Raw genomic sequence first — 57,671 nt, 5'->3', positions numbered from 1 at the left:
GATTTAGAGATATTGAAAGCAGCAAAAACGTTGTTTTCTCAGTACGGTTTAAAGAAAACCACCATGGACGAAGTTGCCAAGGTGGTAGGGAAGGGCAAAAGTACGCTTTATTATTACTATCCAGGTAAAACGGAATTGTTCCAATCGGTAGTAAAGCATGAGATGATGAACGCTACGAAGCTGATAAGAGTGGCTGTAAATAGAGAAAGTACCGCCTTCGCAAAATTCTCTGCCTATATATTGTCCCGTTTAGCATTAAGGGCAGAAAGCGTTAATCTTTCAAAGGTAGTATTGGATGATATTTTTGATCACTATAAAGAGATTTATCCCTTAAAAGAAGAGTTTGAGGAAATCCACCTTAATTTTATAAAAGAAATTATTAACGGTGGCGTCCAATGTGATGAGTTTAAGAAAATGTCTGAAAATGATATCTGTTTTTTAAGCTCGTGGATTAATGCTGCACTATCTGGACTGGAAAGACCAGGGCAAAAGTCTATATCTGTAAACAACACTACTGATTGTAATCAGATAATCAGTTACATTCTATATGGGATTGTTAAAAGTTAGTTTCGACTTTTAGACTGTTTTCTTCGAAATATTAAAAACCATTTAAAGAGAGCTGCTAGTTTTATTTTAGCTAAAATTGTATTCCACATTGAATTGGTTTCTTTGCGCTCATGTTTTTACAACGATAATAACAATTCTTAAGTTAATCATCAATACTGCTAACATTTCTCACTGGCGATATGCGGTTTTGCTTTCGGCTTTTTTATGCGCAAAATTTGCTTAAAGTTTTATCTTTGCCCCTATGCTTTTGCTTACCTTTTTTGTAGCCGTAGTGGTAAATTTTGTTGGATATATCCCACTGGGAAATATCAACTTAACGGCAATGCAGATTTCTATAAACAAGGGATTAAAGCAAGTGGTGATTTTTGCAATCTCGTTTGCGCTGGTTGAAGGTGTTTTTACCTATATATTGATGCGCTTCGCGGAATGGTTTGCCACAAAAAAAGAATTTTTGATTTGGTTAGAGTGGATCATGGTCGGGATTTTTTTGCTAATGGGAACGCTGAGTTACCTACAGTCAAAGAAAACACTTAAACCTATGACCAACGATAAGAAAAGAGACAGTATTAAAACTGGCATTTTACTTGGTGTTTTTAATCCGATGATTATTCCTTTTTGGACTATTGGAGGCACTTTTTTAATTGCCCATCAATGGATTAGTACAGAAGGAATTGCTTTAGTAGTTTTTGCTATTGGCGCATCAATAGGTTCGTTTGGTTGTTTGTATTTTTTCGGACGATTTGCACAGTATATTCAAAATAAGTTTTCATTTAGCCACCGTGTAATTAATAAGAGTATTGCTTACATGTTTTTTGCGTTGGCAATACTGCAGACAGTTAGATTAACGTTTTTTTAGATTTCAAAAGCTACTAGCGCAAGTATTAGTGCGTTTACTCATGTGGGTAAACCTGACTTGTGCAGGCTTCGTTTCTTCTAACGGACACCTAAGTTTTAAATCTTCTTCTTATCTAAAGTACAAATCTCCCAACAGCCTTTTCCACTAACTCAAAACTTGCGCTATAACTATTAAAAAGGATATCCAATAGCCAAGTTAAAGACTAAATTCTCTTTCCTCCACGCTTTATCCCCAAATTTGATATCGTTAAAAACCCATCGATCTCCTTTTGGTAAATAAGGTTTTCTGATTGGGAAGCCTAAATCTAAACGCAATATTAAAAAAGATAAATCTAAGCGTAAGCCGGCGCCAGCATCAACTGCTAATTCACTTATAAACTGCTTACTAAACGTAGCTCCCGGCTTTTCTGGGTCGTTATTTAACAACCAGATATTTCCTGCATCAACAAATAAAGCCCCTTTAAATATAGAGGTGAAATCATATCTGTATTCTGAGTTTAATTCTAATTTGATATCTCCAGATTGATCTGGTAAAAAGGAGTTTGGATCAATCACCTGTTCGTAACTACCAGGTCCAATAGATCTTGCTCTAAAACCACGTAAACTATTTGTACCACCAATAAAGAATTGTTTAATAAAAGGTAACTGAGAAGAGTTTGCGTAAGCATAACCAAAACCCGTGATAACCCGACTAGCAATTGTAGATTTAGCGCCCAGTTTTAAATAATGTCTAAAATCGTTTTCTATTTTTAAATATTGGCTAAATGGTACGCCAAATATTCTCGATGTGTCTCCATTTAATACATCACCTTTATTAATTAGGCCAGCTATGTTTCCCGCTAGATCAACCTGTCCCTTATAATAAAAAGTGTTTTTCTTCTGTGCTTCGCCAGTAGTGGTGTACGTATAACTATAAGATGGACCAAAAATCAACTGATCATCAATTACTCGTTGTAAACTTAGATCGTTCTTTGCCTTAAGTAGGTATTCCTCAGAAACGTTTGAAGAGTTTGTGTAGGTAATCTCTGTAACCTTTAATGAGTGTTCTTTACGGATATTTTCTTTCCACAGGTAACCAAAAGAACCTCTAAAAGTATTTAGCGAATATAGGTTTGTTCTGTTTTGATATTCAAAACCTAAGGTTGCAACAGTTTTTGGCGTAAATGCGGAAACCGATTTTAGTTTTACAAACGGTACCATAAACTTTGGCCAAATTAAACTGGCATCTCCGCCAAAGCGCATCACATTATTGCCTCCGTTTTGTCCAGATACTTGTGTTTCCAATCCTGCAAACGCGGTAATCGTTAATTGCTCTGCACCTCTAAAAGTATTTCTGTTTGTCCAGTTTAAATTTACTTCTGATCCAGTGTAATTTGCGGAGTTGGTTTTACCCAACAGTTCAAGCCGGATAGATTTTTTTGGTAATGGGGTTAGGTAATAATAAGCATCTAAAACACTGTTTAAAGAATCAGAAGTTCTAAATTCATTTTTTACAAATTTGAAAGTCCCTACGTTAACCAATCTGTTTAATGATAAATTATGATCTGTCCTGTTATAAATATCACCTTGGTTAAATTGTAACGCCCGGTCAAAAACCTGTGGTTTATATTTCTTTTTGGGGTCAACAACAATTAAGTCTTTGTATTTATAAAGTGAATCTGTATTGCGCTGAATACTATCATCACCTAAACTATAATCCGGAAAAACATAAATTTTACCGATGTTGTAAACATTTTTGGCAGGTTGTGGCGTTTCATTTTTCACTTTCATAATCAAATCCACTTGGTGTTTGCCGACCGTACTATCTACCTGGATCAATAAATAATCTGGACCAAAGTAAAAGAAACCCTGTTCTTTCAGTTTAGCATCAATTCTTGTTCTTTCTGCTTTGATTTTATCTAAATCATAAGGCTCGCCGGCTTTAAAAAAGGTGGTTTCCTTAGTTTCCGCAACGGCTAAACCCAATTTACTAGAATCTGTAGGGAACTTTACTTCTCTAATTTTATATTGGAAATTAGGCTTTACCGTATAAATTGCCGTAGCTCTTTTGCGTTTAGCGGTAGAATCCGCGTAAGCTTTGCCTTTAAAAAAACCTCTATTGTCCAGTCTGTTTTCAATCAGTTGAACGTTATAATCTAAATTTACTTTTGAGAAATACACTGGCGCTTGACCAAATTTTTTGTTAAAAAAATGTTTAATTCCTTTTTGCTTGTCGGTTTTGGTAATGTTGTAAATCCATAGTTTGGGGCGTAAACCCAAAATGGAAGAATTCGGAAGCGGTCTTAAAATGCTTTCCAGCTCATCTTTTAAAATAGATTTTTCATTTTTCGGAACACTATCACCCTCAATTTTAATTTTAGCACCAACGTAAAGCAATTCGCCTTTAGGCAAATACTTGGTATTGCTACAAGATGCAACAAACAAAGTGATGATGAATAGATATATAAAAGACTTCAATTTCATGTTATTTGCTCTCGGTATTTTCCTTCTTTTTGTTCTCTTTTTTACTTTTTGATTTCTCAAAAAGCTCTTTAAACCTATTGTAATCCATAGTAATGATAAAACCTAAGCCGGTTTCTACCACCTGTCCTTGCAGCGCAACCTGATATTGGTTTTTACGGTAAGCTCTTAACAAATACCTTCCATCTTTGGATAGGGAATAATCAACAGCCACATCGCCGGCAATATTATTTGATTGTTGGTTGCTCTGCTGTGGACCTTCTAGCCCAAAACTACTTCCAATGGTTACTTTTAACCTGTCGTTAAGTAAACGTTTTGATAAGCCCACATTTAAGTCGGTTCGGTTTGCTCTTTGTCCTGTGGTATAATCGTCTGTAGCTTCTAAATCAAAGTTTAACTCTACACCTTCAATTAAATTTCCTGCAAAATCGTTCAGCTGTTGCGATATGATTTTACTTACACTCTGCCTAACCAAAGTTTCGGCACCGCCAGATCCGGCTTCACTCGCAAATGGATTTTCGCCGATGAATCTGTTTAAAAGCAACAATGCAAAAACTTGTTTATTAAGCTCGTTTGGCTGTTGTCTTAACTGTTCTAATTTGGTTTTTGAATTGTTGATGATATCCGTGGAAACGTTATAATTTCCATCAGGCAAAATTACGTCGAAACTTATTTCGGGCTTCATTAATTCACCTTTCATTTTTAACAGAACATTGAACGGCAATTTCTGCTTGTAGGTATTTCTCACCGCTTGTGATGCCGAACCAAGCTGATCGCCAACTAAATCTATCGGAGCTGTTTCCGCAACGTAAATAGCTGTTACATCTAAAGTTGCAGAAAGTGGATCGCCTGTCCATAATACGCTACTTCCCTTATCAATTTTAAATTGACGTTTGATAAAGTTGAAAGACATCTCATAGTAACCTTCCTGCAGTTCGTATTTCCCGGTTAACGATACTTTGCCCGAAGGGTCAATACCAGCACTCAGCTCAGCTTCACCTTTCAGTTTAACAAAATCTCCGTTCCCTTTATCAATCACCATGGTGAGTTCCGCTTTGGGGTCAACTTCAATTGCCATCGTCAGATTCATCCCTGTAAAGTTGGTTTTGTTCAACGAATCTGGCAATACAAAAGCCTTATTGAATGACGGATCATCTTGATCAATAAACTCCACAATACCTTCCTTATCTGCAATGCCAGGGTCAGATTGCGGAAGTACCAAAGTAAGATCAGTTTCTTTGTTGATTTTTAAACTCCCATCTATAATCGGATTATCCAAATCGCCTTTGATACGCATTTTGGTGTCGAAAAATAGTTTTCCATAATAAAGATCGTTGTCTTTCTCGGTAGAATTTACCGCCATAAAATTATCGGCATCAACAGTTAAATTGAACCTATAATCGGTGAAAGTCTGGGTGTAAATTGCGCCATCAACAGAGAGTTTGTTGTTTGCAGAATCTATTAAAGAGAAATTGTTAAACAATATACCATCGCCGTTGAATACAATCTTATCCGGGCCTATTTTATAATAAGAATTTAATGGGGTTACCCTAAATGCCGCATCGTTAAATGCCACATCACCACGCACTTTAGGCGCATCAACATTTCCGGTAATTTTAAATGCGCCATTTAAAAAACCTTTAGCATCGGTAATATTGCCTAAGGTAAAGCCTTGTATGCTTTTCAGATTTAGGCGTTGCATATCCAGATCCATATCAAAACTACTGCTCTCGGTATTATAAAGACCTTTTAAGTTTACTTGGTTTCCGTTTCCGGTGATGGCTACATCCGCATTAAAAGTATTTGGTGTGTTATTATTAACCTTAACGGCGAGGTTTCCAACGGTATCTGTCATAAAGTTGAAATCGGTAACGGTCATGTCTGCATTAAATGTTGGTGTATTTGCCAAGTTTTTAGCAATTACGTTCCCATTAATTACCCCGCCTGCCAAAAGCGAATCTTTAGAGATGATATTGGTAATGGTTTCTATCCTGAAATTGGTAAAATCAATTGCCAAGGGCGAATTAGCCGATGTTTGCTGGGATTGTATTTTGATGGACTGCCCAGAATTGCTGAGTTCAAAATTATCAGCAAAAATACCGGTTTCACCAAACCGTATTACGTTATTATCCGCAATAGTCCATTTTTGATAATTCAGTTTTAAGCCATCCAAGTTCAACCTAAATTCACTGTCCTTATTCTCTAAAGCTTTTAAATTTCCAGCAATTAAGTAGCGCTCTTTATTGGCTTGGTCTAGCACTCGTAAGCGATAATCGAGCAGATTATTTTTAAGCTGACCGGTTAAGCTGGTTTGTGGTAATAGTAACGACTCGCTTTTAACCTCGTCAATAATCAAACTATATTTTAAGGCTGCGCTGTCTGTGGTTATTTTCAATCTTCCATTGCTAATCGTGTTTCCGGCATAAATTACTTTTGGAATAGTGCCGTTCACTACCAGCGTATCACCTTGGCTGTTGTATCTTCCCTTTATGGCGATTGGTTCAATCCGAGTTAAATTTGGAACCAATGCATACAGAATTGGGTCATCGGAAACGTTTAGCGCAAAAGTGAATTTTTGTGGTTTTAAAGTGTCGGGTTTTGTGGCGCTGGCACCTGTATTGTAATATTTAGCTATCGTATTGCTTAAAGCGCTGCCAACTTGGGTTAGCTTGTATTTGCCAATAATACTGGCTGATAATATTTGCGATTTTAGTTTTAGACTGGTACTATCGTTGCTCGCTTTTGCAAGCAATTTTACCGAATCTAACTGGTAGCGTTCCTTGCCATCAGAGATTAATAATTTGGTTAAAAATATCCGTCCGTTTAAATAATCTGGATCGGCAGTTTTAATATCCGCATCTAAAACACCTCTTAGTTTTAATGGCGTAGCGTTTAGATTTAATGCTTTTAAATCTACGCTATCCAAATTTAGGTTCATTTTTACTGCTGGGTATTTGCCTTTAAAACTTCCGTTTGCTACTAAGTCAAAGTCCAAATTCGGGTCATTCATTCCAGCCTTAGCTTTAAAAAGTCCGTTGGCTATGTTGGCCTTTATTGCTAAATTTTGGTAAGTGTATTTATTAAAAACCGCTTTTACCAAAGTACCGTCGACCGTTGCAGTCGCAGTTTTTGGGTCAAGCCCGATGCCTTTAATGTTGGCTTTTAAAGTGATTTTACCAACAGAATCATTTTTAATCAATTTCCCCACATCAAAGTTATTGATGTCTACAAAAGCATCATATTTTTCGCGGTTTTTTATACGTTGATCAAAGGCTGCTTTAATTTTAGCACTACCAAAACTGCTTGCTAAGGCCAAATTAGTATTGAAGTTGTTAATGCCGCCTTTAAAAAAACCTTTTGCTGCAAAAGTAGAAGGCAGTTGAATGTTTGTTGGTAAAGTGCCTTTTGGGATAAAAGCGTTGATGTCTTTTGCGGTAGATTGAAAGTTTTTGATATTTAAATCGAAGTATGCTTTCTCTACATCGGGCAAACCTTTGATATTTCCGCTAGCAGCGATTTTGGTGTTTCCAATTCCCGAAATTTCTAATTTAGGAATGCGTAAATCTTTAACCTTACCAATTACTTTGCTGTTGATATTCATCACCGCATTGGGCATGGTGTTAAAAGGAGCGGTGCCCGAAAGGGTAGGGACAAGCAATAAAATATCTTTAAAACCCAGCTTGCTTCCGTTAATGTTGGCGTCGATATATAATTCTCCTGGTGTTTTTGATAAAGCTGCTATTGAAGGATATTTAGCGATAATCTCATCTTTAATTAAAGTTTGAGGAGTTTTTAAGTAAAGATTTTTTAAGAAAGCATTTTTTGGACCGTAAAAAAAGTTTGTTTTTAACTTTTGTACGTTTATGCCACTTTTATCCTGTAAAGTGAAATTATTAATGTCGCCAGAAATGGTGTCCAAACTATAATAAAAATTAGTAGCATCAAGGTTGATGTTCTTTAAATTTAGGTGCATAAAGTCCATCCCTTTTTTTGCTTTTGGTGCATTCATATCGTCAAAAGCAAAAGCAATATTTTTAAAATTGGCTTTACGCAGATTCACTTTCCAGCTTGAGTTTTCTGCGGCAGCAGAAGTATCTTTTGAAGTCGCATTTTTAACGGCTTGTTTTTCAGCCTTGCCTAAAACTAAATTCCCTTTTGTATCCGTAAATTCTATGGATTTAATATCAACCAACTGCTGTTTTAAATCAATTGCATTAAAATCAACCAACAGTTTACCTAAATTTAGTTTGGTATCTAAATTACTTTCGGCATTGTCATAAGTGATGATGATCTTTGATAAATCAAGTTTCCCTAAATCAAGTTTGATGCTGGGCGAAGAAGATAGCGAATCCGCGACTTCAACAGTTCCTTCGGCAATTTTTTCTAATGCTCCCTGTTTCAGTTTTAGGTTTAAACCGTTTAAAGTGATTTTAGGGATTTTGAAATCCATGCTGTCCAAATCAAACTTTTTAATGTTGGTATCGAAATGGTTGATGTAAACGTCTAAATCGTTTTTGGTAATAGCATCGTTAAAACGTACGCGAATTTTATCAAGGTTTATTTTGTTGATAGAAAATTTCATAGCAGCAGTGCTGTCTTGCGGTTGCGCTGGTTTTTTCTGATCGCTCACAAAAGCGTTGATCATGTAATCAAAATTGAAAACAGAATCTTGTCCTCTTTTGATATTCGTAACAATTCCTTCAAGGTCAATAGAATTCAATTCAATCTGATTGTCCAGTAATTTGAACAGCGAAATGTCAACCGCCAATTTGTCGCCGGCAAGCAAAGTGTCTTTTTGTTGGCTTTCGAAGTAGAAACCTCTCAAAACAATTTTTTTGGGCAGGCCAATTTCTATCTTTTCTATTTTTACAGGCGTTTTAAACTTGCCTTCTAAAAAGCTAACAGCTTTGTTTTTAACGATATTCTGTATCGCAGGAACCTGAATTAGGATTACAACCAATAAAAAAATCCCGATAACGCTTCCCACTATCCAGGCCAGTATTTTTAAACTAAGTTTTAGGTATTTGTTCAATAGTATACGTTTTAGCTAGTAAATCAAAGGTTAAGCCAAATTGATTCTTATATTTTGATTTTGAAATCTATTCTTAGATCGTCAATATGAATTTGGTGTAAATCAGGATTGTAGATGTATACTTTAATCAAGTCTGATTTAGCAAAACTTTCGGGTAATGGATATCTGAATTTGATGGCCTGCCAGTGCTTGCTTTTAGAAGCTAATTCGTTAATTTCTTTGCCAAACCAGTTATATGTTGCGTTTTCGCCTTGTACTTCTATCACTAATTTGACGTTTTTTGTAGCATATTTTTGGAGATATTTGAATGAGATATAAACCGAGTCTGCATTGCGGATAAAGATTGTTGGGTAAGCAAAGGTAATGCTATAAGGTAAAGCCTGTGACGATTTTTTGCCGGAAAAATGTTCATGGATGGTAAGCATCTGCATCTGTTCCCATTTTGTTTCGCCTTCACAATTGTTAAAGAAGACCGTTTTATGCCGAATATCTGTTGTGTCTGTTCTTCGATAATCTTTTGGGTAAAATACCTGTAACTTTTCTGCAACGTTTTCTGCAATTGCTTTTCTTCCTCTTTCAGCATAATGTTCGCTTGTCCAGTGCTGCTCTATAAAATCTTTATTGGTTACCGCATTTAAATTATCGGCCACAAAAACTCCATTTTTTTGATAACGTTGCAACAAGAGTTCTTTGTTTTGGTTCATTAAATAAGTAAGCGGATAACCTAAAAGCTGATTCGCTTTTTCTGTATTCTCTGCAATGAGGTTAAATATCAAATTCCAGTTCCTTTTTTTAGCTAGTTCAACAATGTTATCAAAATCTTTAATGCGAGGATTTGTATGCGTATCTATCTGAAAGGCGTATGATTTGATATAGTGCGTTGCAAGTTCGGTGGCTTTCCAATCGACATTTCCAAGGGAATCTTTAATTCCGTTTACTGCAATCCAATGCTCCCATTCTTCAACATTATCATGGCTGAATTTTTTGGGAAATATTAGTTTTTCTTCTCGCCATTTCTTTTTAAAAATCTCCTGTCTTTCTTTATCTGTTTTTACATCGTAGCCTTTAAAGCCAAGTAAAATTCTTTTCAGCAAAGGTGGTCGGTCTTTTAGCAGAACAATGTCTCTTTGTAGCGGTGTTTCCAGTTCAGAATCTATCCAGTCGGCAGCAAAAGATCTTAAATTCATGGTTACAATCACCGTTTTTACAGCTGATTTCTTAGGGATATTCCGTAGTAATTCGTAAAAAATACCCGCATGGCTAGCTACTTTTGTAATGTATCCGATTTTTTTGTGGGGATAGTAATCACTTATAAATTCCCCAATACTTCTTTTATCAAAATCATCGGAACGGGTGGTAATATTGGACGATTCTCCAATATAAACAATCTCGCTTCTTTGTGGCGCAATAGCGTACGATTGGTTTATAGCTGGCGAATAAGTTTGAAGGTCACTTTCATAGAAGAAATAATTATAAACTGGGCTAAATCCGATAATCAGCAAACCGCAGATAAACAGTTTAAACGATAGTATTTTGATGTCTTTCTTCATTTAAAACTGAAAATAAATAAAAGGATAATTTTGTACTCCAGAAAACACCATGACGGAGAAAAGCATGACGGCATATACTGACCACCGAACTAGAACTGGTTGATCAGCACACCAGAAATCGAATCGTTTATTCAAAACAAAAACATCAAAAAGAATGAACGAGATGAGAAAAAACCAAACCTTGGTGTCAATCTGAAAACTATCTTGTTGCAAAGTATTGTTGAAAATTCTGTTGAAAATTTGTTTGATGTTTGCCAAATCTGTTCCTCTGAAAAATATCCATAAAAAACTGGCTAAAACGAAATTTTTGAGAATAGCGAGTGCATGGAGAATGGTAATCCATGCGTTTTTGGAGTTTAGAATATTTAATTTCGTCTTTAAAAACCTTTCTAATACAAATATTAAAGCGTGGAAAAATCCCCAAAGCAAAAAAGTGAGATTAGCGCCATGCCATAAGCCACTCAATAAAAAGACGATAAATATATTCGAAATCCATTTTGCGACTGAAACTTTGTTGCCGCCTAAAGGGAAATAAATATAATCGCGAAACCAAGTAGAAAGCGAGATATGCCAACGTTCCCAAAAATCGGAAAGGTTTTTGGCGAGGTACGGTTTGTTGAAATTATCCATCAGGTTGTAACCTAAAAGTTTGGCGCAACCCAATGCTATAGTGGTATAGCCGAAAAAATCGAAATAAATTTGAAAAGAGTAAAAGAAAAGTCCGGTTAAAACACTGGTTTGTTTGTAAAGAGTAGGATTTGCGTAAATCTCATCTACATAAGGGGCTAGGTTATCTGCCACTACCATTTTTGCGAAAAACCCAAATAAAATTAGCCGTGACCCTTCGGATATATTGGAGGTTTTAAAAACTTTGTATTCTCGGAGTTGTGTCAGTAAATTTTGCGGACGTTCAATAGGTCCAGCAACCAACTGCGGATAAAACATTACATAAAGTGAATAGATGCCAAAATGGCGTTCTGCTTTTTGGTTTCCTCTGTAAACCTCAACTACGTAACTCAAACTTTGGAAAGTATGGAAAGAAAGACCAATAGGCAAAACCCAGTTGAGGTTATGAACTCGATAAGGGACGCCGATTTGAGCACAAATTAAAGTAGTTGTTTCGTTGAAAAAATCAAAATACTTGAATAAAAATAAAACGAGGCAAGTAATTACTATGCTTAAAACCAAGTATTTTTTTCTGTTCTTGGGGCTGGATTTTTCCATTTTTAGTGCGCCCCAATAATCTACAACGATGGTGGTAAACAAAATTAAAATATACTGCGGAATAAACGACATGTAGAAAATGCAACTCCCAGCCAATAGCAAGATCCAGCGATACTTATGTGGCAGTACATAGAAAAGCAAAGTGATTGCTGGAAAAAAAATAAGAAAAGGAATGGAGTTGAATGACATTATTTAAATAAATGCTTATTTTTATTTCTAAATTATTAAAATTTTAGACACCATTTAGATTTTATTTTCAACGATTTTATATAGTTTAGGTGTTCCGCAAATGGTCCGTTTCCAGTTTCTTGGAATGAAGCGCAAAAGTATCTACGTTTACAGTTTCCCAATATTTATAATGAAATACTATAGTCAAATTGTTATTATCTATTTGCAAGCTGTAACCATTGGTGCTATATTTGATTCAATCATTTTTTAAAAATTATATATCATGGCATTAGAAATAACAGATGCTAACTTTGAAGAGTTAGTTTTAAAATCAGATAAACCCGTATTAGTAGATTTTTGGGCAGAATGGTGCGGACCATGTCGTATGGTTGGACCAGTGGTTGAAGAATTGGCGAAAGAATACGATGGAAAAGCCATTATAGGCAAAGTGAATGTTGACCATAATCCAGATATCTCTGTGAAATTTGGTATCAGAAATATCCCAGCTTTATTGTTCTTTAAAAATGGTGAAATTGTTGATAAGCAGATTGGTGCAGTGCCAAAATCTGTTTTAGCAGGTAAACTGGATGCACAATTAGCATAATTAAAAACAAATATTTGGAATGGTCTTTCTTTAAAAAAGAAAGACCATTCTTTTTTGCCAAATTTTAACACCTTTTAACGTTTAAATCTTAAAAAGCATTAGGATACATTTATTGAATCTTTATATTTGCGCATAAATCCAAATTAACAATGAATAAAATTATTTCAAAAATTGCTCAAGCTGGTACAGGATTAGCTTTTATGGCAGCAGTGGTAGCATGTAATAACCCAGATTCAAAAACAGCAAATACAGCTTCGAGCACAAGCACAAAGGAAAATAAAACAGTAACGCATGAGTTTGTTTATGTGAACTCAGATTCTCTTTTAAGTAAGTACGATTATTTTAAAGAGATGAACGGAAGATTAGAAAATAAATCTAAAAAAGCAGAAGCCGATTTAAAAGATAAAGGAACAGCTTTTCAGCGTGAAGTCGCTGCTTACCAACAGGGAGCAAATACCATGAGTGCTGATCAAAGACAAAAAACTGAGGAACGCTTGGCTAGAAAACAACAAGAGTTACAAGGTTTTCAACAGAATGCAGGTGCAGCTTTGCAAAATGAGCAAGCAACAGAAAGCGAAAAACTATATGACAAGGTTGCTGACTACTTAAAAGGTTATGCAAAGCAGAAAGGGTATAAAATGGTTTTAACTTATTCTAAAGCCAACCCAACGATTTTATTTGCAGACGAAAGCTTAGACGTTACTACTGAGGTAATCAAAGGTTTAAACGAAGCTTACAAGAAAGATAAGAAATAAATAAAAAATTCATAGTTTTAGAAAGCTCAACTTTAGTTGGGCTTTTTTTATGCTTTTTAAATATGGAAAGACACGAAGAGTTTATGAGACAAGCCATTGAGCTGTCGAGGCAGAATGTAATCAAAGGTTTAGGCGGCCCGTTCGGTGCCGTAATTGTGAAAGATGGTGTAGTAGTTGCAAAGAGCGGGAATTTGGTGACCATAACTAATGATCCAACCGCACACGCGGAAGTTGCAACCATCCGATTGGCTTGTGAAAAGCTGAATACCTTTACTTTGGAAGGATGCGTGATTTACACCAGTTGCGAGCCTTGCCCCATGTGTTTAGGTGCAATTTATTGGGCTAGGTTAGATAAAATGTATTACGCAAATACCAAAAAAGATGCCGCAGAAGCAGGTTTTGATGATGCGTTTATTTACGAAGAGTTAGACTTAAGTTTAGAAAATAGAAAGTTGGAATCTCAACAGATATTGCATACGGAGGCACTTGAGGCTTTTAGCATGTGGCAGTTGAACGAAAATAAAAAGAAATACTAAGAGAAGGTTCGAGACAGAACAGAGAGTCAAGAGTAAAGAACCAAGAGCAAAGACAATTGCAAGGCTCTTGATACTTGTGTCTTAATACTCGATACTTAAAGATATGAAAAAAATAAACTGGGGAATATTAGGCTGTGGCGATGTTACAGAAGTGAAAAGTGGACCTGCTTTTAATAAAGTGGCTAACTCGGCAATTGAAGCGGTGATGAGAAGAGATGCAGAAAAAGCAGCCGATTATGCAAAAAGACATGGAATTGCGAAGTGGTATAGCCATGCTGATGATTTAATTAATGATGAAAATATAAGCGCTATTTATGTAGCCACTCCGCCTGCACCACATAAAGATTATGCAATACAAGCGCTTAAAGCAGGTAAACATGTTTATATAGAAAAGCCGGTTACACTTACCAGTGCCGAGTGCGAGGATATTATTGCTGTAGAAAAAGCCTCGAGAAATAAAGTAACAGTTGCACATTATCGCAGAGCACAACCTTTCTTTATTAAACTGAAAGAACTGATTGATCAAAAAACGATAGGCGAGATCCGTTTGATTGATTTAAAACTTTTTCAAAAATCAGGTTCGGCTGCGATTGCGAAAACGGAAGAGAACTGGCGAGTAAATCCAGAGATTTCTGGCGGAGGATTGTTTTTTGACTTAGCGCCACATCAATTGGATATCTTGATCCATATTTTTGGTGAACCTGTAAAATATCATGGCTTTTCTAAAAACCAAACTAAAAAGGAGAATGTTGCAGACCTTACTGTTGGGCAAATTGTGTTTAAAAATGATGTGATATTTAATGGCGTTTGGTGTTTCAATAGTTTAGATGAGCAAGAGCTTGAACAGTGCGAAATTATTGGGACCGAAGGCAGAATCACGTTTTCTTTTTTTAACGCTAATTTAAGTTTAACTAAAAATGGTAAAACGGTGGACTTTGCTTTCCCGGCGATGGAACATGTTCAGCAACATATGATAGAGAAAACGGTTAATTACTTTTTAGGAGATGCGGAAGAAAATCCTTGCTCTTTAGAAGATGCTTTGATGAGTATGAAGGTAATGGAGGCTTTTAGTTTTTTAGTGGATTAGATTTTCGTTGGGCTTATAAATTGGCGAAAATGGGATTTGTTGTTTCAGCCTTCGTTAGGTTTTTGGTATTAAAAAAAAATAGAATTAGCGTTACGAAGCACATAGATGAGTAGTAGGGTTTTGATTTAGATAATTTGCGTAAGGGATAGCAACGGAAATCCTTTTTGTTTTTACAAAAAGATTGTAGTGTATAGCCCGACCCGCATTTCAGCGGGTTACGCCCAAAATAAATCAACTCATTATTTAAAAATCACCACTTAACCAGTAAATAGCTGTTAATGAACAAGCACTAAATGAACTATTTGTAAACCGATAACAGATACCAATGATTAAATCACCTAATCTTCGTCATCATCATTAAAAAAGCTATCGCTCAAATCGTCAATATCCCGTCTGTCCTTTTTGGTTGGTCTTCCGGTTCCACGGTCTCTGGTTAATACAGGCGATTGGAACATGGATTTGTATTTTGCGGTTTCTTCTGGGGGGGTTAAATCCGCATAAGCCAAAACGGCTTTTTTAGCATCAACACGGGTGTAAAGTAGATCTAGCACTTTAATAGTTTTCTTTTCTACCGCTTTTGAAACTTGGTATATTTCACCAACCTTAACCTCGTAACTAGGTTTTATATTGTTGCCTTCTTTTTTTACACGTCCAGCTCGGCAAGCATCTGTTGCTAAAGATCTTGTTTTGAACAATCTTATCGACCACAAATATTTGTCTATCCTTAATTTTTCAGCCATTAATTCAAAAATAACGCAAAATTTACGCTTATCGTAGAAAAAACCTTTATTTTGGCGGTTTAAATAGAAATTACAATGATAGCCGAATTAAAGAAATTGATAGAGGAAGCATGGGAAGATAGAAACCTGCTTAATTTTAAAGAATATAGAGATGCGATTGAGCTTGTTATCTTTCGCTTAGATGCAGGTGAAATACGTGTGGCCGAGAAAGTTGGTTCAACTTGGCATGTAAACGAATGGATTAAAAAGGCAGTAGTTTTATATTTCCCTATTCGTGAAATGGAAGAAATTACCGTAGGTCCTTTTGTTTTTCACGATAAAATGAAATTAAAGACCGATTATAAGAAGAAAGGTGTAAGAGTTGTTCCGCATGCAATTGCTAGATACGGTGCGTTTTTAGCTAAAGGAGTGATTATGATGCCTTCTTACGTTAATATTGGTGCCTATGTTGATGAAGGTACAATGGTTGATACTTGGGCAACGGTTGGTTCTTGTGCGCAGATTGGTAAAAACGTTCACTTAAGCGGTGGCGTTGGTATTGGTGGCGTTTTAGAACCATTGCAGGCTGCTCCGGTTATTATTGAAGATGGTTGTTTTATTGGGTCAAGAGCAATTGTTGTCGAAGGCGTACGTTTAGAAAAAGAAGTGGTTTTAGGTGCAAACGTTGTTTTAACAGCATCAACTAAAATTATCGACGTTACTGGCGATGAGCCTGTTGAACATAAAATGGTTGTTCCAGAGCGTTCGGTGGTAATTCCAGGTTCTTATACTAAAAAATTCCCTGCTGGCGAGTTCCAAGTTCCCTGCGCTTTGATCATTGGAAAAAGAAAAGAATCTACAGATAAAAAGACATCGCTAAACGAAGCTTTAAGAGAGCATAACGTAGCGGTTTAGGTACTACAATTTTTGGAGGTGTAGTGTAAAAGGTGTTTTCTTTTACGCTACACCTTTTTTATTTGTTGTAAATGGTGTTTTTATAGCTACTGTAGATTGCTTTTAATAACACAGAGGATGATGTGTGCCTAATCTCCAAAATAAAAATTTACTATTTGCTCCAAAGCTTTTACTTTTGCACACTTCCCAAAATAAATAAAAATAAAACACCAATTATTTTGTGATGTTTAATTTACTTTTACCACATGGATTTATCGGATAAAAAGATTGCAATAATTGGGTTGGGCTATGTTGGTTTACCACTTGCATTAGAGTTTGCGAAAAAATATCCTGTTTTGGGTTTTGATATCAATCAAGAACGGATAAATAACCTAAAGAAAGGGATTGATTTAACTTTAGAATCTAGTGCAGAGGAGCTAAAAGAGCATAAAAATCTGGTTTTTAGCAGCAATGAAGAACTACTTAGCTCATGCAATGTTTTTATCGTTTCTGTACCTACACCGGTAGATAAATTCAACAGTCCAGATATTACGTTACTTAAACTTGCCAGCAAAACTGTAGGTAAAGCGCTAAAAAAAGGTGATCTCGTTATTTACGAATCCACTGTTTATCCTGGTTGTACAGAAGAAGATTGTGTACCCGTTTTGGAAAGCACCAGCAAATTAAAATTCAACACCGATTTTTTCTGTGGTTACTCGCCAGAAAGAATTAACCCCGGAGATAAAATAAACACCCTAACATCAATACTTAAATTAACATCAGGATCAACGCCGGAAATCGCAAAAGTTGTTGATGCATTATACGCAAGTATTATTACCGCGGGCACTTACCTTGCCCAAAGTATGAAAGTTGCCGAAGCTGCAAAGGTTATTGAAAACTCGCAACGCGATGTAAATATTGCTTTTGTTAACGAGTTGGCCTTGATTTTTAACAGGCTTAATATTGATACACAGCAGGTTTTGGATGCGGCTGCAACCAAATGGAACTTTTTAAAGTTTAAACCAGGTTTAGTAGGCGGGCATTGTATTGGTGTAGACCCCTATTATCTGGCGCAAAAAGCAGAATCTGTAGGTTACAGACCCTCGATATTGTTGGCCGGTAGAAGAATAAATGATGCGATGAGCGATTTTATTGCCGATGAAATTTTAAAAGGTGTAATTGAAAGTGATGTTAAAGTTAAAGGGAGCAAAGTCCTGATTTTAGGAATCACCTTTAAAGAAAACTGTACCGACGTTAGAAATACTAAAATAGTAGATATCTACACAAAGCTAACAGCCTTCGGCTTAAACGTGACCATTGTAGATCCTTGGGCAGATCCTAAACAAGTGGAAGAGGAATATGCCATTAAGTTGGGAAATACAGAAGCGATTAAAAACATGAAGTTTGATGCCATTGTGCATGCCGTAGCGCATAAAGAATTTCAATCATTTGACTTTAAAAAATTCTCTCACGAAACTACTTTTGTGTACGATGTAAAGGGGACTTTGCCCGAGAACCTTGTTACAAAGCGACTTTAATTGCCGTAAACGTAATCAATACTAAGAGATAGACCATGCCATAAATTCTCGAACATTTTTAACGTGTGACTACAATTATTATATGTCTGTAATTGATAAGTTTTTAAATAGGATGAAATTTTTTGAAGCGGATAAATTTGCATGGTTGTGTTATTTATTTGTCTGTTGTCTTTTTTTTTCTAGAGCAGGCTTAGCAATTTCAGGCGTATTGATGCTGACTTATACAGTAGCTTTCTACCTAAAAAATCCTTTGAAAATAGCTTTAAAACCAATTCATATTCTGTTTTTTAGCATCTACTTTGTGTGTGTTTTTAGTGTTTTATTTGTTGGTAAAAATTTAGATTACGGTTTAAATTTATTGTTCAAAAATGCTATTTTTCTTGTGTTGCCTTTGGCTTTTTTGCTGGTGAAAGAGCTTTCACAGAAAGCGGTTAACCGTGTTTTTTTACTATTTATATTTTCAACAATATGCTGTGTAAGCATTAATACAGTTGAAGCCTTGTTGAATTTTAATCGGTTTTTACAAGATGTAGGCAATAGCAAAAACATTGTCCCGTTCATTGGGCCATCACATACAGAACTGGGTGTGCTAATTGTGGTAGCTTTTGTTTTAGGGTTTTATTTGGCGATACATAGCAAAAACCGTAAACTAAAGTGGTTGCTTTTGTGCGGACTTGCATTGCTGTTTGTAGAACTGCATATTATTGCTTACCGCTTTTCATTAGTTTCTACTTACCTAATAATTGTTCTTTATTGCTTTGCTATCTTAATCAAAAAAAGAGATTATAAGTTGTTTTTCTTAACTGTTTTGGGATTTGTAATAGCACTTTGTATTTTGAGTTTGATTCCATCGGTCAAAATAAGGTTCCAGAACACCATCACCGATATTACTACCGTTAGCGAAAATAGAAACCCAAATTTTCAATCTGTTACCCAGCGGGCTCTTGCGGTAGCATGTGCAACCGAACTTATTAAGGAATACCCTTGGTTTGGTGTTTCTCCGGCAGATGCAAACCTGAAAATGCAAAATCAATATGCTAAAAATAGTTACCTGCTGATTCCAGAAAACAGAATATTTATACACAACCAATTCCTATATTATATTTTGTGTTTTGGTATCCCAATTGGGTTTTTAATTGGTTTAAGTTTAGTGGTTTTGATATTAAGAAAAGCATTTAGTAATCCCTTATTGTTTTGGGCGATGCTACCTTTTTTGTTCCACATGATGATGGAAAACACTTTGGAGCGACAGATAGCTGCTAATGCATTTATTTTTATGTTTTTGGTAGTTAGCAGAAAAAGCGAACAGAATACACCATGAAGATTGCAGGGTTTACCCTTATAAGAAATGGAGTGAAAAATGTTTAAATATGATTAATGCTAATTACTTAAAAGGATTCACAGGAACCCATCCCGAAACTATGAGTAAAAGAATAACTATGATGAACTGGAGAATGGAGCCTGATGAGCTAAAGATAGGACGAAAAATGAGCTTGCGCTCGAAGGTATAATATCAGTGGAGCTTTTGAATGGTCTGGAGGATAGATTGAGATAAAAATTATTAAATTATAAGTGGTAAATAAACTTCTGGTTGTCTTTAATCCTACCGGATATATAACATATATTCGTTTCAGAAATCTTCAGAGGATATTGGCTAACGAGTGTTTATTATACATCGGAATGAAATTGAAATTATGGCTTTAGGGAAAATAGAAGGTATTTATATCGTTCATGCAAAAAAAGGATATGAAATACACGAGGAGAGGTTAATTAAAATTTTTAAGGATCTTGAACTTAATATTGAATTTGTAACCGATGGTGATCCGTCGTTGTTCTCAGATGAATTATTGGAAAAGTATTTTTGTTCTGATATCCGTTCTAAATTAAGTCCGGGAATCTTATCGTGTACACTTAACCATATTTTTTGTTACGAACGAATTGTAAAAAACAAAAACAGATATGCCGTGGTATTCGAGAACGATCCTTTCTTTCTTGGCGATTTTAAAGATATGGTTCAGAAAATTTTGTCTGAAGCAGAAGAATTGGACAAAGGTTTTCTGATTTCTTTAGAAAATACAACATTAGAGTTTCCGCCTTATAAAGCGTTAAAAAGAAATCAACTACTGTATCCCGCTAATAAGGGACGATGCGCTGGTGCTTACATCATAGATCTTAAAGCCGCTCAAGATATTTTGGATAATTTAAAATTAAACAAGTGTTGTCAGGTAATTGATTGGTGGCACAATACCCTAATTGATGAGAGCGTGGTTAAAATGTATTGGGCTCATCCCCCAGTAGTAGAGCAAGGCTCTCATAATGGAATGATGAGTTCGACGATATCTAGTAAGAAGAAAAATCAAATCCGAAGACTAAGGTGGTTATTCCAAAAATTCTATAAAACCAATATTTATCCTAGAATCAAATAAATCCAGTCAGCATTTATTAATAGCAATCTTGATGTTATTATATGTTTTCTATATTATCTATGAATAAATAATGTTAGGTGATAATCTAGTGCCAGTTTATAACTTGTTTTTATTGGGAACTTAAAAACTGTGCACTCTGGATTTAATTACTTGAGTTCTTTTAAAGAGGTTAAAAACAATCCAAAGCCCTATATTTGCAACCATGCTAAAAGAAGAAATTACTAAAGCTTTAGAAGTCTTAAAGCAAGGCGGTTTAATACTTTATCCAACAGATACGGTGTGGGGAATAGGTTGCGATGCAACCAATGTTGGAGCCGTGGCAAAAGTTTATGAGCTTAAGAAAAGGGAAGACAGTAAGAGCATGATTACGTTGTTAGATACTGACAACAAACTCCAAAGTTATGTTTCCGATGTTCCGGATATTGCTTACGATTTAATTGAATACACAGAAAAGCCGTTGACCATTATCTATTCTGGTGCAAAGAATTTAGCAAAAAACTTGGTGAATAGCGACGGTAGCATAGGCATTCGTGTCGCTAAACATGATTTCTGCGAGCAGTTGATTCAACGTTTTCGCAAGCCAATAGTATCTACATCTGCAAATGTCAGTGGAGAACCAACGCCGGGAAATTTCTCAGAGATTAGTCAAGAAATTATAGATGGAGTAGATTATGTGGTGGATCTAGAACAGATGATTTCTGAAAGAAAACAAGCGTCAACCATTATGAAGTTGGAACCAGACGGAAAATTTGTTTTTATCAGGAAATAGCAAAAACCGTTGCTAAACCTCCGATAATCTTTGCCTTTAAAAGCATATCCCTATATTTGTCCGAATAGGCAAAAGCATCATCAATAATTAGAATTTGAAAGAACACCTTACACATCCAGTATTTACAGTCATTTCAAAAATTGCAGCCTCTCAAAATGTTGATGCTTTTGTGATCGGTGGATTTGTGAGAGATATTTTTTTGAACCGTCCATCTAAAGATGTAGATATTGTAGTTTTAGGCAACGGGCCTGATTTTGCGACTGCCGTTGGTAAAGCTTTAAATGTACAAGTGACTGTTTTTAAGAGTTTTGGTACTGCAATGCTCAAGTACAAAGACTTAGAGGTAGAGTTTGTGGGTGCGAGAAAAGAATCTTACCGGGCAGAATCTCGTAAACCGATTGTAGAAGACGGCACTTTAGAAGATGATCAAAAACGCAGGGATTTCACCATCAATGCGATGGCATTACAGCTTTCGGTAGGTAATTTTGGAGAACTGTTAGATCCGTTCAATGGCATCCAACATCTCGAAGAAAAAATTATCATTACTCCTCTAGATCCCGAAGAAACTTTTTCTGATGATCCGTTAAGGATGATGCGGGCAATCAGGTTTGCTACCCAGCTTGATTTCGTGATCTGTAAAGGAGCGATAGAAGCAATCAGAAAAAATAAAGAACGCATCAGTATAGTTTCAAAAGAACGGATTACCGATGAACTGAATAAAATTATTTTATCGCCAGTCCCATCTATCGGTTTTAAATATCTTTTTGATACAGGTTTATTAGCACTCATTTTTCCGGAAATGAGTAACCTTTATGGGGTAGATTATATTGATGGAAAAGGGCATAAGGATAATTTTTACCATACCTTACAGGTATTGGATAACGTAGCGCAAAATAGCGACGATTTATGGTTGCGTTGGGCTGCTATTTTACATGATATTGCAAAACCCGCCACCAAAAGGTTCGAGAGAAACCACGGTTGGACATTTCACGGGCATGAGGATAGAGGAGCTCGCATGGTTCCTAAAATTTTCAATAACTTAAAACTTCCGTTAAACGAGAAGATGAAGTTTGTACAAAAGCTGGTGCTGTTGCACTTGCGTCCGATAGTGTTAGCTAAAGAAATTGTTACAGATTCGGCAGTAAGACGCTTGCTTTTTGAAGCTGGCGAGGATATCGAAGCATTAATGCAACTTTGCAATGCCGATGTTACCACAAAAAATGAATACAAAGTAAAAAAGTACCGCAACAACTTTGAGTTGGTCAAACAGAAACTTAAAGATGTAGAAGAAAAGGATCAGGTTCGCAACTGGCAACCCCCGATTTCTGGTCAGGATATTATGGATTCGTTCAATATCGGGGCAGGTAAAGAAGTCGGAATAATCAAAAATCAGATTAGAGAAGCTATTCTCGATGGCGAGATTCAAAACAACCGTGAGGAAGCACTAAAATTAATGGAGAAATTAGGTGCAGATTTAGGCTTGAAACTTGCTTAGTTTAAATCAACAATTTTTAGAAATTTATAATTAAATATTTTTTTAAAACAGGTTTTAGCTTTGAGCCTTTTGCATTCGGCTTTTAGCTTTTATAAAAATTCAACAATTATCAATCAAAATATTATTTTTGCAAAATGGCAGTATACAGATTTAGGATAAGTTTTGAAGATTACGACGAAGTAATCCGTGAAATTGATATCAAATCAAACCAAACTTTTAAGGATCTACATTTTTTCTTTTTAACCAAAATAGGTTACGATCCAGAGAAATCATCATCGTTTTACGTAAGTAACGATCAATGGATAAAAAATGAGGAATTAGCGTACCTGCCTAATCAGCGTAAAATTGATAATGGCGTGGCTTTGATTGAAAACTCCAGATTGAGTAAATTTATTGATGATCCACACCAAAAATTTTATTACATCTACAATTTTGAGAAGCCATACGAGTTTCACGTACAGTTAATTAAAATTTTAGATAACGACCCCACAAAGGAATTTCCAAGCTTGTTTAAAGCAATTGGCGAAGCACCGAAGATATTTGTTCCTTTCATCGCTCCGGATGATGATTACGTTGCCGGCGATGATGAAGATTTGGTAGATGATGACGATGTTGTGATTGCAGATGAAGGCGAGCTGGAAGGTTTAAATACAGACACCGAAGGCGAAGAAGAAAGTGATGAAGAGAGTAGCGATGACGATTTTGCAGGCGAATTTTCTGATTCTGAGGATTACGACGACAGGGACTAGGTTAGTTTTTAATTAGTTAGTTAGTTAGTTAGTTAGTTAGTTAGTTAGTTAGTTAGTTAGTTAGTTAGTTTTTAGTTAGTTGGTTGTTAGGAAACAGTAGTTAAGTTAATTGTCCATTTATAAGGTGGAATCACGTTTTACTCCCAGCTCTGTGATCTCTGCGTCCTCCGTGGTTGAAAATAAAGTGTATGAGAGCAATGTCTATTTGGTTCACTGAACTTTGTGTACTCTTTGGTTAAAACACACAAGCAAGAAAAACTACTATCTTAGTAACTCCTAAATAACCCATAATTTGAGCCAAAAACAGAAAATACTTATTGCTATAGCCGGACCAACAGCCATTGGTAAAACCGCTTTAGCTATTGAGGTGGCTCGATATTTTAATACAGAAATTATCTCGGCAGATTCTCGGCAGTTTTTCAAGGAAATGAGCATTGGTACTGCCAAACCAAATCCGCAAGAGCTTGCGCAGGCGAAACATCATTTTATAGATTCACATTCTATAAAAGATGACTTTAGCGTTGGCAATTTCGAAAAGCAGGCCATTGCATGTTTAGGTAAGATTTTTGAAAATCACGATGTTACTGTAATGGTTGGTGGCTCGGGTTTATACGTTAACGCCGTACTTTATGGTTTTGATGAATTACCGAAAGCTTCGGATGCATTACGGGCCCAACTGAATGAACGCCTTAAAACGGAAGGCATTGAGCTACTACAAGAAGAACTTAAAAACCTTGATCCGGATTATTACGCTGAGGTTGATGTTTATAATCCACAGCGCATTATCAGAGCTTTGGAAGTTTGCCTCAGTACCGGTAAAACTTTTTCATCTTTCCGTAATAAGCAACATAAAGAACGTGATTTCGATATCATCCTAATCGGTTTAAATACCGACAGAGAATTGCTATACAGCAGGATTAACCAAAGGGTAGATTTAATGATAAAAGACGGTTTAGTGGAGGAGGTCAGAGCTTTACAGGCTTACCAACATCTTAACGCTTTAAAAACCGTAGGCTATTCAGAAATATTTAGGCATCTCAACAAAGAGTGGACACTGTCAGAAGCTATAGAAAAGCTCAAGCAGAACACACGTAACTTCGCCAAACGGCAAATTACTTGGTTCAAAAAAAATGAGGGGATTATTTGGTTTGAGCCTACCGAAACGCAGCAAATTATTGACTTTATAAAAGAGAAGCTAATCACTACTACCAAATGAGTGATTTACAGAAACAAAGTACGTCTAGCACAACAGGTTTACTAGTAGGCCTAATGTTTGGTTTTTTAATTGGACTCGCAATGTTTAAAGCAACGCCAAAGTCTGAAAGAAGTGATGCTTTTCCATATTTGGTGGGCTTAGGTGTTTTGTTTTCTACTTACGCTGGCTATAAAATTGGTGCTTTTAACGATCACGAGCATTATCGAGATGAATATTTGGGTATCAAAAATATCAGAACCAATTATCAGAATGATGAGAACGGCTGGGCAATCCAAAGTTTTTGGAAACAACATCCCGACAAGGAAAATAGTTTGGTAACCACTGTTTTAGATGGTGAAATGGTAACCATATTTAACGGATTGGTTTTGATAGTACATGGCGCTAGTAACAGTAGGAGTGCTGATAAATTACACGAGGAGGTTAAAAAAGATGTGGTTCAGCGATTGAAAGATGGGTTTATAAGATAAATGTCGTTTTTACGAGCGTTGACCTCTGTAGCGGTGAATCATATTTTCATTTAGGATTAATTAAATGCTTATATTTGTACATATATCTGTACAAAATATGTTAACTACCACCATCTCTGATTTCCGTAAAGACATTAAAAACTACTTCGACAAAGTTTCGAATAACTTTGAAACGCTTATTATTAACCGTGGTAAAGATAGTGGCGTGGTGATTATGTCGCTAGACGAATACAATTCTTTACAAGCTACCCAACACGAGCTAAGTTCTAAAATAAATGAAAAAAGACTTGATTCAGCAATTGAAAAATTGAATAAATCACAATCATTTGAAAAGGATTTGATGGAGCTATGAGATTTGTTTTTGTCGATGAATCTTGGGAGGATTATCTGTATTGGCAAAAAACAGATAAGAAGCTTTTGCAAAGGATAAATATTTTACTCAAAGATATTTCGAGAACTCCATTTACTGGAATCGGAAAACCTGAGCCACTGAAATTTAAGTATAAAGGTTTTTGGTCTCGTAGAATCAATGATGAGCATCGATTGATTTATAAGATAACGGATAATGAAATTTTAATTGCTAAATGTAGGTTTCATTATGATTAGGCAATCATAATCCTACTCTAGATCGAGCATGGTCGGTGAAAATAGCAACCCGAAGAGGAAGTGAGATGTCTTGAACGGAGGAGCTGAAAAAACACCGATTCTTCCTAAGTTCCGTAAAATTTGTGTTCTCCTGTTTGAAATATGAAAAGGCATCCCTGCAAGTTATGCTTCGACTCCGCTCAGCATGACAAAGCGGATTAAACAAAACTCAATAATTACCCATTCAACTCCGTGACTTCCGCGTCCTCCGTGGTTAAAAAAAAAATATTTGACAAGTCTAAATAAAAACCTCTGTAAACTCCGTAACCTAAGTGGTTAAATCAACCCGCAATTTAACTCAATACATAATCCAACTCCATTTCGTCTAAACTACACAACAGCTCTTTCGAAATATTAATCTGTCTGCCTTTGCTTGGCAAATCAATCTGCAGTTTTTCTTTACGATCAACCACTACGAAATTTAGTTTTTTCGAGCCTACGTGACTGTTGAATATTTCGTCTAAATCGCTAATTAAATCGGCGTTGATGTGATCTAACTCTAAACGGATATCAATTTTGTTAGATTGTTTTTCTAAAACATCTCGCAAATCAGAGAAATCTGAAAAAGTAGTTCTATGACGTTTTGTGCCATCAGGGTTAGAGAAATAACCTACATTTCCTTTAATGTATAAGTAATTGTTTGGGACTAAATGATGCTTAAACTTTAAATAATCATCCCTAAAAATGGCAAATTCAAAAGCATCATCATAGCCTTCTAATTTAAAAAATGCGTAACCTCGCCCATCTTTAGTTACCATGTGACGAACCATCGTGATAATTCCGCCAACTTTAAATTGAAAATCGATGCCTTTATCAATCTCCGAAAAAATGGTCAAATTACCTTTTGTACAGTATTTGTTCAGCACCAATTTATATTCATCCAGCGGATGCCCAGAAATATAAATACCAACTACTTCTTTTTCCTTCGCTAGTTTTTCGATTAACCCCCACTCTTCGCAATCCGTTAAAGAAGGTTCCGGCATTTCTACCGCCGTACCGCCGCCAAACAAACTTGCTTGAGACGAGTTTTCGTTTTCTTTATGACGAGAACCGTATTTAATGGCCTGCTCTAAAACAATTGCGCCACCATCCTCATAAAAGTATTGTGCTCGGTGCGCTTCAAAACAATCAAAACCGCCGGCAAGCACTAAATTTTCTAATGCCTTTTTGTTAGCGGCTCTTAAATCAATACGTTTGGTAAAATCAAAAATGGATTTGTACCTGCTTTCTTTCCTATTTTCTACAATGGTTTCAACTGCACCGGCTCCAACGCCTTTTACAGCGCCCATCCCAAAACGGATGGCTTGATCTTGGTTTACCGTAAATTTATGGAACGATTCATTTACATCCGGACCCAAAACCTCTAAGCCCATTCGCTGGCATTCTTCCATAAAGAAAGTGACCTGTTTAATGTCGCTCATGTTGTTGGAAAGCACTGCCGCCATGTATTCTGCTGGGTAATGCGCTTTTAAATAAGCAGTTTGGTAAGCAATCCAAGCGTAACAAGTTGAGTGCGATTTGTTGAACGCATAACTCGCGAAAGCTTCCCAATCTTTCCACACTTTTTCTAATACTTTTGGGTCGTGACCTTTTTCTGCTGCCTGTTCAACAAATTTGGGTTTCATTTTATCCAGAACGTCCTTCTGTTTTTTACCCATCGCCTTACGCAAAACGTCGGCTTCACCTTTGGTAAAACCCGCTAAACTTTGCGATAAAAGCATCACCTGCTCTTGGTAAACTGTAATTCCGTAAGTTTCTTTTAGGTATTCCTCGCTGGCTGCAATGTCATATTTGATTTCTTCCTCCCCGTTTTTTCTACGGATAAAACTTGGAATATATTCTATCGGACCTGGGCGGTAAAGCGCATTCATGGCAATTAAATCTCCAAAAACGGTAGGCTTTAACTCCTTCATGTATTTCTGCATTCCGGCAGATTCATATTGGAAGATCCCGACGGTTTCGCCTCGCTGGAAAAGCTCGTAAGTCATCTCGTCATCAATCGGGAACTCATCTGGATCTAACTGAATGCCAGTTTTAAGTTTCACCAACTTAACGGTATCTTTAATCAGTGTCAGCGTTTTTAGACCCAAAAAGTCCATTTTTAACAGACCGGCACTTTCAACTACCGAGTTGTCGAACTGGGTAACGTATAAATCTGAATCCTTCGCCGTGGCAACGGGAACAAAATTGGTAATGTCACTTGGCGTAATAATTACCCCACAGGCGTGGATTCCAGTATTACGAACAGAACCTTCTAAAACCTGCGCCAAACGTAAAGTTTCTGCACTCAGATCTTTACCGCCGGCAATTCCTTTCAATAGGTTTACCGCTTCCATCTCTTCCGAACGTAAAGCACTTTTCAGTGCCGCATCATCCAAATTGAAGATTTTTGCAAGCTTTAAGTTTGGGATTAACTTGGCAATTTTGTCAGCTTCAAAAAGTGGTAAATCTAAAACACGGGCGGTGTCTCTAACAGAAGATTTTGCCGCCATCGTTCCGTAAGTGATAATTTGCGCCACCTGGCTAGATCCGTATTTGTTAATCACGTAATCCATCACTCTGCCACGGCCTTCATCATCAAAATCGATATCAATATCGGGCATGGAAACCCTATCCGGGTTTAGGAAACGCTCAAAAAGCAGGTCGTATTTGATAGGGTCAATGTTAGTAATCCACAAGCAGTAGGCAACCACCGAACCAGCTGCCGAGCCCCGACCAGGGCCAACTGAAACGTCTAGTCGGCGAGCTTCGGCAATAAAATCCTGAACAATCAAAAAATATCCCGGGTAACCGGTATTTTCAATTACTTTCAGCTCAAAATCTAGACGTTCTTTGATTTCTGGCGTAATTTCGCCGTAGCGTTTTTCAGCACCTACATAAGTTAAGTGGGCTAAATATTTGTTTTCTCCTCGTTTTCCGCCGTCTGCTTCATCTTCGGCAACGATAAATTCTTTCGGAATATCAAATTTTGGAAGTAACACTTCCCTGTAAAGCGAGTATGACTCTACTTTATCAACAACTTCCTGAATATTAGAAATAGCTTCGGGAATATCCGCGAAAAGCTTTTTCATTTCCTCGCCCGACTTAAAATAGTATTCCTCGTTTGGTAAGGCGTATCTGAATCCCCTACCTCTACCTTTTGGAGTTGCCAGCTTTTCGCCGTCTTTTACGCAAAGCAAAATATCATGCGCATAGGAATCTACCTTGTTAATGTAGTAGGTGTTGTTGGTAGCAACTAATTTTACATCATGCTTTTTAGCCAAGCTGATTAAAGTGTGGTTAACCCTGTTCTCATCTTCCTGATTATGACGCATCAATTCCATGTAGAAATCTTTGCCAAAGGTTGTCTTCCACCAAAGCAAAGCTTCCTCCGCTTGGTGCTCTCCCAAGTTTAAAATTTTGTTTGGGATCTCGCCATACAAATTCCCCGAAAGCACTAAAAGATCTTCTTTATATTGCTCAATAACTGTTTTATCAATACGCGGAACGTAGTAAAAGCCTTTTGTATAAGCAATGGATGAAAGCTTTGCAAGGTTATGGTAGCCTTTTTTAGTTTTCGCAATTAGTACGATTTGGTAGCCATTGTCTTTCCTTTTTTTATCGGTATAGTCATCACAAACAAAAAATTCGCAACCTACAATAGGTTTAACGATGGTTTCTGTGGCAGCTTGTCCTTTGGCCAAAGCTTCCTCATTTTTTGCTTTAGCTGCTTTGTTGTGATTCATTGCTGCACTCACAAAATGGAAAGCGCCCATCATATTGGCATGATCGGTCAATGCTACCGCGGGCATTTTTTCTTTTGCAGCTGCTTTTACCAGATTTGCAACCGAGATGGTAGATTGTAGAATTGAGAACTGGCTGTGGTTATGCAGATGTACAAATTCAACGTCTGCTAAATCGGCTAAATTTGCTTGTTGATCTTGTTTGCTTATACCACCATCTTTAGGAGCATTTGCGGCTTTTAATTTTGCCGAAGCTTCTTTTAAATTAACATGTTTTAAACCTATGGACCGGATAGGTTCTGGGTTTGCGGTTATAAAATTGTGAAAATAACTTTCATCACAACCTAACTGCTGTAGGGTAAAAGTTTTTCTTTTTAATAATTCAAAAAAGCAACGGGTAGTTGCTTCCACATCGGCAGTTGCGTTGTGGGCCTCCGAAAAAGGTTTGTTGAATAGGTATTGATGTAGCTCTGTTAGCGTTGGTAGCTTAAACTTTCCACCTCTACCACCCGGTAATTGCAATAAACTGGCGGTAACTTCTGTACAGGTATCTAAAACTGGTAAATCAAGCATTATTGAATCCACACCCAAACGGTGGAATTCTGCACCCATAATATTCCTGTCGAAACCTAAATTTTGGCCGACAATAAATTTGGTTTGGCTTAAAGCTTGATTAAATTTCTCTAAAACCTCTGTTAAGGAAATGCCTTGTTCTGTAGCTAATTCGGTAGAAATCCCGTGGATTTTTTCTGCGTCGTAAGGGATATTGAACCCATCGGGTTTAACCAGATAATCCTCATGTGAGATTAGATTCCCTACTTCATCATGTAACTGCCATGCAATTTGAATACATCGCGGCCAATTATCGGTATCGGTAATTGGTGCGTCCCAACGTTTTGGTAATCCGGTGGTTTCAGTATCAAAAATTAAATACATAGCAATGGTAAGTTGTTGTTTATTAGAAAATTAAAATCGCGGAAAGGAAATCCGGTGTAAATTCAAATTTACCAAAAAAATGGAAGGATTTGTAGGTGTTGAAAAGTTGTTTTGAAAGAAGATTCTCTTCTAAAGATTCAACCGAAAGACCTGAGTTAACCGTTTAATTCGCCCTTGGCGGTTGCAGTACAGATAAAGAAAGTAAGCCTACTTCCTTTGTAGCAACCGGCGCAGGCGAGAGTTTTTTGTTTACTTTTTTGCGGAAAAAAAGTAAATGCCATTGCCCGGCATGAGGGCAGAAAAGCTTGTGTGCAAAAGCCAAATTATACGATTAGTTTCAATATGCAAAAATGTATCTACAGATTTTTCTCGCTCCACTGTTACCTTTCCAAGCCAGCCCATCTCTATAACTGTATAAACAATAATTTAAGAAGATTATGGAAACGTTAACTTTGAATCAGAAAATCAAACCTACATTCAACTTATTACACTTAGTTTTTGTAGTAGTGCCTATTGTTGCGGGTTTGGACAAGTTTACCAATTTGTTGACCCAGTGGGATAAGTACATTAACCCAACATTATTGGAGATGTTGCCTTTTTCGGGCCATACTTTTATGATGATTGTTGGTGTAATAGAAATTATTGCCGGCTTAATTGTGATAAAAAAAACAGAAATTGGTGGTTATATTGTAGCTGCATGGCTAGCTTCAATAGCGTTAACCCTGATTTTTAGTCTGAACTTTTTAGACGTTGCTGTCCGCGATTTAGTGATGGCGATTAGTGCATTTTCTATGGCTAGAATAGCAAAAGCCCTTAATTAATTTTTTAATGATGGAATTGCCTCAAAAACATACTGATACACAACTTATTGAAAAGGTGCTAGCGGGAGATTTAGCGATATTTGAAATAATAATTAGACGAAACAATCCGTTTTTATACCGTCTGGGTCGCTCCTATAACTATAACCATGAGGATACCCAGGATTTAATGCAAGATACTTTTGTAAATGCGTACACCAATCTGGCATCGTTTCAAAACCGGTCGAGCTTTAAAACCTGGATATTGAAAATCATGCTCAATAATTGCTTTAAAAAGCAGAAGAAATGGAGTTTCGATCACGTTAAAGCCGGAGAAATAGACGAAAAATCTACGCCTATGTTTACAAGTCAAAAAAATACAGATACAGAAAGAAGCATTTTAAATAAAGAACTGAGTTCGGTAATTGAAAGTGCTTTGGCACAAATTCCTTTAGATTATCGTGTGGTTTTTACCTTACGGGAAAGCAACGAATTGAATGGTGCAGAAGTTGCCGAGATTTTGGCCATTAGCGAGGATAATGTTAAAACCAGATTAAGTAGGGCAAAAACTATGCTGAGGAAAGAGATTGAGAAATTTTATTCTAAAGAGGATATTTTCCAGTTTAACCTGATTTACTGCGACGGAATAGTAAACAGAGTGATGAACAAAATTAAAGAGAGCAACCTATGAATATATGTGCCGAAGCGGTAGAAATTTTAGATGATGATCATATTTCTACCGGTTTAAATACGCCGATGCTAGAAAATGCTTTTTTGATGAGCGACGCTGAAAAAATTGCAATAATAGAAAGGCATTTTAAAAAAATAATGACTGTTTTAGGTTTAGATTTATCAGACGATAGCTTGAAAAATACACCTAAAAGAGTTGCAAAAATGTATGTAGAAGAAGTGTTTAGCGGATTAAATCCTGCTAATAAACCTGCTATTTCGTTGTTTAAAAACAGTTATAGCTATAATGAGATGCTGATTGAAAAAAACATCACTTTATATTCTTATTGCGAGCATCATTTTGTGCCGATTATTGGAAAAGTGCATGTTGCTTATATTTCAAATGGAGCTGTAATTGGACTTTCAAAAATCAATCGTTTAGTGCAGTTTTATGCCAAAAGACCACAAGTTCAAGAGCGCCTTACGCAACAAATTGCAAACGGCTTAAGAGATGCCATCGGAACTAAAGATGTAGCAGTGATGATTGATGCTGAACATCTTTGCGTTGCATCTCGGGGAATTAAAGATACCAACAGTAACACCATCACGGTAAGTTATTCCGGAAAATTTGAGAACGAAAAAACCAAAGCCGAATTTCTTTCGCTAATTAATTGCACTAAATAAAAATCAGCCATGTCACATACTGTAAAAATCACTGCGATTAAAAAAATCACGCACTGCTCCCGGTGTCATTGTTTTAAGTACTTCAATTGGAATTTCTAAATAGCCAACAAAGTTGTAGTAAGTATTACTTTCAACTCTATCATAAGCAAAGTAAAAGCATTCATTTAATGCTATGTAGGTACTGTTCATTATTGAGGTTATTATTTGAACAACAAGACGATAATCTCGCGATTACCCTCGCCCGTTAGCGCAAAAACAGGTTTCCCTCCAAATAAATTCGTATGTCGCCAGGTTAAACTCTCTATCAAAATAAGTATAGGATTTTAAATTCGGATTACTTAAATTTACTTTACATTAACAAACCCTACTTTATGAAAAAAATATTGTTTATAACACTACTAAGTGTTTCTCTGTGTGATTTTTTTGCAGTTGCGCAAAACAACGATCGTCTGGCTTTATCAAGTGATAAGCCGGCTCCGGGTCAAAACATTACTTTAAAGTATATCCCTCAGGTAAAAAGTATTGATCCTTTGAATGGTTACTTAATTTACGTTACGGCTAAAATGAATTTTTATCAGAAAGATTTAATATTGCAGCGTCCTGATAACACCTACAAATCTCAATTTAGTGTGCCAGATTCTGCTGTGTTAATTGCGGTTTTATTTAAAAATAAAAATAATAAAGATGACAAAGGAGACGGATACGTTTATAAGCTCAAAAATAAGGATGCCAATGACTTAAAGGCGGCCAATGCGTCTATGAGCATGATGTATGACGGTTTAGGGAATTACTTATTTGGGCTTAAAGCTGATAAAGAAAAGTCTTTGGAAAATCTGGAAAAAGAACTGGAATTATATCCAACGGACAACCAACAATCTTACATTAACTATTATCGCATTTTAATTGGAAACGGGAAGAAAGAAGAAGCCGATAAAATTAAAAGAATCCTGCTAGAATCCTTTTCCAATCAATCTGAAACAGACAAAAATAAAATTTATTGGGTTTTAACGAGAGACGATAAACAAAGTGCCGACTCGCTGAAGACATTGATTTTAACACAATATCCAAAAGGTGTTTTTGCTTCAGATGAAAAACTACAGGAGTTTTCTCGAGAAAAGGACTTCGCAAAAAAGGAAGCTAACTATCAAGTACTAAATGCAGAAAGTGATAGTAAAATCAATAAGGATTTACTAAATTTTTATTTAGCACTGACTTATGCCACTAATAAGGATTATGATAAAGTTTTGCCAATTTTAAGTAAAATGAAAAGCAAGGGAAATGCACCCTCTATGTTAAATAATGTTGCTTGGGAAGCAGCTCAAAAGGAAACTGATATCGATCCTCTCGAAAAGCTCTCAAAAGCATCTTTAGATTATATCAATGAATTAAGAACTGATAAGGAGTATCTAAGTTCTCAGTCTGCCTCACAAAAAGAGGATATATTGAATAATAACTACGCCCAATATGCAGATACTTACGCGTACATTTTAAACAAGCAAGGCAAAATAGTTGAAGCTTTAAAATATCAAGAAGAAGCAGTGAAGCTGAGAAACTTTGGATCGCCGGAACATAATGAAAGATATATCCAATACTTAGTTGAAAATAAGTTAGTTAGTAAAGCGGAAAAGATTTTGATCATGCTTATTGGTGATAACAAAGCAAACTCTAAAATGAAAGATCAACTAAAGGATGTTTATCTGAAAAGTCATACGGAAGAACAATACAAAACGCTTGTAGATAATTTGACACTTCAATCCAACGAAAAGGCAAGGAACGAAATGATTTCTAAAATGATTAATACCAAAGCTCCTGAATTTACACTCACTAATTTAAACGGTGAAACTGTTTCCTTAGCGTCTTTAAAGGGGAAAGTAGTGATTGTAGATTTTTGGGCTACATGGTGCGGTCCTTGTAAAGCTTCTTTTCCGGGGATGCAAATCGCGGTCAATAAGTTTAAGGGCAATAAGAGCGTGGCTTTTGTTTTTGTAAACACTTGGGAAAGTACTAGCGGAGATAAGCGAAAAGACGCTGTAAGCAAATTCATTACCGACAACAATTACACTTTCGATGTTTTGATGGATAAGCAAAATGAAAAAGACAAAAGTAAATACGATGTGGTAAGTGCTTTTGAGGTTTCTGGAGTTCCGACAAAATTTATATTAGATAAAAGTGGAAATATTAGATTTAAAGTAGTCGGATTTTCTGGCGATACTGCTGGTGTAGTAGATGAAATAAGTACTATGGTAGATTTGGCAAGCAACCCACCTGTTATCGGGAATTAAAAACAAAAAGAGACTTGAAAATCAAATCTCTTTTTGTTTTTTAGAAACACACATAGGCTTTAAACCTATGCTACATTCTTATAGTTATAAACGTTCAGACTTTTTTTCAAAAGTTTCCGAGCCACATGTATTCTGGTTTTGACCGTTCCAATTGGGATATCTAAATCACCAGCTATTTCATGGTACTTATAGCCTTCAAAATACATGGTAAAGGGAATATAATATTCTTGGGGCAAAGCTTTTAAAGCCTGCTGAATGTCATCCATCATAAATTTATTCTCCGCTTTGTTGCTGGAAGCACTAAATGAAAGCTGTTGAGAAGAAATCTCGTCTGTTTTTGTAATGATAGCAGCTGTTTTAACGAACTTACGGTACCCATTGATAAAAGTGTTTTTCATAATGGTGTATAACCAACCGTTAATGTTTGTCCCCTCTTTAAAATTGTTGCGATAAGTGACGGCTTTCAATAAAGTTTCTTGGACCAAATCATTAGCATCCTCCATGTCGCGGGTGAATCGCAAAGCATAAGTTTTTAATGATGATGATTGACGCACTACTAAAGTGCTGAATTCTATCTGTGTCATTTTGCTTAGATAATATGTGTGAAACTTCAACAAAACTACGGAACAAATGTTGTAACATCAAATTTTGTTTAACTTTTATTGAAAATAGTTAAACAAAATTTGAGCCAAAAAGTTGTAAGAACTCTAAGTAACTATTTAATAAAACCAAAAAAACCACTCTTACATTGTAAGAATGGTTTTTCATACTGTTTTATCAAACGGTTTAAAAAATATTTACTTCACGTTCTAATCGAACTCCAAATTTTTGTTCAACAGATTCTATGATGTTTTCTGATAAATTGTACACTTCTTGTCCGGTTGCTTTTCCGTGATTTACCAAAACTAAGGCCTGATTTTTCCAAGTACCAGTTTCTCCCACAACTTTACCTTTCCAATCACATTGCTCAATTAGCCAACCGGCAGCCAGCTTAATTCCTTTGTCGACAACGAAGTGAACAATGTTGGGGAATTGTTTGTGGATTTTATCGAAAACTTGTTGCTCAATCACTGGGTTTTTAAAAAAGGAACCTGCGTTGCCAATTGTAGATGGATCCGGCAATTTTGAAACCCTAATTTCTGACACTACTTTACTAACATCTTTTATACTTGGTTGGGTAATTCCATTTTTCTCAAGCTCTGCAGTAATGGCACCATAACTGATATTGATGTGCTCTTTGGTAGAAAGTTTGAATTTTACGTTACAAACAATGTACTGCCCTTTTTTATCTTGTTTGAATACACTTTCGCGATACCCAAATTTGCAATCGGTATTGTTAAAGCTAACAAAATTACCTGTTGAAATTTCAAATGCTTCGCAACTTTCAAAAACATCCTTTAGCTCAACACCATAGGCACCAATGTTTTGGATAGGAGAGGCACCAACGGATCCTGGAATTAAACTTAAGTTTTCTACACCCGCAAAACCCCAGCTCACACAGTAATTCACAAAATTATTCCAGATTTCGCCTGCTCCAGCTTCTACAATTACCTCATCGTGGTTAATTCGGTGTTCAATACCGCGGATATTGATCTTGATGACCAATCCGTCAAAATTCTGTGTGAATAGCATATTACTTCCGCCACCTAAAACCAAACATTGAATTTTATGCCATTTCGCATCAGTAAACAATTCCTGTAACTCTTCTTTATGGTTTATCTCTACAAAATATCGGGCATAAGCCTCAATGCCAAATGTGTTGAAGTTTTTTAAAGAAGCGTTTTCGTGTGTCTGTAACATCGTTTTTTAATGATAGAGTGATAGAATTTTGAATGAGTGAATGTTTTTAGTTATTGAACAATCTACAATAAGTGAAGATGATATTTGAAAAATGAATGCGCTAGAGTTTTTGATGAATCAATACTTTTATAGCCAATCAAGTAATTCTATCAGTTCTTCCCTCGGGCATTCAAAAATTCAAAATTACTATTTAAAATACTTTTTACTAGCCACCAACAAGCCAAACTCTTTAGATCCATCTTTTTGTGTGGTTTTATGATGCATTTTATGAGCTCTTCTTATCCCTTTTAAATATCTGCTGTTGGATTTAAAAGCCTTTAATCGATTATGGATAAACCAGTCGTGAAAAATAAAATAGATGATACCATAAATAGAAATACCAGTGCCAATCCAAAACTTATAGTCTAGATTTTCGTGACCAGCCCACATAAGTGCAAGTGCTAACGTTGCAAAACCTAGGCTAAAAATATCGTTAAACTCAAAAAAGCCATGCCTTTCTTGGTGGTGCGTTTTATGTATAAACCATAACGCACCGTGAAATAAATATTTATGGATTGCCCAGGATAAGGTTTCCATCCCAGCAATGGTCGAAATAACAGCTAATAGGGCAAAATACCATTCCATAATTTTTCAAATTTACTGCAATTCATTCCTTATCCTTATTTTAGCTAAAAATATTCCAAATTTACAGATAATGGATCAGCAGGATCAAAAAAGAGAACAAATTATTGACGCAGCATTAAAGCGATTTGCTCATTTTGGTTTAAACAAAACCACGATGAATGAAATTGCCGGCGACCTTAATTTCTCTAAAGCTTTGTTGTACTATTACTTTCCGGATAAGTTAAGTTTGTACGCCGCGGTACTTGAACAGGTGTTTGCAGAAATTACTGAAGTTATAGATAAAGCGTTGCAAGATGCCAAAACGCCAGAATCAGCGATAAAAATTTACATCGAGGCTCGTAAAAGTTTTTTGGAAAAATATTTTCCCATTCTAGATTTTAATAAATTTTTAAACGCTGAAAAATATCAGGTATTAAAAAAGTTGTTAAATAAGTCTAATGAGTCTGAGATTGGGCATATCAAAAATATAATCCAAATTGGTATAAATGCGGGGAATTATCAGGTTAAGGATATAGAATATATAGCAAAACTGCTTTTTGATGCCATTTTAGGGGTCAGAATAATTTATATCAATACTGCACAGGTACAGTTTGGTATCGATAAAGATTTTTTAAATATGATTTCCAACCGCCAAAAAGATATCATGTCTATTTTTCTCAAAGGTCTAGAGAAATAAATATCAACTAAATGTCATTTATAAAATAAGAGTTGTTCTTTGCTACTCAAAATAAAAACTTGTTGTACATTTGACTAATTAATTTAAAAAGTCAGAAAGTTTAGAGTTCAGATTGTGAGTTTAATAGATCAAAAGCAAGAACAAATTTTAGAGGCTGCGTTAAAGCGGTTCTCTCACTTTGGTGTTGCTAAAACTACCATGACAGAAATAGCCGATGATTTACTCATGTCTAAGGCGTCTCTATACTATTATTTTCCAGATAAAACTGCGCTAGTGCTTTCAGTCGGCGAGAATATCCTTACTGATTTTATAGAAAAGCAAAAACAAGTTTTAGAAAGTAGCAACGATTTTGAACGGGGTTTAAAAGATTTATCTGCGGTAAGAATTGGTTTTGGCTATAAGTATTTTATGATGCATATAGGCGATGGGCAAAGTGATATCAATACCAGTGACCCGAAATTTAAGCTGTTGTTAGATGATTTAAAACAAAAGGAGATAGAATTTGTATCAAAATATATCAAACGTTTTGTGGAAAACGGTTTGGTTAAAAAAATAGAAATACAAGAAACGGCGCAACTGTTCATAGATGTTTTGGTAGGTATTTGGATTGCAGAAGTTCATGTGCGTAATAAAAGTTTGTTCCCTTCTGAAGCTTTGTTTGATGGTATTAAGATTAAAAGCGAACGTATAATCTCGATTTTTTGCGATGGACTTAAAAGAAATTGAAATGGAGACTAGGATTTTAGAGAAAGCCCGTGAGCTTTTCTTTTTCTTTGGTGTTAAAAGTATAACAATGGACGATCTCTGTAAGCATTTAGGGATTTCAAAAAAGACTTTGTACACTTATTATAAAGATAAGAATGAATTGGTGCACTTAATTATGGGCGATTTGTTGGACCAGCATGTGGCAGAAATGGCGAAACTAAAAGATAAAGCCACCAATGCTGTAGACGAGGTTGTGTTAAATGCGAAAGCACTTTATTCGGTTTTTAAAGATTTAAAACCCAACGTAATTTTTGAAGTTGAAAAGTATTTTCCAGAATTAGCTGAGCAGTTTTTAAATCACCGCCATAGCTGTATGTTAGAAGTAATTAAGGAGAATCTGGAAAGAGGAAAAACAGAGGGATTGTACAGAGAAGATATAGAAACAGATTTTGTTGCCCAAGTTAGGCTAAACCAACTGGTTTCTGCTTTTGATGAAAAAGCCTATCCTTTGGTAGCTTTTAACGTTCAAAAAATCATCTATAAACTAACCTCACTTTATTTAAACTCCATTTGCAGTATAAAAGGAAAACAATTAATAGCAATACAATAAAATAGAAAAATAAGATGAAATCAATAAAAATGATGCTGTTCATACTGATAGGAATATCGGTAGCAGAAATCGCCAAAGCACAACAAGTACTCACTTTAAAAGATGCTTTAACCTACGCGATGGAAAACAGCGAAACGCTAAGAAAAGCTAGGTTAAGCATGGAAGGCGGTAAGTATGATACGCAGGAAATTAGAGCGCAGGCTTTACCGCAGATTAACGCAACAGGTACTTTAACTGATAATTTGATTATACAAAAAAGCCCATTGCCTGGAGAAATAATAGGTAAGCCTGGTGAAACTATTTTGGTGGCCTTTGGGCAAAAATGGAATTCGGCAATACAAGTGCAGGCAAGTCAGCAGATTTTTAATCAATCGGTTTTTACCGGATTAAAAGCTGCAAAAAGTGGAGAGGAGTATTACAAGCTTAACGCAGATTTAAGCGAAGAGAATATTTTGCAGCAAGTTGCCACTGCTTACTATCAAGTTTTGGTAACCAGAGAGCAAATTGCCGTAATCGACTCTAACTTGAAATCTTTACAAACTACACAGAGAATTATCGGAACACAGTATGATAATGGTTTGGCTAAAAAAATTGATGTGGATAGGGTAAAAGTAAGTTTAACCAATACCAAAAATCAACGTACCGAATTGTTGAATGCCGTAACACAGCAAGAAAATGCTTTGAAGTATTACATGGGTATGCCCATCAATAATGAAATCCAAATTCCTAAAATAGAATTGACTAAAATCAGTAATGATGCACTTGCTGTTGCAGATAGCCTTGATACCGAGTTTTTGACACAGTTTAAATTGATTAACAAACAAAAAGAACTTTTAGGTTTTCAAAAGAAGGCAAACCAAGCAGAGTATTTTCCGCAATTGTCTTTTAATGCAAATTACGCCTACTCAGGTATTAGTGATAAGTTTGATTTATACAAAAGCAACAGTACGGCAAATTGGTTTGATGCTTCTTCTATTGGTTTAACCCTGAAAATTCCAATTTTTGATGGTTTTGCCAGAAGATCAAGAGTTAACAAGGCAGATGTGGAAATTAGAAAAATAAACGAAGACATCAGAAACACAAAGCAAGCCTTAAATTTAGCTTATAGCAACGCCAAAATTCAGATTAAAAACAATGTGAACACCATTGGTTCTCAGCGAGAAAATCAGCGTTTAGCACAAGAAATTTACAGAAGTACAGAAAATAATTACAGAAACGGATTAGCCACTTTAACAGATTTGCTAGATGCGGAAAACTCGCTTACCAAAGCACAGAATAGCTATACGCAAGCTTTGTTAAATTACAAATTGGCAGAAATTCAATTAATAAAATCAAACGGAAACATCAAATCATTATTAAACTAAGATCATGAAAAAAATAATAATACCGATACTTGTTGTAGTTGCTTCAGTTGCAATTATTGCTTGGGTACTAACAAATAACAAGAAAAACAACGAATCGAAAACAGCTTTTATTGCCGAAGGTAGCGGTGCTATTGCGGTTCGTGTGGCTAATGTAGAAAAGAAAACTGTTGATTTAGATTTTACTGCGAACGGAAATTTTATCCCTAAGCAAGAGCTTAATTTTCTATCAGAAAATGCTGGCCGTGTGAAAGCGATTTATGTTGATGAAGGCGCTAGAGTAACAAAAGGGCAAGTTTTAGCGAGAATTGATGCTGAGATTATTAACACAGATAAAGAAACTGCGCAAGCAACTTACCAAAATGCAGCCAGAGACGAAGCTAGGTACCAAAGTTCTTTTGAAACAGGTGGTGTAACGCAACAACAGCTAGATCAGGCTAAATTGGCGACGCAAAATGCTAAGCTACGTCTTCAAGCCTCAGAAAGAAGAGTTAGCGATGCAAATATTAAATCGCCGATCAATGGTATCGTAAACAAAAGATACATTGAAGTTGGTGCTTTTGTAACGGCGCAAGGAACGCAATTGTTTGAATTGGTTGATGTGTCAAAACTTAAGCTTAAGGTTAGTGTAAACGAATCTCAGGTTGCAAACCTTAACGTTGGCGATAAAATCGACATTAGATCATCTGTTTTTCCGAATGATAAATTTAGTGGAAAAGTTACTTTCATCGCAGCGAAAGCTGATGCAAGTTTAAGTTTTCCGGTGGAGATTGAAGTTGCTAATAACCTCAATAATAGTTTGAAGGCAGGTATGTATGGAACTGCAATTTTTAATTTCCCTAAGCAAGCACCAAGTATTCTTATTCCGCGTACTTCGTTTATCGGTAGTGTAAGTAGTAACCAGGTTTTTGTTTTAAACACAGCAGATAGTACGGCTGTAACACGCAACGTAGTTAGCGGACGTATTTTTGGAGAAACCGTTGAGATTTTAGAAGGTTTAAAAGAAGGTGAAACCGTAATAACCAGTGGGCAGATTAACCTTGCAGAAGGTACTAAAGTTAGTATTGTTAAATAAGTAAGCGCTTTAAATTGCCATAAATAAAAAGAAAATGTTAATAACAGATATATCAATCAAACGGCCTTCGTTGGTAATTGTGGTTTTTACCGCACTTACTTTATTGGGGCTATTAAGTTACTTTTCGTTAGGTTACGAATTACTGCCAAAGTTCTCTAACAACGTAGTATCTATTTCTACCATTTACCCTGGTGCATCACCAAACGAGGTAGAAAACACCGTTACCAAAAAAATTGAGGATGCGGTATCCTCTATGGAAAATATTAAAAAAGTAAATGCCGTATCGTACGAAAGTTTATCAGTAGTAACCATTACCTTAACAGAAAAGGCGAATATTGATAATTCCTTGAATGATGCTCAACGAAAGGTAAACGCTATACTTGCAGATTTGCCCGATGATGTAAAACAGCCGTCTTTAAGTAAATTCTCTTTAGATGATTTACCGGTAATTACGATGTCAGCATCGGCAAATATGGATGATATTACGTTTTACGATTTAATCGATAAACGTATTGCACCGGTAATTTCTCGCGTTTCTGGTATTGCACAGGTGAACTTAATTGGTGGTTCTGAGCGTGAGATCCAAGTAGCACTTGATGCCAATAAATTACAAGGATATAATCTTTCTGTGCTACAAGTACAGCAGATGATTTTGAGTTCTAACTTAGATTTTCCTACCGGAAGTGTTAAAACAAAAAACTCTGATGTATTAATCCGTTTATCGGGTAAATACCAAAGTTTAGATGAATTACGTAATCTGGTATTTACTGATGCTAAAACCGGCGCACAAATTCGTTTAGGCGATGTTGCCGATGTTCAGGATTCGCAAAAAGAAACTGAGAAATTAGCTCGTATTGATAGAAAAGGTGCAATCGCTATTCAAATTATCAAGCAAAGTGATGCCAATGCCGTTGAGGTGAGTGAAGGTGTTCACGCAACTATCGAAAAGTTACAACAAGAGTATAAGAGCGATAAACTTGATATTAAAATAGTAAACGATAGCTCAATTTTTACATTACAATCTGCCGATGCCGTTATTCACGATTTAATTCTTGCAGTAATATTAGTTGCATTTGTGATGCTGTTCTTTTTGCACAGTTTCCGTAATGCGTTAATTGTAATGGTCTCTATTCCGGCATCATTGGTGGCAACTTTTATTGGTATCAGCCTCCTGGGTTATACTCTAAACTTAATGTCTTTACTGGGGCTATCGCTGGTTGTGGGTATTCTGGTGGATGATGCCATTGTGGTATTGGAAAACATCCAACGCCACATGGAAATGGGTAAAAATAAGGTTAGAGCAGCATCAGATGCTACAAGAGAAATCGGATTTACCGTTGTTTCCATTACTTTAGTTATCGTTGTTGTATTTTTCCCGATTGCAGTAAGTACAGGTTTGGTGTCTAATATTTTACGTCAGTTTTGTGTGGTTGTAATTATTGCAACGCTTTTATCTTTACTGACTTCTTTCACCATTGTGCCATTATTGTTTTCTCGTTACGGAAAGTTAGAGCACATTGAAGGAAAAAATGCCTTCGGTCGGTTTATCTTATGGTTTGAAAAGCAATTGAAGAAATTCACCATTTGGGTTACTGCTATTTTAACTTGGTGTTTAAACCATAAAAGACGTACCATATTTGGCGTTGTTGTGCTTTTTGTGGCAGCCATGTGGTTAGCGGCAGCGGGCTTTATCGGTTCAGAATTTTTTCCAAAATCTGACAAGGGAGAGTTTTTGGTACAGATTGAGTTACCGAAAGATGCTTCGTTAGAAAAAACGAATTCATATACCCAAAGAGCAGAGGCTTTTTTAAGTGGTCAAAAAGAAATTACTCAATTAATTACCACAGTTGGACAATCAAGTGGCGATTTTGGAGGTACCCAAGCAACCGCATATAAATCTGAGATTAACGTAAAATTGGTAGATCGTGACCAGCGTGAAAGTTCAGATATTTATGCAACAAAAGTCAGTCGCGAGTTAGCTAAGCAATTGGTGGGCGCAAAAGTTAAAACTGTGCCTATTAGTATTTTGGGGACTGCAGAAAATGCACCTATTCAGTTAATTGTAATGGGTTCTGATTTGGATAGTGCTTTGAAATATGCCGAAAGTGCACAGAAAGTACTCGCTAGTATTCCAGGAGCTACAGAAATTAAGTTATCTGTAGAAAAAGGAACGCCAGAAATTAACGTTCAGGTAGATCGTGATAAAATGGCTGCTTTAGGTTTGAACTTACAAACAGTTGGTGGAACCATGCAGACTGCGTTTAGTGGTAACACGGATGGTAAATATAGAAAAGGCGAATATGAGTATGATATCAATATCCAGTATCAGGATTTTAACAGAAAAGATATTGACGATGTTCGTAACCTCATCTTCGTAAATAGTGCCGGTAGCCAAATTAAGTTGTCTCAATTTGCCAATATTACAGAAGGTTCTGGTCCAAGTCAGTTAGAGCGTTTAAACAAGTCTACTTCGGTATCTGTTAAAGCGCAATCTATCGGTAGACCAACAGGAACAATTGTTGCAGAGTTTCAAGCGAAATTAGAGGAGCTACAAGCCAATGGTCAACTTAAAGCCCCAGTTGGGGTGAGTTACACATGGGGTGGTGATCAAGAAAACCAGTCAGAAGGTTTTGGTACTTTAGGTATCGCTTTGCTGGCTTCAATTATCTTGGTTTACTTAATTATGGTAACGCTTTATGATAGTTTTGTTTATCCTTTTGTAGTGATGTTCTCATTGCCACTGGCGTTGATTGGTGCGTTCTTAGCATTGGCCTTAACAAATAACTCTATCGGTATCTTTACTATTTTAGGTTTCATTATGCTGATGGGATTGGTTGCGAAGAATGCGATTATCTTGGTCGATTTTACCAACCAGATGAGGAAAGAAGGAAAATCAACAGTAGAAGCGTTGATTTTAGCTAACCACGCTCGTTTACGTCCAATTTTAATGACGACCATAGCCATGATATTTGGTATGCTTCCCATTGCTTTGGCAAGTGGTGCAGGCGCCGAGTGGAAAAACGGTTTGGCTTGGGTTATTGTTGGTGGTTTAATAAGTTCATTGTTCTTGACCTTAATTGTTGTTCCAGTTGTTTATTTGGTTTTTGATATCATATTGGATAAACTAGGAATGAACAAAAAGGGTAAAACAATTGAAGAATATATTGCAGAACCATACACCCACGTTGATGTATTGGAATACGATTTAGATAAGCAACATTAATAAATATAATTAACCTTAAATATTAGGCTGTCTGTGAAAAGGCAGCCTTTTTTGTTACTTGAGATTTGGCAAACCTGATGGAAAAGGGGAGCCCCGCTGGGGCAAACCTGAAAATGTTTATTTTCAACAAAGCGGTTCTCGCTACGCGAGATTTTTGGATGGTTTAGGCTAGGGATGATGCAAGATTACCAATTTGGAAAGGAGCGCTAAGAGCAATCGGTTTGTATCTCTGCGAGGGCGTTGCGCTTCTTGTTTGCGCCTTAGGTGCTACCGCCTTCTTTATATGTAAATTTGAAAAGCACCGCTTAGAGGAGGGGTTGTCGTTCCAGAGGGGGGGCACTGTTTGCGCCGTAGGTGCTATCGCTTTGTAGCCATGCAAAAAGGTAGGCGTTTTGTTTGCCCCGTAGGGGCTACCCATTCACCATTCACCCTTGCCCCCATTATTCGTCGGCCAGATCATTAAAAATATAACGTTCATCATAATCCACATCAAAAGCATCTAGTATTTTTATATATTCTTCCTTAAAGCTTTCTTTTTGATGATGTTTCTGCTGTTTGGCAATATACTTTACAACATTATCAATTTGTGATTTTGCATAGCTAAATGCGCCGTAACCTTCTTGCCATTGAAACTTGTCGATGCACAAGTTTTGCTTGTTTATCCATTCAGAGGAATCTCCTTTTACCAACTGCATCAGCTGCGAAATAGACTGTTTGGGATTTAGTCCGATAAAAATATGGATATGATCATCCACGTTGTTTATTGCCAACATTTTATGACCATTGTTTTGCACAATTGCGGTAATATACAACCGCATCCGTTCGTCCCAGCTCACAGAAAGTTGTGCTTTCCTGAATTTTACCGCAAAAACAAAATGGACGTATAATTGGGTATAAGTATTTGCCATACAATTCAAACAATATTTATGTAAAATATTGTTTTAAAGAGTTTTATGAATATAATATATAAAATTAAGTATTAGATGCTGTAGAATAAAAAAGCTCCAGAAAAATCTGAAACTTTGGGTTAAAATAAATTCACTTCTCGTTATATTCCAAAAGATACGCTGTTTCATGCTTAGCTTCCGACATTACAAAAAAGCTTTGTAGCGTACCAATATCTGGCAGTTTCGAAAGTTTCTGCATCAGAAATTCGTGATACGCTTCCATATCTTTCACGGCTATTTTTAAAATAAAATCGAAGGCCCCGGTCATGTGGTAGCATTCCATCACTTCATGAAATTTCACCACCTCTTTTTCAAATTCACTCAATATTTTTTGCGAATGCTCTTTAAGCTGCACATGTGTGAATGCTTTAAGTTGGCGGTTAATCAATTTGGCATCGAGTATGGCAACGTATCGCTTGATGTATCCTCTTTCTTCCAGCTTTTTTACTCTTTCAAATACGGGTGTATGGGATTTTTGCAATTCGGATGCTAACTGCTTAATAGTTAAGCGAGCATTCATTTGTAAAAGATTGAGGATTTTTAAATCGGTGTTGTCTAGTAGAGCCATATTTTCTGAAATTAAATAATTCAAAACTAAATTATAGATAAATAATCTAATATTAATATTAATAATAGAATAATAATCTATTTATAATATATAGTGTAGATTTTAATTTTGGAACATTATATGTTTGTGTAAAGATTGCTGTCAAATACAATCGAACGAAGATGAAAAACGAAAGAATTTTAGTAATAGGAGCGTTGGGGCAGATAGGTCGAGAACTTACCATGGCGCTAAAAAAATTGCATGGCGTAGAAAACGTTATCGCAACCGACCGAGTAGACAGTCAGGCAGACGAAGACACGGGATTTCGGGTTTTAGACGTTTTGGATAAAGCTGCATTTTCAGCACTTGTAAAATCCGAAGGCATAACCCAAATTTATATGCTTGCTGCAATTCTATCCGCAACTGGCGAAAAAAATCCGCAGTTAGCTTGGAATGTTAACATGCAAGGTTTGCTTAATACTTTAGATATCGCAGTTGAGCAAAAAGTTGAAAAAGTGTTTTGGCCAAGCAGTATTGGGGTTTTTGGTCCGCTTTCTCCAAAAATAAATTGCCCGCAATTTACCGTAACAGAACCCGAAACCGTTTACGGAATTAGTAAATGTGCCGGAGAATATTGGTGCAATTATTACCATAAAAAATATGGTTTGGATGTTCGCAGTGTGCGTTATCCGGGTTTAATAAGTTATAAAGCGAAACCAGGTGGCGGAACTACAGATTATGCAATTGATATTTTTCATGCTGCAATAAAAGAAGCATTTTATAATTGTTATCTTGAAGCAGATGCAACTTTGCCCATGATGTATATGCCAGATGCTATAAATGCTACATTAAAATTAATGCAGGTGACTAAAGAAAAAATCACGATTCGTACAGCTTATAATCTTTCGGGTATGAGTTTTTCACCAGCACAAATCGCGAAAGCAATACAGCAACATATCCCAGAATTCAAGATATGTTACACGCCAGATTTCCGACAAGAGATTGCCGGAGCTTGGCCTCAAAGTATCGACGATAGTTATGCAAAAGCAGATTGGGGCTGGTCTCCAGAATATAATCTGCAAACAATGGTAAAAGATATGCTTCATAATTTGCATAATATTTCCGAGACAGAAGTACAAAAAAATTAAAATAATTAAATCTATACATCATGTACGAGACATTAAAATCTTTATTAACGCTAGAGTTGTCCAAAATTAAAGAAGCTGGTTTGTATAAAAGCGAACGTGTTTTATTGAGTCCGCAAGGAGCGGATATTACGGTAAGCAACGGTCAAAAGGTAATCAACTTTTGCGCTAACAATTACCTCGGTTTATCCTCGCACCCAAAGGTTTTAGAAGCTGCAAAAGCGGCAATTGATAGTCACGGTTTTGGCTTGTCGTCGGTCCGGTTTATTTGTGGAACGCAGGATATTCATAAAGCTTTAGAGAGAAAGCTTTCGGAGTTTTTGGGTACAGAAGACACCATCTTATACGCTGCAGCTTTTGATGCAAATGGTGGCGTTTTTGAACCGCTGTTTAACGAAGAGGATGCAATCATATCCGACGAGTTAAATCATGCTTCCATTATAGATGGAGTGCGATTGTGTAAAGCGCAAAGGTTCCGTTATAAGCATGACGATATGGAGGATTTGGAGCATCAACTCAAACAAACCCAGCATCTAAGAAATCGGATTATTGTAACCGATGGTGTTTTTTCTATGGACGGAACCATTGCACAATTGGATAAAATATGTGATTTAGCAGATCAGTATAAAGCGTTAATCATGATTGATGAATGCCATAGTTCGGGGTTTATGGGTAAAACCGGAAGAGGAACACACGAGCATCACGATGTAATTGGTCGAGTAGATATCATTACCGGAACTTTAGGAAAAGCACTAGGTGGCGCATCCGGTGGTTTTACTTCGGGACCTAAGGAAGTGATTGAAATTTTACGTCAACGCTCCAGACCGTATTTGTTCTCCAATACTTTGGCACCTGCAATTACTGGTGCTTCTATTGCAGTTTTGGATATGCTTTCAGACAATCAGGAACTGCGGAATAAATTAATGAGCAATACCAAATATTTTAGGGAAGCCATAACAAAAGCCGGCTTCGATATCAAGTCAGGGGTTCATCCTATTGTGCCGGTGATGTTGTACGATGCGGTTTTAGCTCAAAAGTTTGCAGCAGGAATGCTAGAAGAGGGGATTTACGTAATCGGGTTTTATTATCCGGTAGTGCCACAAGGCAAAGCTCGTATCCGAGTGCAGATTTCCGCAGCGCATGAAAAGTATCATTTAGATAAAGCCATCGCTGCATTTACCAAAGTGGGAAAAGAACTTGGGGTGATTTAAGTAAAATTTTGGTTTTTGTGATTAGAAAGTGTTGAGTGATTTTTAAATTTTGGTTGGATATAAAAAGTGATTTTCAAACTGGTGATTTGGTGTGTACGCACAGGCTTGCCTGCCCTCATGCCGGGCAAATGGCAGTCACTTTTTTTTCCGCAAAAAAAGTAACCAAAAAAACTCTCGCCTGCGCCGCTTGCTACAAAGGGAGTGCTTTAAGTTTTTTCATCGCCTCCGCAACCGACAAGGGCGAATTTAAGCTTTACTCAAGTTAGTGCTTTTGCTGAGTGTGTTGGGAACTCTGGAATTCTTTATATAAACAAACAAGGGTTTAGAAAAATTTTCTAAACCCTTGTTTGCTGTTGATTTTTATATTTATTTGCTTTCAATGAGAATAAGTCTGTGCGATTCAAAAAGCATTCGTTCCTTCAATCATTCAATCATTCAAAATGGAATTACTCTATCCTTCACTCATTCTATCCTTCAAAATTAATTATGCCACCCCGCAAATCCCATTCCTTCCTTCACTCACTCAATCCTTCAAAATTGAATTTAAATATGTATCGCTCTATTGTCAGTTGCTGCTAAAGCTGCTTCTTTAAAAGCTTCTGTAAAAGTTGGGTGGGCATGGCTAATTCTACCAATATCTTCTGCACTTGCTCTAAATTCCATAGCGACAACCGCTTCCGCAATCATATCCGCAGTACGCGGACCAATCATGTGAACACCTAAAATCTCGTCTGTTGCAGAATCAGCTAAAACTTTCACCAAACCATCCGTATCCATGCTTGCTCTCGCTCTTCCGCTCGCTTTAAATGGAAAAATACCAGTTTTATATTTCGTTCCTTTTTCTTTCAATTGCTCTTCGGTATAACCTACAGAGGCAACCTCTGGCCAAGTATAAACTACACCCGGAATTAAATTATAATTGATATGAGGCTTTTGCCCTGCAATGGTTTCTGCAACAAAAGTTCCTTCTTCTTCAGCTTTGTGAGCCAGCATTGCACCTTTAATCACATCGCCAATAGCATAAATTCCTTTTACCGAAGTTTCTAAATGATCGTTAACCGGAATTTTTTTACCGCGTTCATCAACCGTGATACCTATTTTTTCTAGACCTAATCCTTCAGAATAAGCCGTTCTACCGACAGCAACCAAACAATAATCACCTTCTAAAACAACTTTTTCTCCCTTTGGCGAATCCGCAGTCACCGTTACTTTTTTGCCTTTAACGGTAGCACCCGTAACTTTATGGCTCAACAAAAACTTCATTCCTAATTTGGTTAAAGATTTTTGTAATTCCTTGCCCAAAGTTTTGTCCATCGTTGGGATAATGGCATCCATAAATTCAACTACGGTAACTTCAGAACCTAAACGGGCATAAACCGAACCCAACTCCAAACCAATTACACCGCCACCAATCAGCACCATATGCTTAGGCACCTCGGTTAAATTTAAAGCTTCGGTAGAAGTAATAATTCTTTTGCCGTCAGTTTTCAAGAAAGGCAACTCTGTAGGCTTGCTTCCGGTAGCAATAATTACATTTTTACCGGTAATTTCCTGCTCGCCACCTTTTGTTAGAGCTATTTTAACCGTGTTTTTATCTTTAAAAGAACCTAATCCTTCAAAAGTATCCACCTTGTTTTTTTTCATTAAAAAAGTAATGCCGCCGGTAGTTTGTTCCACCACTTCATTCTTTCTTTTGATCATTTGTGGCAGGTTTACTTTTACCTCTTTCACATCAATTCCATGCTCGGCAAAAGTGTGCGTGGCGTTGTGGTAATGCTCAGAAGAATCTAAAAGTGCCTTCGACGGAATACAGCCCACGTTTAAACAAGTACCACCAAAAGTGGCGTATTTTTCAACCATAGCGGTTTTTAAACCCAATTGTGCACAGCGGATTGCTGCAACATATCCACCCGGACCAGAACCTATAACGATGACGTCGTACTGCATTTTAATTGTTTTTTGTTTGTGCTAAATTAAGGAAAAATTTATGCTATCTAAGTTTGGTGTTAATTTAATTGTCGTTAAAGCGTTTTATGAAGCAGGAGCGTTTGTGCTACCAATTCCCGACAGTCCCGCTTTACGTTGCAATCTTTTTGCCCATCTGCAAGATGGATAGTGGCAAAAAGGATTTCCAAGCAATCGGGGCTATTTTAAAGGGGGCTTTCTTTGCGCATTTAAGTAGTGGAAATTAAAAGCGTTATCTTTAACAAAACACATTAATGAAAAAGCATCGTTACGCCATTTTAATGGCTTGCATTTATATATCAGCGGGCATCAACCATTTGGTAAATCCCAAATTTTATCTGCAAATTATGCCATCCTATTTACCAATACATTTGCAATTGGTTTACCTAAGTGGTTTGGCAGAAATTATTGCGGGTGCTTTATTGCTTTCTAAACAAACAAGGAAAATAGGAGCGTGGTGCATAATTGTACTTTTAATTGCCGTGTTTCCAGCGAATATTCAAATGAGTATTGACCAATACAATGTTAATGGATGGTTATTTTATCTTTCTTTAATCAGGTTGCCATTTCAATTTCTACTGATTTATTGGGCTTGGATTTTTACGCGGAATTAAAACGTTTTCGCTGAAAACCATTCGTCACGTTGAGGTTACGAAACGTCTCACAAGCAATTATTCATATAACGCGTCACACCTATTTATGAGATGTTTCACTATCGTTCAACACGACGGATTTTTTGAAAACGTAAATCTCCTCATGTCCAAGCAGGGTCTGTTGCAGACGACCCTGCGCTGTTAAAGACAATTATGGAAATTGGAAAGTAAAAAGTTAAAAGAGCTTGTTACCTTGTCAAAATTAATACAACTTAGGTTGCGATTAACGATTGAAGCGGATACCGGCCCGTGGCTAATGCCTTGTGCAGTATGAGTGCAAAGCGTGTTCGAACGCCCTAAATCTAATTTTTGTAAACGTAGCGTCTCAAAGGAGACTCTGTTCGGACAAAGCATCTCGAAACCAAACCACGTATTGTTGCAATACCTATTTGTGAGATGTTCCACTATCGTTCAACATGACGGAATTTTCGAGAATCTAATTTTCCTTAGTTAAAATTTTCTCCATCGCCTCCGCATCCAAAAACTGGAAATACCTGGCTTCTGCGTTAAACTTTTCATCTAACAAAACGATAGCCGGTAAGGAAAAAGGTTTGTCTTTTCTACTAGCCATCAACAAAGCAATATCATGAACGGGATTTACTTTTTTAATGCGTTTATTCACAAAAATTTGATTGCCAAAGGAAATGGTGTCTTTCGTTTCTACGTTCATTTTAACGGCGTAGTAGTTTTTGTTTAGGGTTTCAACCACGCGTTCATCTTCAAAAGTGCTACGTTCCATTTGTTTGCAAACGCCACACCAATCGGCGTAAAAATCAACTAGTACAGGTTTTGGGTTTACCTTTAAAGAATCATTTAATTGCGAAAAGGAAATCCAATTGATTTTTACATTGGAATTTTGCGCAAAAGAACAATGACCGGGTAGAAAACTACCCAGCCATAGAACCATCATAACAACCTGTTTTAACTTCATAGGTAGAAGATTTTTAAAGAGATTTTAATCGCAACCCAAAAATTACACTTCGTGGTAAAGATGGACCATAAACGTAATTGCTATCTCTGTTTTTTCCGATATCGAAATCATTTTGGTACTGGTCTAGAACGTTTTTCATACCCGCAAATAATTCTAAACCCGATTTTACTTTATCCAGTTCAAAAGTGTGGCCTATTCTAAAACCAACATCAGTAAATGATTTTGTAGTGAAATATTCATCAACTGCTTGTCCGGTTCCAGCACCAGCAACGTGGGCTAAAAGCATACTGCCAGTGTAAACCAAGTTTCCGCTAATGTTCCAGTTTTTTGTTGGGTTATAAGTTACGGTCGCATACCCATAGTTATTTGGTGTACGTAAAAATTCGCGTTTTAAAGCTAGGCCTGCAACATTTTCAACAGCTTCGTTAAATTCGCTCAGTTGTGAGGTAAAGCCTGCATCAAGCTGTACCACGTAATCAAAGTTTGCTCTGGCTTCTAAAGTTATTCCTTTTACGGTAGCGCTAGGTCCATTTCTTTTTTCGAATCTTTCGCCTAAAGCATCCGGGCCTAGTGGATATTGGAAAAAAGCATCTTTTAATTGGGTGTAAAATCCTTCTAAGGTAAAGCCTGCAATAAAATGCGCTGTTGCTTTATCATAATTTACAGAACCCGTAAAACTGTTAGAACGCTCTTCTTTTAAATCATCGGCCAAAGAAATACGGGAGACTCCACCGCCCGCAAATGCAATGTGTAAGTCTGCATCAAATGCCTGTGGAGCTCTAAATCCCGTACCCCAACCTAACCTAAATTGTGTTTCTTTTTGCAGTTTGTACATTAAAGATAACCGCGGACTAAAAATTACGTGGTCAACCAAGTTGTGCTTGTCTAATCTAAACCCTGTTAAAAAGTTTAAATCTTTGGTGATATCCCAATCGTTCTGCACAAATACACCAACGTTTTTTGTAGTTTGATCAATAAGGTAGTTGTAGGGTTCAATTTCATCAAAAACCGAGTCGTAAACATATTCTGCGCCAGTTGTTAGTACGGCTTTACCTCCCAGAAAATTATCGAGTCCGTTGTTGAACTGTACACCACCTTGGTGTGTGGTAACGTCTGATGTTCCGTAAGGTGGATCTGCAAAAAAAAGCGCTAATTCTCCAGCATCATCTGGGTTGATGCCGGTATAATGATTTCTTTTGGTGTTTTGTCCGCCGTAGTAAAAGCTCAATGAGTTTTTATTTTCGTTAAAACTGATGGAATAATCTGCACTACCCATCAAAACGTTATGTGTTCTTTCTTCCGATTGTTTAGCTAAATAAGCAGGTTTGTTTACAATCTCGCCACCAAAACGATACTCATAAATACTGCTTAAACTAACCTCCAGTTTTTGGTTTTCTGTTGGTTTGAAAAATATATTGGTGCCAAAAGTATTGTCTTTTAGTTTAGGAAGTTCTGAAAAATTATCTCCGTTTGCATCATAATGACCACGATTTCTGTTATTAACAAAAAAACTAATTCCTGCATTTCTATCATCGTTAACAATAGATGCGTTACCAGAAATGATGTTGTCTGTAGTTTGTCCTTTTATACTTTGAAAAGTATTGGTTAAACTGTAGCTATTGCTAACTGGTACTTTAGTAATAACGTTTACGGTTCCACCAATAGCGCTAGATCCATAAAGCGCAGAAACTCCACCACGTACCACCTCAATTCTATCAATCATGTTGGTTGGGATTTGCTCCATACCATAAAGCCCGGTTAGCGGACTAAAAATGGGACGACTGTTTACCAAAATTTGGGAATACCCACCCTGTAATCCGTTCATGCGTAATTGCGTATAATTACAAGTCTGGCAATCTGTTTCAACGCGTAAACCTGGTTGGTATTTTAAACCTTCGGAAAGGCTTGTTGCAATAACTTGGTCTAAGGTTTTACTGTTGATGAGGTTTACAATTACCGGAGAATTGGTTTGTCGTTTTGGAGTCCGTGTTCCAGTTACCACCACTTGATCTAATGAAGAAATATTAGCGACTAACTCAAAGTTTAGGACCAAGTTTTGTCCTGCCGAAATTACCACTGTTTTTTCTGAAACGTTAAAACCGATTGATGAAGCCTGAATTTTGTAAGTGCCAGCAGGTACTTTTTGAATATCATATTTTCCATCTGCATCCGTTGCATTTCCCATAGCTGTTTTTTTAATGGAAACCGCAGCTGAAGAAAGTGGAAATCCATCTGATTTTACAATTCCGGATATAGAACCGTTTTGAGCAATTACAGCAGACGATGATAGAATTAGTCCGGCCAGTAATAAGAAGGTGTTTAATTTAAAGTATTTTATTAGCATAGTCTGTTTTTATATTTCGATGATGCAAATATATAAAGTTAGATTAATCTAACAAAATTTATTTTGCTAATGTTTTGATTGTTTTTTGTCAGAATTAATTGAATCAATCAATAAATTTAAACTCGGACTGATTATTGTTAAATAGCTGTCTGAACATTTAAATTTCAATACATGGAAAATCAGCTCTTTGAAGCCTATCAACTAGGAGATATCAAATTAAAAAATCGGTCGGTTATGGCTCCTATGACTCGCTCAAGAGCGGTGGATAATATCCCGAACGAGTTAATGGCAACATACTATGGGCAAAGAGCAGGAGCTGGGCTTATTGTAACAGAGGGTACTTCACCATCTGCAAATGGTTTGGGTTATCCCAGAATACCGGCAATGTACAACCAGCACCATGTTGATGGGTGGAAACTAACCACAGACGCTGTGCATAAAAATGGTGGAAGAATATTTTTACAGCTGATGCACTGCGGTAGAATTGGGCATCATTTAAATTTACCTACCGGAGCTAAGGTTGTTGCACCGTCTGCCATTATTGCCGAAGGCCAAATGTATACCGACCAAGAGGGAATGAAAGAGAACGATTTGCCCCAAGAAATGACCATCAATGATGTGCATGAAGCTATTGACGATTATGTAAATGCATCTGTTTTAGCTGTTGAAGCTGGTTTTGACGGTGTTGAAATTCATGGTGCAAATGGTTATTTGATTGAGCAGTTTTTGAATCCCAACAGCAATTACCGAAAAGATGAATTCGGTGGAAGCATCCACAATAGATCAAGGTTTCTTTTAAATGTCGTTGAGAAAACTGTGGAGGCAATTGGTGCAGAAAAAGTTGGTATAAGACTTTCGCCTAACGGGGCTTTCAATGATATGAGCGCTTATCCAGAAATGGAAGAGACTTATCATTATTTAGCAGTGGAACTTAATAAACTGAAACCCGTTTATCTTCACTTGTTAGATCATTCTGCAATGGGCTCAACACCACTTCCGGAAGAAGTAAGAAAAAATATTAGAGAAAACTTTGAGGGTACTTTGATTCTTTGTGGTGATTTTGATGATAAAAAAGCCAACCAAGCGTTAGAAAATAAAACTGCAGATCTAATTGCTTTTGGAAAACCATATTTAGCAAATCCAGATTTGTTAGAAAGATATAAAGCAGGAGCGGAGCTTAATCAGCCAGATTTCGATACGTTTTACACCCCTGGTGCAAAAGGATATACTGATTATCCGTTTATTAAATAATACTTAACCAAAAAAGGAATTAAATTCCACCTTTTTTGCTTTGTAATTTTGTATATTATCAATTAGATTTTACGGATATACCTGTAATAAAATGGCGAACGCTCTTTATGAGTGCTCGCCATTTTTTGTAATCTGCATAAATTAAACTTATTTGAATCCCTTGCTATTGTATAAATCAGTAGATGAAGGCTCGTCAGCCTCAGGAAGATAATTTTTATAAACCCCTAATTCATAATCACGGGTAATGTTATTTTCCTTACTATACCTGCTCGTTGTAGAAAATCTACTGTAATCAACACTGTTTGAAAATACAATTTTTGCATCTTCGTCAATTTCCACCAAACCAATAGGCACAATTAAGTGGTCATCTCCTTCTTTATTTAAAAACTCATGGACACCATCTGAAGCTCGTTTTGCGTAAGCTTCATGACCTTCTTTGATTAAACCTTCGTTCACTTCAATGTCTAGATAAACAACTCTCTCTGCAGATTTACTAACTAGAAGTCCGTCTATTTCTCCAATTTCTCTGTGTGAAGCATCTTGTAACTTCCAACCTCTAACATCTGGGTAATCGCTCGCAACTTTATAATCTGATAGGTCATGCAGATAGTAAAGATCTTTATTTTCGTTTTTCATAATGTTCGTTTAAAATTAATAATTGTTCATTTTTTTAATCACGTCTTTAGCTGATTTAAAGAAACCCTTAACGGTACCTTTTTGGTCTAAAGTCAAATCCTTAACATCGATGTCATTTGCATCGGTCATTACTTTACTTACCTCAGCACTTAAATCAGGAAATTTAGCTTGCTGAATAGAAGTTAAAGCACTACCTATAATTCTCGCAGATTCTTTGATATCATCTGCATGGGTAGTAGATTGTTCGTTTTGAGTAATTTTGTCTGCTAGTGCCTTTACCTTACTAAGGTTTTCGCTGATGTCAACGTTATTGTTGTTCGCAGTTTCTTCAGTTGCATTTGCTAACTTAGTCAACGCATCATGGCTGTATTCATGACTTAAAGACATATTAGCGGTGTCTTTCTCTATAAACATCACATAGTCCCCAACCGCGTCTTCTGCATGGTCTGCGTGGTTGTGAATTGCTGTAGAATCATCTTCATTAGTTAATGGAGCTACATTACTATTGTTATCCTTAAAAAAAAGGAAATATGCGGCCAATGCTACAATGATTAAACCAAGTAGCACCCAAGGCCAGATGATTGTTTTCTTTTCAATTTTAATTTCTGCCATAATGTTTTAGATAAATAGATGTAAATAATTAAACCTGATTATACTTATAATCTAAGATGTAATCTATAAGAACCATGCCTAGAAAATAAGCACTGTATATTTTTGAGTTGATTTTAAGTGTACAAATAGTAGCGGTTGCCATTTTAGGTATTTACGTAGTGATTTAGCGGACAAAGAATTACAGACTCTTCGATTTAGAGAAGTGTGTGTTTTTGCAGAAATTATAAAACAAGCGCTTGTAAATTCTGATTTATTTAACATATTTGCATCTCTAACAAAAAGGGGGATTAGCTCATTTGGCTAGAGCGCTTCGATCGGCTTGAAAGGGATGGTCGTTTGGAATAACAAATACAAACAAGGGGGATTAGCTCATTTGGCTAGAGCGCTTCGATCGGCTTGAAAGGGATGGTCGTTTGGAATAACAAATACAAAAAGGGGGATTAGCTCATTTGGCTAGAGCGCTTCGATCGGCTTGAAAGGGATGGTCGTTTGGAATAACAAATACAAAC

The 57,671-nt window shown here is 36.5% G+C and carries 49 protein-coding genes (1 of these 49 running past the window's edge); 32 read left to right on the top strand and 17 right to left on the bottom strand.

From position 1 onward, the window contains the following. On the top strand, positions 1–567 hold the 3' portion of the coding sequence (locus B176_RS0115430) for a TetR/AcrR family transcriptional regulator (protein WP_017259729.1). 18 nt of this gene lie to the left of the window's left edge; 567 of the gene's 585 nt are visible here — the last part of the coding sequence; the start codon falls outside the window, past its left edge; it ends in the stop codon at positions 565–567. Between the two features lie 241 nt (positions 568–808). Further along, entirely contained in the window at positions 809–1,423 is a 615-nt protein-coding gene (locus B176_RS0115425; protein WP_017259728.1) for a LysE family transporter, read from the top strand. A 170-nt stretch (positions 1,424–1,593) separates the two neighbouring features. Here B176_RS0115425 and tamL read toward each other — a convergent pair whose 3' ends face one another. Genes tamL through B176_RS0115405 form a run of 4 tightly spaced genes read right to left on the bottom strand, consistent with a single transcriptional unit; the run spans position 1,594 to position 11,877 of the window. Then, positions 1,594–3,885: a translocation and assembly module lipoprotein TamL gene (gene tamL / locus B176_RS0115420; protein WP_026063377.1), complete on the bottom strand. Its 2,292-nt coding sequence runs from the start codon at positions 3,883–3,885 to the stop codon at positions 1,594–1,596. Position 3,886: 1 nt separating this feature from the next. Next, the gene (locus B176_RS0115415) at positions 3,887–8,914 is read right to left on the bottom strand and encodes a translocation/assembly module TamB domain-containing protein (protein WP_017259726.1); all 5,028 of its coding nucleotides are present in this window, start codon (positions 8,912–8,914) and stop codon (positions 3,887–3,889) included. 47 nt (positions 8,915–8,961) lie between these two features. Further along, positions 8,962–10,464: a DUF4843 domain-containing protein gene (locus B176_RS0115410; RefSeq protein WP_017259725.1), complete on the bottom strand. Its 1,503-nt coding sequence runs from the start codon at positions 10,462–10,464 to the stop codon at positions 8,962–8,964. Continuing rightward, positions 10,465–11,877 carry an MBOAT family O-acyltransferase gene (locus B176_RS0115405; protein WP_026063376.1) on the bottom strand — a complete coding sequence of 471 codons (1,413 nt, stop codon included), beginning with the start codon at positions 11,875–11,877 and terminating at the stop codon, positions 10,465–10,467. 262 nt (positions 11,878–12,139) lie between these two features. Here B176_RS0115405 and trxA point away from each other — a divergent pair, with 262 nt between their 5' ends. From trxA to B176_RS0115385, 4 genes are all read left to right on the top strand, one after another. Further along, positions 12,140–12,460 carry a thioredoxin gene (gene trxA / locus B176_RS0115400; RefSeq protein ID WP_017259723.1) on the top strand — a complete coding sequence of 107 codons (321 nt, stop codon included), beginning with the start codon at positions 12,140–12,142 and terminating at the stop codon, positions 12,458–12,460. A 149-nt stretch (positions 12,461–12,609) separates the two neighbouring features. Further along, the gene (locus tag B176_RS0115395) at positions 12,610–13,215 is read left to right on the top strand and encodes an OmpH family outer membrane protein (protein WP_017259722.1); all 606 of its coding nucleotides are present in this window, start codon (positions 12,610–12,612) and stop codon (positions 13,213–13,215) included. Between the two features lie 62 nt (positions 13,216–13,277). Then, positions 13,278–13,751, top strand: a complete 474-nt coding sequence (locus tag B176_RS0115390) for a nucleoside deaminase (protein WP_017259721.1) — start codon at positions 13,278–13,280, stop codon at positions 13,749–13,751. 103 nt (positions 13,752–13,854) lie between these two features. Next, positions 13,855–14,838: a Gfo/Idh/MocA family protein gene (locus B176_RS0115385; protein ID WP_017259720.1), complete on the top strand. Its 984-nt coding sequence runs from the start codon at positions 13,855–13,857 to the stop codon at positions 14,836–14,838. Between the two features lie 338 nt (positions 14,839–15,176). On the opposite strand, the gene B176_RS0115380 is transcribed toward B176_RS0115385, so the two are convergent. Beyond that, positions 15,177–15,578 carry an RNA-binding S4 domain-containing protein gene (locus B176_RS0115380; RefSeq protein ID WP_017259719.1) on the bottom strand — a complete coding sequence of 134 codons (402 nt, stop codon included), beginning with the start codon at positions 15,576–15,578 and terminating at the stop codon, positions 15,177–15,179. Positions 15,579–15,653: 75 nt separating this feature from the next. Between B176_RS0115380 and B176_RS0115375 the strand changes: the two genes are divergently transcribed. The 11 genes from B176_RS0115375 to B176_RS0115320 all read left to right on the top strand — a co-directional run bounded on the left by B176_RS0115375 (position 15,654) and on the right by B176_RS0115320 (position 25,717). After that, positions 15,654–16,472 carry a 2,3,4,5-tetrahydropyridine-2,6-dicarboxylate N-succinyltransferase gene (locus tag B176_RS0115375; protein ID WP_017259718.1) on the top strand — a complete coding sequence of 273 codons (819 nt, stop codon included), beginning with the start codon at positions 15,654–15,656 and terminating at the stop codon, positions 16,470–16,472. 245 nt (positions 16,473–16,717) lie between these two features. Then, complete coding sequence (locus B176_RS0115370; RefSeq protein ID WP_017259717.1) at positions 16,718–17,989, top strand: nucleotide sugar dehydrogenase; 1,272 nt, start codon at positions 16,718–16,720, stop codon at positions 17,987–17,989. A 112-nt stretch (positions 17,990–18,101) separates the two neighbouring features. Then, on the top strand, positions 18,102–19,310 hold the full coding sequence (locus B176_RS0115365) for an O-antigen ligase family protein (protein ID WP_161603033.1): 1,209 nt from the start codon (positions 18,102–18,104) through the stop codon (positions 19,308–19,310). A 373-nt stretch (positions 19,311–19,683) separates the two neighbouring features. Next, the gene (locus tag B176_RS0115360) at positions 19,684–20,415 is read left to right on the top strand and encodes a glycosyltransferase family 25 protein (RefSeq protein WP_017259715.1); all 732 of its coding nucleotides are present in this window, start codon (positions 19,684–19,686) and stop codon (positions 20,413–20,415) included. Between the two features lie 202 nt (positions 20,416–20,617). Continuing rightward, on the top strand, positions 20,618–21,184 hold the full coding sequence (locus tag B176_RS0115355; protein WP_017259714.1) for an L-threonylcarbamoyladenylate synthase: 567 nt from the start codon (positions 20,618–20,620) through the stop codon (positions 21,182–21,184). 94 nt (positions 21,185–21,278) lie between these two features. Continuing rightward, on the top strand, positions 21,279–22,679 hold the full coding sequence (locus tag B176_RS0115345) for a CCA tRNA nucleotidyltransferase (protein ID WP_017259712.1): 1,401 nt from the start codon (positions 21,279–21,281) through the stop codon (positions 22,677–22,679). Between the two features lie 134 nt (positions 22,680–22,813). After that, complete coding sequence (locus B176_RS0115340) at positions 22,814–23,428, top strand: IS1096 element passenger TnpR family protein (protein WP_017259711.1); 615 nt, start codon at positions 22,814–22,816, stop codon at positions 23,426–23,428. Between the two features lie 292 nt (positions 23,429–23,720). Further along, positions 23,721–24,644 (top strand): tRNA (adenosine(37)-N6)-dimethylallyltransferase MiaA, encoded by a 924-nt coding sequence (gene miaA / locus B176_RS0115335; protein WP_017259710.1) that lies wholly within the window; start codon positions 23,721–23,723, stop codon positions 24,642–24,644. Next, positions 24,641–25,111: a hypothetical protein gene (locus tag B176_RS0115330; RefSeq protein ID WP_017259709.1), complete on the top strand. Its 471-nt coding sequence runs from the start codon at positions 24,641–24,643 to the stop codon at positions 25,109–25,111. Before miaA ends, B176_RS0115330 begins: the two co-directional genes overlap by 4 nt. Before the next feature lie 64 nt (positions 25,112–25,175). Next, positions 25,176–25,463, top strand: coding sequence for a type II toxin-antitoxin system Phd/YefM family antitoxin (locus tag B176_RS0115325; protein WP_237739840.1), 288 nt, complete (start codon positions 25,176–25,178; stop codon positions 25,461–25,463). Further along, positions 25,460–25,717 (top strand): Txe/YoeB family addiction module toxin, encoded by a 258-nt coding sequence (locus tag B176_RS0115320; RefSeq protein WP_017259707.1) that lies wholly within the window; start codon positions 25,460–25,462, stop codon positions 25,715–25,717. The genes B176_RS0115325 and B176_RS0115320 overlap by 4 nt, the downstream gene beginning before the upstream one ends. A 332-nt stretch (positions 25,718–26,049) precedes the next feature. Here B176_RS0115320 and dnaE read toward each other — a convergent pair whose 3' ends face one another. After that, positions 26,050–30,414, bottom strand: a complete 4,365-nt coding sequence (gene dnaE, locus B176_RS0115315; RefSeq protein WP_017259706.1) for a DNA polymerase III subunit alpha — start codon at positions 30,412–30,414, stop codon at positions 26,050–26,052. 437 nt (positions 30,415–30,851) lie between these two features. On the opposite strand from dnaE, the gene B176_RS0115305 reads away from it, so the two are divergent. Genes B176_RS0115305 through folE form a run of 3 tightly spaced genes read left to right on the top strand, consistent with a single transcriptional unit; the run spans position 30,852 to position 32,564 of the window. Beyond that, on the top strand, positions 30,852–31,235 hold the full coding sequence (locus tag B176_RS0115305; protein ID WP_017259704.1) for a hypothetical protein: 384 nt from the start codon (positions 30,852–30,854) through the stop codon (positions 31,233–31,235). A 7-nt stretch (positions 31,236–31,242) separates the two neighbouring features. Beyond that, entirely contained in the window at positions 31,243–31,902 is a 660-nt protein-coding gene (locus B176_RS0115300) for a sigma-70 family RNA polymerase sigma factor (RefSeq protein WP_202803355.1), read from the top strand. Further along, the gene (gene folE / locus B176_RS0115295) at positions 31,899–32,564 is read left to right on the top strand and encodes a GTP cyclohydrolase I FolE (protein WP_017259702.1); all 666 of its coding nucleotides are present in this window, start codon (positions 31,899–31,901) and stop codon (positions 32,562–32,564) included. The genes B176_RS0115300 and folE overlap by 4 nt, the downstream gene beginning before the upstream one ends. Positions 32,565–32,576: 12 nt before the next feature. Here the strand turns inward: folE and B176_RS21040 are convergent, their stop codons facing one another. Beyond that, a complete protein-coding gene (locus B176_RS21040) occupies positions 32,577–32,753 on the bottom strand; it encodes a hypothetical protein (RefSeq protein WP_017259701.1) in 177 nt (58 codons plus the stop codon). 182 nt (positions 32,754–32,935) lie between these two features. Between B176_RS21040 and B176_RS20400 the strand changes: the two genes are divergently transcribed. Continuing rightward, a complete protein-coding gene (locus B176_RS20400; RefSeq protein ID WP_017259700.1) occupies positions 32,936–34,846 on the top strand; it encodes a TlpA family protein disulfide reductase in 1,911 nt (636 codons plus the stop codon). Between the two features lie 65 nt (positions 34,847–34,911). Here B176_RS20400 and B176_RS0115280 read toward each other — a convergent pair whose 3' ends face one another. The 3 genes from B176_RS0115280 to B176_RS0115265 all read right to left on the bottom strand — a co-directional run bounded on the left by B176_RS0115280 (position 34,912) and on the right by B176_RS0115265 (position 37,270). Continuing rightward, the gene (locus B176_RS0115280) at positions 34,912–35,430 is read right to left on the bottom strand and encodes an RNA polymerase sigma factor (RefSeq protein WP_026063375.1); all 519 of its coding nucleotides are present in this window, start codon (positions 35,428–35,430) and stop codon (positions 34,912–34,914) included. Between the two features lie 202 nt (positions 35,431–35,632). After that, positions 35,633–36,646: a UDP-N-acetylmuramate dehydrogenase gene (gene murB, locus B176_RS0115270; RefSeq protein WP_017259697.1), complete on the bottom strand. Its 1,014-nt coding sequence runs from the start codon at positions 36,644–36,646 to the stop codon at positions 35,633–35,635. A 186-nt stretch (positions 36,647–36,832) separates the two neighbouring features. After that, positions 36,833–37,270, bottom strand: coding sequence for a sterol desaturase family protein (locus B176_RS0115265; RefSeq protein WP_017259696.1), 438 nt, complete (start codon positions 37,268–37,270; stop codon positions 36,833–36,835). 70 nt (positions 37,271–37,340) lie between these two features. On the opposite strand from B176_RS0115265, the gene B176_RS0115260 reads away from it, so the two are divergent. From B176_RS0115260 to B176_RS0115235, 6 genes are all read left to right on the top strand, one after another. Continuing rightward, on the top strand, positions 37,341–37,946 hold the full coding sequence (locus tag B176_RS0115260) for a TetR/AcrR family transcriptional regulator (RefSeq protein WP_017259695.1): 606 nt from the start codon (positions 37,341–37,343) through the stop codon (positions 37,944–37,946). Between the two features lie 114 nt (positions 37,947–38,060). Beyond that, positions 38,061–38,672: a TetR/AcrR family transcriptional regulator gene (locus B176_RS0115255; protein WP_017259694.1), complete on the top strand. Its 612-nt coding sequence runs from the start codon at positions 38,061–38,063 to the stop codon at positions 38,670–38,672. A gap of 1 nt (position 38,673) precedes the next feature. Continuing rightward, positions 38,674–39,261, top strand: coding sequence for a TetR/AcrR family transcriptional regulator (locus tag B176_RS19720; RefSeq protein WP_161603032.1), 588 nt, complete (start codon positions 38,674–38,676; stop codon positions 39,259–39,261). Between the two features lie 14 nt (positions 39,262–39,275). Continuing rightward, on the top strand, positions 39,276–40,625 hold the full coding sequence (locus tag B176_RS0115245) for a TolC family protein (RefSeq protein ID WP_017259692.1): 1,350 nt from the start codon (positions 39,276–39,278) through the stop codon (positions 40,623–40,625). Positions 40,626–40,629: 4 nt separating this feature from the next. Further along, the gene (locus tag B176_RS0115240) at positions 40,630–41,697 is read left to right on the top strand and encodes an efflux RND transporter periplasmic adaptor subunit (protein ID WP_017259691.1); all 1,068 of its coding nucleotides are present in this window, start codon (positions 40,630–40,632) and stop codon (positions 41,695–41,697) included. Between the two features lie 34 nt (positions 41,698–41,731). Next, complete coding sequence (locus B176_RS0115235) at positions 41,732–44,920, top strand: efflux RND transporter permease subunit (protein WP_017259690.1); 3,189 nt, start codon at positions 41,732–41,734, stop codon at positions 44,918–44,920. Between the two features lie 440 nt (positions 44,921–45,360). Here the strand turns inward: B176_RS0115235 and tnpA are convergent, their stop codons facing one another. Together tnpA and B176_RS0115220 are read right to left on the bottom strand one after the other, a co-directional pair. Then, on the bottom strand, positions 45,361–45,828 hold the full coding sequence (gene tnpA / locus B176_RS0115225; protein WP_017259688.1) for an IS200/IS605 family transposase: 468 nt from the start codon (positions 45,826–45,828) through the stop codon (positions 45,361–45,363). 130 nt (positions 45,829–45,958) lie between these two features. Further along, positions 45,959–46,435, bottom strand: a complete 477-nt coding sequence (locus B176_RS0115220) for an Lrp/AsnC family transcriptional regulator (RefSeq protein ID WP_017259687.1) — start codon at positions 46,433–46,435, stop codon at positions 45,959–45,961. Positions 46,436–46,596: 161 nt separating this feature from the next. Here B176_RS0115220 and B176_RS0115215 point away from each other — a divergent pair, with 161 nt between their 5' ends. From B176_RS0115215 to B176_RS0115205, 3 genes are read left to right on the top strand one after another with little or no spacing between them, the layout of a single operon-like run. After that, complete coding sequence (locus B176_RS0115215) at positions 46,597–47,562, top strand: NAD-dependent epimerase/dehydratase family protein (RefSeq protein ID WP_017259686.1); 966 nt, start codon at positions 46,597–46,599, stop codon at positions 47,560–47,562. 20 nt (positions 47,563–47,582) lie between these two features. Next, complete coding sequence (gene kbl / locus B176_RS0115210; RefSeq protein WP_017259685.1) at positions 47,583–48,770, top strand: glycine C-acetyltransferase; 1,188 nt, start codon at positions 47,583–47,585, stop codon at positions 48,768–48,770. A 35-nt stretch (positions 48,771–48,805) separates the two neighbouring features. After that, positions 48,806–49,036 (top strand): hypothetical protein, encoded by a 231-nt coding sequence (locus B176_RS0115205; protein WP_017259684.1) that lies wholly within the window; start codon positions 48,806–48,808, stop codon positions 49,034–49,036. A gap of 277 nt (positions 49,037–49,313) precedes the next feature. Here B176_RS0115205 and lpdA read toward each other — a convergent pair whose 3' ends face one another. After that, positions 49,314–50,717, bottom strand: coding sequence for a dihydrolipoyl dehydrogenase (gene lpdA / locus B176_RS0115200; protein ID WP_017259683.1), 1,404 nt, complete (start codon positions 50,715–50,717; stop codon positions 49,314–49,316). Between the two features lie 272 nt (positions 50,718–50,989). On the opposite strand from lpdA, the gene B176_RS0115185 reads away from it, so the two are divergent. After that, on the top strand, positions 50,990–51,349 hold the full coding sequence (locus B176_RS0115185) for a DoxX family protein (RefSeq protein ID WP_017259681.1): 360 nt from the start codon (positions 50,990–50,992) through the stop codon (positions 51,347–51,349). Positions 51,350–51,824: 475 nt separating this feature from the next. Here the strand turns inward: B176_RS0115185 and B176_RS0115180 are convergent, their stop codons facing one another. Then, complete coding sequence (locus B176_RS0115180; protein ID WP_017259680.1) at positions 51,825–52,319, bottom strand: thioredoxin family protein; 495 nt, start codon at positions 52,317–52,319, stop codon at positions 51,825–51,827. A 13-nt stretch (positions 52,320–52,332) separates the two neighbouring features. After that, a complete protein-coding gene (locus B176_RS0115175; protein WP_017259679.1) occupies positions 52,333–54,663 on the bottom strand; it encodes a TonB-dependent receptor in 2,331 nt (776 codons plus the stop codon). A gap of 171 nt (positions 54,664–54,834) precedes the next feature. Here B176_RS0115175 and B176_RS0115170 point away from each other — a divergent pair, with 171 nt between their 5' ends. Next, the gene (locus B176_RS0115170; protein ID WP_017259678.1) at positions 54,835–55,914 is read left to right on the top strand and encodes an alkene reductase; all 1,080 of its coding nucleotides are present in this window, start codon (positions 54,835–54,837) and stop codon (positions 55,912–55,914) included. Between the two features lie 147 nt (positions 55,915–56,061). Here B176_RS0115170 and B176_RS0115165 read toward each other — a convergent pair whose 3' ends face one another. Beyond that, positions 56,062–56,550 carry a hypothetical protein gene (locus B176_RS0115165; RefSeq protein WP_017259677.1) on the bottom strand — a complete coding sequence of 163 codons (489 nt, stop codon included), beginning with the start codon at positions 56,548–56,550 and terminating at the stop codon, positions 56,062–56,064. 15 nt (positions 56,551–56,565) lie between these two features. Continuing rightward, positions 56,566–57,162 carry a hypothetical protein gene (locus tag B176_RS21195; RefSeq protein WP_017259676.1) on the bottom strand — a complete coding sequence of 199 codons (597 nt, stop codon included), beginning with the start codon at positions 57,160–57,162 and terminating at the stop codon, positions 56,566–56,568. Between the last annotated feature and the right edge of the window lie 509 nt (positions 57,163–57,671).

Source organism: Pedobacter arcticus A12, from assembly GCF_000302595.1.
Classification (GTDB): domain Bacteria; phylum Bacteroidota; class Bacteroidia; order Sphingobacteriales; family Sphingobacteriaceae; genus Pseudopedobacter; species Pseudopedobacter arcticus.
This window is presented reverse-complemented; position numbering and strand designations above follow the sequence as displayed.

Excerpts from the sequence above, each read along its gene's own strand:
- B176_RS20400 (WP_017259700.1), top strand. The coding sequence starts at position 32,936 with ATGAAAAAAATATTGTTTATAACACTACTAAGTGTTTCTCTGTGTGAT.
- B176_RS0115385 (WP_017259720.1), top strand. The coding sequence starts at position 13,855 with ATGAAAAAAATAAACTGGGGAATATTAGGCTGTGGCGATGTTACAGAA.
- murB (WP_017259697.1), bottom strand. The coding sequence starts at position 36,646 with ATGTTACAGACACACGAAAACGCTTCTTTAAAAAACTTCAACACATTT.
- kbl (WP_017259685.1), top strand. The coding sequence starts at position 47,583 with ATGTACGAGACATTAAAATCTTTATTAACGCTAGAGTTGTCCAAAATT.
- tamL (WP_026063377.1), bottom strand. The coding sequence starts at position 3,885 with ATGAAATTGAAGTCTTTTATATATCTATTCATCATCACTTTGTTTGTT.
- B176_RS0115370 (WP_017259717.1), top strand. The coding sequence starts at position 16,718 with ATGGATTTATCGGATAAAAAGATTGCAATAATTGGGTTGGGCTATGTT.
- B176_RS0115220 (WP_017259687.1), bottom strand. The coding sequence starts at position 46,435 with ATGGCTCTACTAGACAACACCGATTTAAAAATCCTCAATCTTTTACAA.
- B176_RS0115405 (WP_026063376.1), bottom strand. The coding sequence starts at position 11,877 with ATGTCATTCAACTCCATTCCTTTTCTTATTTTTTTTCCAGCAATCACT.
- B176_RS0115235 (WP_017259690.1), top strand. The coding sequence starts at position 41,732 with ATGTTAATAACAGATATATCAATCAAACGGCCTTCGTTGGTAATTGTG.
- B176_RS0115245 (WP_017259692.1), top strand. The coding sequence starts at position 39,276 with ATGAAATCAATAAAAATGATGCTGTTCATACTGATAGGAATATCGGTA.
- B176_RS0115390 (WP_017259721.1), top strand. The coding sequence starts at position 13,278 with ATGGAAAGACACGAAGAGTTTATGAGACAAGCCATTGAGCTGTCGAGG.
- folE (WP_017259702.1), top strand. The coding sequence starts at position 31,899 with ATGAATATATGTGCCGAAGCGGTAGAAATTTTAGATGATGATCATATT.
- B176_RS19720 (WP_161603032.1), top strand. The coding sequence starts at position 38,674 with ATGGAGACTAGGATTTTAGAGAAAGCCCGTGAGCTTTTCTTTTTCTTT.
- B176_RS0115365 (WP_161603033.1), top strand. The coding sequence starts at position 18,102 with ATGAAATTTTTTGAAGCGGATAAATTTGCATGGTTGTGTTATTTATTT.
- trxA (WP_017259723.1), top strand. The coding sequence starts at position 12,140 with ATGGCATTAGAAATAACAGATGCTAACTTTGAAGAGTTAGTTTTAAAA.
- dnaE (WP_017259706.1), bottom strand. The coding sequence starts at position 30,414 with ATGTATTTAATTTTTGATACTGAAACCACCGGATTACCAAAACGTTGG.
- B176_RS0115305 (WP_017259704.1), top strand. The coding sequence starts at position 30,852 with ATGGAAACGTTAACTTTGAATCAGAAAATCAAACCTACATTCAACTTA.
- B176_RS0115355 (WP_017259714.1), top strand. The coding sequence starts at position 20,618 with ATGCTAAAAGAAGAAATTACTAAAGCTTTAGAAGTCTTAAAGCAAGGC.
- B176_RS0115280 (WP_026063375.1), bottom strand. The coding sequence starts at position 35,430 with ATGACACAGATAGAATTCAGCACTTTAGTAGTGCGTCAATCATCATCA.
- B176_RS0115185 (WP_017259681.1), top strand. The coding sequence starts at position 50,990 with ATGAAAAAGCATCGTTACGCCATTTTAATGGCTTGCATTTATATATCA.
- lpdA (WP_017259683.1), bottom strand. The coding sequence starts at position 50,717 with ATGCAGTACGACGTCATCGTTATAGGTTCTGGTCCGGGTGGATATGTT.
- B176_RS21040 (WP_017259701.1), bottom strand. The coding sequence starts at position 32,753 with ATGAACAGTACCTACATAGCATTAAATGAATGCTTTTACTTTGCTTAT.
- B176_RS0115340 (WP_017259711.1), top strand. The coding sequence starts at position 22,814 with ATGGCAGTATACAGATTTAGGATAAGTTTTGAAGATTACGACGAAGTA.
- B176_RS0115300 (WP_202803355.1), top strand. The coding sequence starts at position 31,243 with ATGATGGAATTGCCTCAAAAACATACTGATACACAACTTATTGAAAAG.
- B176_RS0115215 (WP_017259686.1), top strand. The coding sequence starts at position 46,597 with ATGAAAAACGAAAGAATTTTAGTAATAGGAGCGTTGGGGCAGATAGGT.
- B176_RS0115395 (WP_017259722.1), top strand. The coding sequence starts at position 12,610 with ATGAATAAAATTATTTCAAAAATTGCTCAAGCTGGTACAGGATTAGCT.
- B176_RS0115375 (WP_017259718.1), top strand. The coding sequence starts at position 15,654 with ATGATAGCCGAATTAAAGAAATTGATAGAGGAAGCATGGGAAGATAGA.
- B176_RS0115180 (WP_017259680.1), bottom strand. The coding sequence starts at position 52,319 with ATGAAGTTAAAACAGGTTGTTATGATGGTTCTATGGCTGGGTAGTTTT.
- B176_RS21195 (WP_017259676.1), bottom strand. The coding sequence starts at position 57,162 with ATGGCAGAAATTAAAATTGAAAAGAAAACAATCATCTGGCCTTGGGTG.
- B176_RS0115265 (WP_017259696.1), bottom strand. The coding sequence starts at position 37,270 with ATGGAATGGTATTTTGCCCTATTAGCTGTTATTTCGACCATTGCTGGG.
- B176_RS0115410 (WP_017259725.1), bottom strand. The coding sequence starts at position 10,464 with ATGAAGAAAGACATCAAAATACTATCGTTTAAACTGTTTATCTGCGGT.
- tnpA (WP_017259688.1), bottom strand. The coding sequence starts at position 45,828 with ATGGCAAATACTTATACCCAATTATACGTCCATTTTGTTTTTGCGGTA.
- B176_RS0115165 (WP_017259677.1), bottom strand. The coding sequence starts at position 56,550 with ATGAAAAACGAAAATAAAGATCTTTACTATCTGCATGACCTATCAGAT.
- B176_RS0115170 (WP_017259678.1), top strand. The coding sequence starts at position 54,835 with ATGGAAAATCAGCTCTTTGAAGCCTATCAACTAGGAGATATCAAATTA.
- B176_RS0115330 (WP_017259709.1), top strand. The coding sequence starts at position 24,641 with ATGAGTGATTTACAGAAACAAAGTACGTCTAGCACAACAGGTTTACTA.
- B176_RS0115425 (WP_017259728.1), top strand. The coding sequence starts at position 809 with ATGCTTTTGCTTACCTTTTTTGTAGCCGTAGTGGTAAATTTTGTTGGA.
- B176_RS0115260 (WP_017259695.1), top strand. The coding sequence starts at position 37,341 with ATGGATCAGCAGGATCAAAAAAGAGAACAAATTATTGACGCAGCATTA.
- B176_RS0115360 (WP_017259715.1), top strand. The coding sequence starts at position 19,684 with ATGGCTTTAGGGAAAATAGAAGGTATTTATATCGTTCATGCAAAAAAA.
- B176_RS0115325 (WP_237739840.1), top strand. The coding sequence starts at position 25,176 with ATGCTTATATTTGTACATATATCTGTACAAAATATGTTAACTACCACC.
- B176_RS0115380 (WP_017259719.1), bottom strand. The coding sequence starts at position 15,578 with ATGGCTGAAAAATTAAGGATAGACAAATATTTGTGGTCGATAAGATTG.
- B176_RS0115240 (WP_017259691.1), top strand. The coding sequence starts at position 40,630 with ATGAAAAAAATAATAATACCGATACTTGTTGTAGTTGCTTCAGTTGCA.
- B176_RS0115175 (WP_017259679.1), bottom strand. The coding sequence starts at position 54,663 with ATGCTAATAAAATACTTTAAATTAAACACCTTCTTATTACTGGCCGGA.
- B176_RS0115320 (WP_017259707.1), top strand. The coding sequence starts at position 25,460 with ATGAGATTTGTTTTTGTCGATGAATCTTGGGAGGATTATCTGTATTGG.